This is a genomic window from Streptomyces sp. ADMS (assembly GCF_033441795.1).
Classification (GTDB): domain Bacteria; phylum Actinomycetota; class Actinomycetes; order Streptomycetales; family Streptomycetaceae; genus Streptomyces.
In genome coordinates, this window is sequence record NZ_JAVFVX010000007.1 from 1 (window position 1) to 56,722 (window position 56,722).

Genomic DNA, 56,722 nt, shown 5'->3' on the forward strand with positions numbered 1-56,722 from the left:
GCAGATGAAGATGATCGCGGCGCTGCGCAACCAGTTCGGCGGCCACGCGGTCGAGACGAAGTAGTCCACAGGGCCGCCCAGCGGTCCACAAGTCCGGGGGAGGTCGGTGAACGACCATGCACGTCACGCATCTGTCGCTGGCCGACTTCCGCTCGTACGCCCGGGTCGACGTTCCGCTCGAACCGGGCGTCACCGCGCTCGTGGGCCCCAACGGGCAGGGCAAGACGAACCTTGTCGAGGCGATCGGCTATCTCGCCACGCTGGGCAGCCACCGGGTCTCTTCGGACGCGCCCCTCGTTCGTATGGGCGCCGACCGGGCGGTGATCAGGGCGCAGGTCAAGCAGGGCGAGCGGCAGCAGCTGGTAGAGCTGGAGCTGAACCCCGGCCGGGCGAACCGCGCCCGCATCAACAGGTCGTCGCAGGTCAGGCCCCGTGACGTCCTGGGGATCGTACGGACGGTGCTGTTCGCGCCCGAGGATCTCGCGCTGGTGAAGGGCGACCCGGGTGAGCGGCGGCGGTTCCTCGACGAGCTGATCACCTTGCGCTCCCCGCGCATGGCGGGCGTGCGCTCCGACTACGACCGCGTCCTCAAGCAGCGCAACACGCTCCTCAAGTCAGCGGCGCTGGCCCGGCGGCACGGCGGGCGCACGATGGACCTGTCGACGCTCGACGTGTGGGACCAGCATCTCGCGCGCGTGGGGGCGGAGTTGCTGGCCCAGCGGCTCGACCTGATCGCCGCGATCCAGCCGCTGGCCGACAAGGCGTACGAGCAGCTGGCGCCCGGGGGAGGTCCGCTCGCCCTGGAGTACAAGCCGTCGGCGCCGGGTGAGGCCCATGTGCGCGACGAGCTGTACGAGCAGTTGATGGAGGCTCTGGCGGAGGTCCGCAAGCAGGAGATCGAGCGGGGCGTCACCCTCGTGGGACCGCATCGGGACGACCTGCATCTCAGGCTCGGTCAGCTGCCCGCCAAGGGGTACGCCTCCCACGGTGAGTCGTGGTCGTACGCGCTGGCGCTGCGGCTGGCCTCGTACGACCTGCTGCGGGCCGAGGGCAACGAGCCGGTGCTCGTCCTCGACGACGTGTTCGCGGAGCTGGACACGCGCCGCCGGGAGCGCCTGGCGGAGCTGGTGGTGCCCGGTGAGCAGGTGCTGGTGACGGCCGCGGTCGACGACGACGTACCGCATGTGCTGGCGGGGACGCGCTACTCGGTGTCGGACGGGGCGGTGGAGCGCGCATGACGGCCGACCGGTCAGCGTCCGGGGGCCCCGGCGAATCCCCCGCATCCCGCGGTCCGTCCCCCGAGCCCTCTGGGGTGGATCTGGCGCGGGTGGCGCTCAGGGCGGCGAAGGAGGCGGCACGCGCGCGTGGGGACGCGGTGCAGCAGAGGAAGCAGGCGCGGCGCGAGGGCGGTCTGCGTTCCGGCTCGGGCCGTGACGGACGCGACCCGATGGCGCTCGGTGCGGCGATCAACCGGCTGGTGACGGAGCGCGGGTGGGAGGCGCCGGCCGCGGTGGGCGGGGTGATGGGCCGCTGGCCGCAGATCGTCGGTGACGACCTGGCCAAGCACTGCGAGCCGGAGTCGTACGACGAGGACGAGCGGGTGCTGACCGTGCGCTGCGACTCGACGGCGTGGGCGACGAACGTGCGGTTGCTCGCGCCGCAGCTGGTCGCACGCCTGAACGAGGACCTCGGGCACGGCAGGGTGCGGCTGCTCAAGGTGCTCGGTCCCCATGGTCCGGCCCGCCGTTTCGGCCCGTTGCGGGCCCCCGGGAGCACCGGTCCGGGCGACACCTACGGGTGAGCCCCAGTACTCCCCATGGGTGAGGTGTGTCACATGAAAGGCCTGCCGGGTGCGGGTCGTCGGCAGTGCACGCGTTGGCGAATCCCTACCTGACTCCCCGGTAGCCAAGGGTTGACACCCGGAAGCGCTGAGTGCCTCTCCAAGCCTCTTGGAGCCCCGCTCCATATATGGGGACTCGGGAGAGACCGGTTGAGGGCGGCACATGCGGACTCAGGTACCGGCAAACCCCCATCACTGTCGGCGCTACCGGTAGACTGGGAGCTAATCCCGCCCCATTGGAGGGGACCACCGGGAAATGGTGTGCACCGCTGACTAAGGCTTACCAACGCAACACGCCGCAGCCGCTCCGGCCGACCGCTGGGAGCTTGGCTTGTGCTGTGCCAGAGAGGGCGCTTCGTGGCCGATTCCGGCAACCCCAACGAGAACATCCCGTCCACCGAGGCCCTGGCCAAAACCGCCGAGGCCTCAGCCACGGCGTACGACGCCAACGCCATCACCGTCCTCGAGGGTCTGGACGCGGTCCGCAAGCGACCCGGCATGTACATCGGTTCGACCGGTGAGCGTGGTCTGCACCACCTGGTGCAGGAGGTCGTCGACAACTCCGTGGACGAGGCGCTGGCCGGTCACGCGGACACCATCGACGTGACGGTCCTCGCCGACGGTGGTGTGCGCGTCATCGACAACGGCCGTGGCATCCCGGTGGGCATCGTCCCGTCCGAGGGCAAGCCGGCCCTCGAGGTCGTGCTGACCGTGCTGCACGCGGGCGGCAAGTTCGGCGGCGGCGGCTACGCGGTCTCCGGCGGTCTGCACGGCGTCGGTGTCTCCGTCGTGAACGCTCTGTCCAGCAGGGTCGCCGTCGAGGTCAGGACCGACGGCTACCGCTGGACGCAGGACTACAAGCTGGGTGTCCCTACGGCTCCGCTGGCCCAGCACGAGGCGACGGACGAGCACGGCACGTCGGTCACCTTCTGGGCCGACGGCGACATCTTCGAGACCACCGAGTACTCCTTCGAGACGCTCTCGCGGCGCTTCCAGGAGATGGCGTTCCTCAACAAGGGTCTGACGATCAACCTCACGGACGAGCGTGAGGTGGCGAAGGCCACGATCGGGGCGGACGAGGCGGGCGCCGACGAGAAGGACGAGGTCAGGACCGTCTCGTACCACTACGAGGGCGGCATCGTCGACTATGTGACGTACCTCAACTCCCGCAAGGGCGACGTGGTGCACCCGACCGTCATCGACCTGGAGGCGGAGGACAAGGACAAGAGCCTGTCCCTCGAGGTCGCGATGCAGTGGAACAGTGGTTACACCGAGGGTGTGTACTCCTTCGCGAACATCATCCACACGCATGAGGGCGGTACGCACGAGGAGGGCTTCCGTGCGGCGCTGACCTCGCTGATCAACAAGTACGCGCGCGACAAGAAGCTGCTTCGTGAGAAGGACGACAACCTCACGGGCGACGACATCCGCGAGGGTCTGACCGCGATCATCTCGGTCAAGCTGGGCGAGCCGCAGTTCGAGGGCCAGACCAAGACCAAGCTGGGCAACACGGAGGCGAAGACCTTCGTGCAGAAGGCGGTCTACGAGCACCTCAACGACTGGCTGGACCGCAATCCGGTCGAGGCCTCGGACATCATCCGCAAGGGCATCCAGGCGGCCACCGCGCGTGTGGCGGCCCGCAAGGCCCGTGACCTCACGCGTCGCAAGGGACTGCTGGAGACGGCGTCGCTGCCGGGCAAGCTGTCCGACTGCCAGTCGAACGACCCCACCAAGTGCGAGATCTTCATCGTCGAGGGTGACTCCGCCGGCGGTTCGGCCAAGTCCGGCCGCAACCCGCAGTACCAGGCGATCCTCCCGATCCGCGGCAAGATCCTGAACGTGGAGAAGGCGCGGATCGACAAGATCCTGCAGAACCAGGAGATCCAGGCGCTGATCTCGGCCTTCGGCACCGGAGTCCACGAGGACTTCGACATCGAGAAGCTGCGCTATCACAAGATCATCCTGATGGCGGACGCCGACGTCGACGGCCAGCACATCAACACCCTGCTGCTGACCTTCCTGTTCCGCTTCATGCGCCCGCTGGTCGAGGCCGGCCACGTGTTCCTGTCCCGTCCTCCGCTGTACAAGATCAAGTGGGGCCGGGACGACTTCGAGTACGCGTACTCGGACCGTGAGCGCGACGCCCTGATCGAGCACGGCCGGCAGAACGGCAAGCGCACCCGCGACGACTCGGTCCAGCGCTTCAAGGGTCTCGGCGAGATGAACGCCGAGGAACTGCGCATCACGACGATGGACCAGGAGCACCGGGTCCTCGGCCAGGTCACGCTCGACGACGCCGCGCAGGCCGACGACCTCTTCTCGGTCCTGATGGGCGAGGACGTCGAGGCGCGCCGCGCGTTCATCCAGCGCAACGCCAAGGACGTCCGTTTCCTCGACATCTGAGTCGGTCTCAGCTGACCGCACCAGAAAGGATCTTCACCAGCAATGACCGACGAGACACCCCTTTCCCCCACTGGTCCGAACACCCCTGAAGAGGGCCAGATCACTCTGCGTGTCGAGCCCGTCGGGCTCGAGACCGAGATGCAGCGCTCGTACCTCGACTACGCGATGTCCGTCATCGTGTCGCGCGCGCTGCCCGACGTAAGGGACGGTCTCAAGCCCGTCCACCGTCGTGTCCTGTACGCCATGTACGACGGCGGCTACCGGCCCGAGAAGGGCTTCTACAAGTGCGCCCGTGTCGTCGGCGACGTCATGGGTACGTACCACCCGCACGGTGACTCCTCGATCTACGACGCGCTGGTCCGCCTCGCGCAGCCGTGGTCGATGCGGATGCCGCTGGTGGACTCCAACGGCAACTTCGGCTCTCCCGGCAACGACCCGGCCGCCGCCATGCGGTACACCGAGTGCAAGCTGAAGCCGCTGTCCATGGAGATGGTCCGCGACATCGACGAGGAGACCGTCGACTTCACGGACAACTACGACGGCCGCAACCAGGAGCCGACGGTTCTGCCGGCCCGCTTCCCGAACCTGCTGATCAACGGATCGGCGGGCATCGCGGTCGGTATGGCGACCAACATCCCGCCGCACAACCTCCGCGAGGTCGCGGCCGGCGCCCAGTGGTATCTGGAGAACCCCGAGGCCTCCCACGAGGAACTGCTCGATGCCCTGATCGAGCGCATCAAGGGCCCCGATTTCCCCAGCGGTGCCCTGGTGGTGGGCCGAAAGGGCATCGAGGAGGCGTACCGCACCGGTCGTGGCTCCATCACGATGCGCGCGGTCGTCGACGTCGAGGAGATCCAGAACCGCCAGTGCCTGGTGGTCACCGAACTCCCTTACCAGGTCAACCCGGACAACCTGGCGCAGAAGATCGCCGACCTGGTGAAGGACGGCAAGATCGGCGGTATCGCCGACGTCCGCGACGAGACGTCGTCCCGTACGGGCCAGCGTCTGGTCATCGTCCTGAAGCGGGACGCGGTCGCCAAGGTCGTCCTGAACAACCTCTACAAGCACACCGACCTGCAGACGAACTTCGGCGCGAACATGCTGGCGCTGGTGGACGGCGTACCGAGGACCCTGTCCCTGGACGCGTTCATCCGGCACTGGGTGACGCACCAGATCGAGGTCATCGTCCGGCGCACGCGCTTCAGGCTGCGCAAGGCCGAGGAGCGCGCGCACATCCTGCGTGGCCTCCTGAAGGCCCTGGACGCCATCGACGACGTCATCGCGCTGATCCGGCGCAGTGACACCGTCGAGATCGCGCGCGAGGGCCTGATGGGCCTCCTGGAGATCGACGAGATCCAGGCCAACGCCATCCTGGAGATGCAGCTGCGCCGCCTGGCGGCTCTGGAGCGCCAGAAGATCGTCGCCGAGCACGACGAGCTTCAGGCGAAGATCCGCGAGTACAACGCGATCCTCGCCTCGCCCGTGCGTCAGCGCGGCATCATCAGCGAGGAACTCGCCGCGATCGTCGAGAAGTTCGGCGACGACCGGCGCTCCAAGCTGGTCCCGTTCGACGGTGACATGTCCATCGAGGACCTGATCGCCGAAGAGGACATCGTCGTCACCATCTCGCGCGGCGGTTACGTCAAGCGCACCAAGACCGAGGACTACCGCTCGCAGAAGCGCGGCGGCAAGGGCGTACGCGGCACGAAGCTCAAGGAAGACGACATCGTCGACCACTTCTTCGTGTCGACCACGCACCACTGGCTGCTGTTCTTCACCAACAAGGGCCGCGTCTACCGCGCGAAGGCGTACGAGCTGCCCGACGCCGGACGTGACGCGCGTGGACAGCACGTCGCCAACCTGCTGGCCTTCCAGCCGGACGAGGCGATCGCGGAGATCCTCGCGATCCGCGACTACGAGGCGGCGCCCTATCTGGTGCTGGCCACCAAGGGTGGTCTGGTGAAGAAGACGCCTCTGAAGGATTACGATTCGCCGCGTGCCGGCGGTGTCATCGCGATCAACCTCCGTGAGACGGAGGACGGTTCCGACGACGAACTGATCGGAGCCGAACTCGTTTCGTCCGAGGACGATCTGCTGCTGATCAGCAGAAAGGCGCAGTCGATCAGGTTCACGGCGACGGACGACGCACTGCGTCCGATGGGCCGTGCCACCTCGGGTGTCAAGGGCATGAGCTTCCGTGAGGGAGACCAGCTGCTCTCGATGAATGTTGTTCGACCCGGTACGTTCGTGTTCACTGCTACAGACGGCGGGTACGCGAAGCGGACCGCTGTCGACGAGTACCGCGTCCAGGGGCGCGGCGGCCTCGGTATCAAGGCCGCCAAGATCGTCGAGGACCGCGGTTCTCTCGTCGGTGCGCTGGTGGTCGAGGAGACCGACGAGATCCTCGCCATCACGCTCTCCGGCGGTGTGATTCGTACGCGAGTCAATGAGGTCAGGGAGACGGGCCGTGACACCATGGGCGTCCAACTGATCAACCTGGGCAAGCGCGATGCCGTAGTCGGCATCGCACGTAACGCCGAGGCGGGACGCGAGGCCGAGGAGGTCGACGGCGACGACGCCGTGGACGAGCCGGCCGAGGGTGCCGCGACCACCGGCACGGACGAGGGCGATCAGTCCTCGTCGGAGTAGCGCGAGGAGTGAGTCATCGTGAGCGGAGCCACGGGCGCCGGGTCGTCCGGCAGTTCGTCCGGTCCCTCGACCGGCACGGATAAGGACGGCGGCGGTCGTGGCTCCGCCGCGCGTGCGACCGATGCGCAGGGTGCGAGGGACGCACACAGTGCGACAGATCCGCACACGACCAACCTGCAGGCCATCAGGCCGCGTACGACCGGCAAGCGCTCGCCCGACACGCACGGATCCAAGGGATCCCAGGGGGGAACTGTGACGGACGCCAGAGGTCCGCAGACCCAGCAGTACGGGGTCGGCGCGGGTCCGGCCGCCCAGGGCGCCCCGGGCTCGCTGCCGGTGCCGGAGCCCGCCGCCCAGCGCGCCGCCGCGCCGCCCCAGCAGCAGGGTTCGCCTTTGCCCGGCGAGCGGCAGCCGCAGCAGCCCGCGGGGCCCTATCACCCGCCGCAGGCCTACCCGACGGCCGCTCCGGCGGGCCCTGCGGCCCCAGTTCAGGCCCAGGCGGGAGCGGGGGCCGTACGGCGTCCGCGTACGGGGGCGCGCACTCTGCCTCGTACACGCAAGGCACGTCTGCGCGTGTCCAAGGCGGATCCGTGGTCGGTGATGAAGGTCAGCTTCCTGCTGTCGATCGCGCTGGGCATCTGCACGATCGTCGCGGCGGTGGTCCTGTGGATGGTCATGGACGCGATGGGCGTCTTCTCGACAGTCGGCGGCACGATCTCGGAGGCCACGGGTTCGAACGAGTCGAACGGCTTCGACCTCCAGTCCTTCCTGTCGCTTCAGAACGTCGTGCTGTTCACGTCGGTCATCGCGGTCATCGACGTCGTCCTCGCGACGGCGCTGGCGACGCTCGGCGCGTTCATCTACAACCTCTCCGCGGGCTTTGTCGGCGGCATCGAGCTGACGCTTGCCGAGGACGAGTGAGCTGGTGAAGTGCAGGTGAAGCGCGGGTGAGGTGCGGTCTCGAACGTCGCCCGACTATCGATTTTGGGACTGGCCGCGTCGTGCGCTAATCTTCAGAGGTCAGCGCGCGGGACGTACACCGCAGAGCGCGGCGGGGCTATAGCTCAGTTGGTTAGAGCGCATCCCTGATAAGGATGAGGCCACAGGTTCAAATCCTGTTAGCCCCACAGTGAAAAGGCCCCCAGCCAGTGATGGTTGGGGGCCTTTCGTTTGTCCTGGTGCTTCTCCGTGTGGCTTTGTACGCAAGTTCGCCGCTACATGGGGAGGGGGTTGCGCGAGGAGGTCACGCGAGCGGCGTCAGGAAGGCGGCCGGGCCGCCGTCTCGGCGTTCGTGTCGGCCTCCGGGCCGGCTTCCGTCTCGGCGTCCGTGTCCGCGGGCGAGCGGTGGCGGCAGCTCGGGGAGGAGCCGTGGGCCTCGGCTCCGATGCGCTGTTTCATCGTGGGGGGCAGGGACCGGGCGTAGGACCAGGCCCAGGCAGCTGTCGTGGGTGCCGCCGCGGGTGTGGCGCAGTTGCGTGCCGGGTGGCTCTCGGCTACCGCCGCGGTGGCGGTCGTCGTGATCAGTCCGAGCGTCGTGCACAGCGCCAGGAAGGCGGTGACGACGGCGGTCCACAGCTTCATGACCTTGTTCTGGGCCATGGCCCCTCACTTTCGGGTTGGGCGATTTGCGTACTTTCCTCATCATGTGTATGCAGGCCGCGAAGTGGTGGACCCAGGCCTGTGGCGCGTCGATCTTCCGATGAACACCACTCGGATGGGTGCAACGGGGGCGGAAAGTGGAGGTGGGGGAGGGGCGGGAGCGGTGTGTCGCGAAAAATCACCGTACGTGGAGATCTGATCACCCTCCGATCGGAGTGGTGTCGTCCACTTCTACTGCGGTGTGCCGGGCGGGAGTTGGGGGCCGCCGCAGGTCACTGATCGGTCTCGGCCGGAGGGTATAGTCGGGCGCCAGAAGTCTCCTACGTCAAGGAAAGACGAGGTCGCACGGTGAAGAAGCTTCTTCTGGTCGCACTGGCCGCCATCGGCGGGCTCCTCGTGTACCGCCAGATCCAGGCGGATCGCGCCGAGCAGGATCTGTGGACGGAGGCGACCGACTCCGTGCCCACGGGTTCGTGAGCATCGACAGCAGTCTGTGAACAGACCCCGGCCGCCGACGCGGTCGGGGTTTTGTGTTGTCCGGGACGGTACGGCGGGATGGCGCCGTGGTGCGGTGGGTAGTTCACCGCAGCAAATGAAGTAATTGCTGGGGCAAATTCAGATGCCCCGGAGTAGGTCGTTTCGGGCGCTCGTACGAATTGCGGGGGTGGCGGGACAGTCGGCGGGGCAGGATGGGCGACGGTCCGGGCAGAGATCGTGCCCGGGCAGGGCAGGGCAGGGACGGCGGTCGGCCGGGCGGCGACGGAGCATGGCGAGGGGTGGCACGTGATGGGGCGGCGCACGGTGCGGGGCGCGGTCGTGGCGGCGGTGCTGTGCGCGGTGGCGGGGACGGGTGCGGGCCCGGGGGCCGGCTCCGAGGCGGTCGCCGCGCCGGATGCGTACGCGTACGACTTCGCCGACGACGTCCGGACCGTCGAGGGCGCCCCGAGCACCACGGAAGCCGTACAACTGGAGCCCGGCGGGACCTACCGGAGCACCCTCCCGGTCAACGGAAGGCTCTACTTCCGCCTCGAACTCGACGCCACGTCCAACGCCTACGTCTCCGCCACCGCTGTCCCCCCGCAGGGCACGACGGTGTCCTCCTCCGACGGCGTCAAAGTGGCCGTGGAGGACGCCGACGCCCGCTCGTGCTCCTACGACAGCACCCGCTTCGGGGCTTCCCGCAGCCCGCATCCGATCGCCGCCTGGGCATCACGCGTGACCGACGGCGAGACGACGGCGTGTCAGAGCGCCGGGACGTACTACGTCGTCGTGGACCGTATCGATTCGGCGGGCTCCTCGTCGGACGACTGGGACCTGGAGCTGGCGTACGTGTCGGAGCCGGGCCTCGTGGCCGAAGGCGCGACGACAGCGCCCGAGTCCCCCGAGTCCTGGGACTCCGCCTCACCCGACCCGCTCACCGGTGACGCCGTCCGTCGCGAGGGCGGCGCCGGCTTCGCCACGGCCGCCGCGGCAGGGCAGGGAGTCTGGCAGGACGCCATCGTGCCCGGCCAGACCCTGTTCTACCGGGTGCCCGTCGACTGGGGGCAGCAGCTCCATGCAGTCGCCGAACTGGGCAGCTCCAGCGGCGGTTCCAGCGGCGGCAGCCGATACGTCAGTTCCGCGCTCGTCATGTCGCTCTACAACCCCGCGCGCGGGTACGTCGACGACGAGAGCCTCGTCTACGACGGCCGCCAGAGCTCGGCCGCCCTCGATCCGCTGCCACCCGTCGCGTACGCCAACCGCTACGGCACCGGCGACCGGATGAGCGGCATGCGGTTCGCCGGCTCGTACTACCTCGTCGTCCATCTCGGCGAGCAGGTGACGGAACGGTTTGGCGCGGGGCCGTACGGGCTGACGCTGCGGGTGCAGGTGAGCGGTACGGCGCAGGACGCACCCGGGTATCTGGGGCAGTCCGTGCCCCGGGACACCTTCGCGGTCACGGAACAGGACCGGGAAGCGGCCGCCGGTTGGACGTCCGGTGGGGTGGCGGGCGGGACGCGAGCCGACGGGGCGGACAAGAGCGCGGCGGGGAGCGGCGGGGACGGTGACGCCACGATGCGGGTGGTCGCGGTGAGCGGCATCGGGGCGGGGAGCCTGCTGGTGCTGGTCCTCGGGCTGTGGACGGTGGTCGCCCGGCGGCGGGCCCGCGCCTAGGTCAGATGCGGAACAGCGCCCAGAAACCGACGGCGTAGCAGGCCAGGGCGAGGAACAGGACCGGTATCGCCACCTTCGCGGGTGGGCCGGGGCGGCGCTGGCGGCGTCGGCCGCGGTGCTGCGGAACAGGTTGCGGGGAGACTGGCGCCGGCGGCGACCCAGCGGAGTACGCGTCCTGCCGCAGCGTCGGTGTGGGAGTCGCGGTCGCCGTCGGGGTCTGCGCAGGGTTCGGAGTCCGGGAGGCGGTCCGGGGCGCGTGCGGGGCTCCGAAGGACGGGACTTCGAAGGGCGGGGGTATGTGGACCGCGGCCGGCGCCGGGAGCGGGACAGCCGCAGGGGGAGTGGAGAGCCGCTCCGGCTGGTGCGGGGGGTGCTGGTGCTGCTGGGGCCCGGAGGGGACCGTGAGCTGAGGCGGGGGCAGGTGGAAGCTGCCCGTGTCCGACATGGCGGACGGCAGTGGCGGCAGCGTTTCCGGCGGCTGTGGGGGCACCCTGGACGGCTGCGGCGGGATGGGGACACCGGCGGCGGCCTGCGCGGAGACCGGGTACGCGGGCGTCGGGCGGGAAGGAGCGGTGGACGGTGGGTGAGTGGGACGCGGTGGTGTGACGTCAGGCTGGGACGGGCCGCCGTTCCACGGAGGCGAAGCCGAAGCCGCATGAGCCGGGTGGGCCGGATGCTCTGACCGGGACTGCTGCGCCTGTTCGGAAGCACCGGTCCCGTCATGCAAGAGCTCCGCCGGTACGAAGTCGCCGCCGGGCGGGATCGGGGCGCCTCCGGAGGACTGCCAGGGCTGCTCGGCGCCGGAGCCGGTGGGCGCCGGGTCCGTGACCGGCCTGGACGGTATGGCACCCGTACCCGGTCTCGACGGCGGGGAGACGCTCCCCGGCGCCGGCACGGGATCCGGCATCGGACCGGGCAGTGGACCCGGCATCGGCCTGAGCCCCGGCCCGGTGTGTGTGCCGCCTGTCGCCGGGCCGGTGGGCGTTCCGTCCGGGTTCGGTTCGCGGTACGGGTCGTACCGGCGGGCTGCCCCCGGGCCGGTGTGCACGCCGTCCGAGTCCGGATCGCCGTGTCCGGCGCCTGCTGTCGGCCTGCCCCCTGTGCTGCCGCCCGCTCCTGCTCCCGTACGCGCGCCGCTCGTGGTCACGTCGTGGGAGGGTTTGAGCGGGCCGGTCGGGGCGAAGCCCCTTGGGAGCGGGCCGAGTTGGTCGAAGATCTCGATCAGCTCGTCGTCGGGGCCGGGCTCGGGCAGGAGCTCGGCGGCCTGGGCGAGGGCCTTGCGTGCGCCCGTGGCGGTGCGGAACCGCGCCTGTGGGTCCGGTTGCAGCAGCGTGGCCACGACCTGCCAGAGCGGCTCGGGTATGCCCCGGGGGGCACTGGGCGTGCCGTGTTCCGCGAAGTACTCGATGAGGGCCTTGGAGTCCGGCTTGGCGCCCTCCAGGAGATAGAGCGCGACCAGACCCACGGCGAACAGGTCGGAGGGGAAGTCCGGGTCCGCGCCCAGCATTTGCTCGGGGGCGAAGTAACCCGGCGTACCCACCACGTAGTCGGTCTCCGTCAGCCGTGGTTCGCCGAGCCGCATCGCGATGCCGAAGTCGGACAGCCGCAGCCGCGGGCGGCCGGTACCGGTCGCTTCGAGCAGCACGTTGGCGGGCTTGATGTCGCGGTGGACGACACCTTCCGCGTGCACGGCGCCGAGGCCCGAGAGGAGCTGGTCGAGGAGGGTGCAGACGAACGCGGGAGGCAGGGGGCCGTAGTCCGCGATCAGATGGACGAGCGAGCCTCCGGCGACCAGGTCCATGGTGAACAGGACCTTGTCGTCGTCGGCGGCCCAGCTGGCCGGGGCGAGTACGTGCGGGTGGTCGATCCGCAGCGCCTGTTCGCGGACGAAGCGCAGCAGTGAGTGGGCATCGCTCTGCTGGAGGACCTTGGCGGCCACGTACCGGCGCCGGCGGTGGTCCCAGGCGCGCCAGACTGCGCCGACTCCCCCGCGTCCGATCGGGTCGGCGAGTTCGTACCGGCCGGCGAAGACCTCACCCATGGCTCTGCGTCGATCCCCCTTCGGATCCCCGCTCGGTCGGTTCCGGACCGGCGGGTGGTAGGGCTCCTCCTACCCCACTCAGGAGCCCGCTGTCACCCGCTCACCCAGAACCTGTCTCCGTACCTGTTTTCCTGCCTGCCTGGCTACGTGCTTGCCTGCTTGTCTCCGTCCCCCGATTCATGTCGTGGCCCGCGTATTCATGACCCGTATCCGTCCCTGAGCCGTAGCCCGGCCGCCGAACCCCCGGTCGGCGGCCGGGCCGGCGGCTCAGCTCTGGTGGGACTGGTAGTGCGTCACGGCGTCAGAGGTGCGGCCCGCGCCGTACACCCGGAGGAACTCTGCCAGTTCCGGGTGGGTCGGGGCGAGAGTGTCCGCTGCTTCGATGATGTCGCCGGCGGCGGACACCGAGCGCAGCAGCGACTGGATCTCGCGGACCACCCGCTTGACCGTGGGCGCCCCCGAACTCGTGGTCGACTGCGCGGTGTTGCTGAGCACCGAGCCCCCCTGGGACTTCTTGATCTCGTCCATCCGCTCGGTCGCCTCGGCCGCGCTGACGCTGCCGTCCGCGACCTGACCGGCCAGATCCTGCAGCAACTGCACGCGCTGCACCACTGCCGGATTGCCGATCTTGGCCCGCTGGCCGCTCATCAGCTGTGACAGCATCGGCGCGGACAGCCCCAGTACCCCCGCGAGACGAGCCTGGTTGAGACCAAGATCGTCGATGAGCTTACGGAAGAGCGCCCCCAACGGCTCCCCGTACCAGTTCCGCTGAAGCTCCCGCGCTCTTGCGGTTGCTTCCTGCTGTGCGGCATCCATTGCGTCTCCCCATCGCTTCCCCAAATACCGCGGTTCGCTGTAGCGAACCACGTCGAGCATCTTACGGAGAGTGGTTGTCCACGGGGACCCCAATCCTTTTGCGAGATACCCGGGATGACCCGGTACTCTGGTCGTCGGCGCCCACCAGTACATGGTTGTTCTGGGCGGACGCCTTCCGTTCGGGGCCTTAGCTCAGTTGGTAGAGCGCTGTCTTTGCAAGGCAGATGTCAGGGGTTCGACTCCCCTAGGCTCCACTCCGAAGTACCTGGTCATGCCTGGTGACCGGGGGCCGGGTGACCGGCCTACTGGCTGGCAGTACGGATTCCGTACACGTTGCCCGCTTCCGGCATGCTTCCGCCGTCGACCACCCGCAGGCGTTCGCGGGGGTTCTCGAGGCGGTGCTGCTCGGCCAGGAGCACGCCGGCGATCTGCTGCAGGACAGCGCGCCGTTCCCGTTCGCGGTCGAGCCGGTTGGCCACCTCGTCGAGCCGGTCCGGGAACAGGTGCCCGTACAGGTCGAGCGTCATGACCGCCGACTTGTGCCCGAGCATCGTCTGTACGACCTTCACGTCCGCCCCGGAGGCGATCGCGAGCGAGGCCGCTGTGTGCCGCAGCTTGTGGGGCGTGACGCCGAGCTCGCCGAGGCCGGCCGCCTTCACCGCCGGGTTGAAGAACCTTGAGCGGAAGTTGTCCCCGTACAGCGGACCGCCCCGGGGCGCGGTGAACAGCAGCTCGTCACGCTTGCGGCCCTCGATGTGCGCGGCCAGCTCGTCGGCGAGGGAGCGCAGGATCGGCACCTTGCGCCGCTCGTGCGTCTTGGGCATCCCGACGATCAGGCCGCCGCGCGTCTTCTTGTACGCCTGGCGGACCGACACCCGCCGCGCGGCGATGTCGACCGCGCCCACGGTCACCGCCGAGATCTCGCCCCACCGCAGGCCCGTGTACGCGGCAAGCAGCACCAGCGGCCGGTAGGGGCCGGACGCATCGGCGAGCCGGTCCACTTGGCCGTGGGTGAGGTACACGTGATCCCTCGGCACCGGCCGGGGCATAGGCACACCGGCCGCCGGGTTCACGGCGATCCGCTTCGAGCGCACGGCGTGCCCGAGGACCAGGGCGAGCACCTGGTGAATCTTCCCGACCCGCCCCGGCGACAGTGCACGGTGATGCCCCGCACTGCCGGCGACCAACTGGCCGACCCACTCCGCGACGTCCTCCCACTCGATCCCGCGGACCTGGTACGTCCCCCACCGAGGCAGCACGTGCACCCTCAAGGTGTCCTCGTACGTCTCCCGCGTCGTCGGCTCCAGCCCCGCCAGCGTCGCCTTCCACTTCTCCGCGACCTCCGCCAGCGTCGCCTTCCCCGCCGACGCATCCCGGTACGAGCCGTCCCTCAGCCGCGCCTCGACCACGTGAACGTGGTTCTCTGCCTCCGGCTTCCTGCCGAACGTCTTCGAACGGCCCTTGCCCCCGAGGTCGTACCACCGCACCCGCCACCGACCCGGCGGCTGCCGCTTCGCCGCCTTCGCCTTCGCCAGCGCGGTGACGAACTCCTTGTGGTCGGCCCTGTCCTCAATCCAGACCCGCGCCACCGTGGCCCCTTTCCGCCCTCGGGTCCTCGTCCCTCAACTGGTGAGCGAGCTGCGTGCCTTCCCCCTCGGGATCCGACTCGTCCCACTTGATCAGGCCTCGCAGCGCGCCCCAGGTCCCGCGCCGGCGCGGCGGCCGTGCGTACAGGTCGTACTCCAGAAGCGGTGTCAGGTCGTCGCCGGACGGCAGTTCCAGCGGACGCTTACCGTCGAGCCAATCCCAGGCCACGTCAGCCGGAACATTTCCGGCTCCCGTCACGTCGATCATGCTCGTTGGAGAGTCATCGAGCGGCAGCAGCAAGGCCGACGGCGAGACACGCAGGACGGCCGCAAGAGCCGTCAGATCATCCGCCGTGACGACGCGTTCCGCTTTCTCCATGCGCGTGATGCCCGACGGAGGGATCGGCCGCCCTACTCGCTCCAAGGCCGCTGACAGCTGCCGGGTAGTGAGGTTTCGCGCGTTGCGCAGCCGCAGCAGGTTCGCGGCCACGGCGCGTCCGGTAGTTCCTACCTCGATCGTGCGTCGGCCCTTGGGCTGCTCATCGCTCATGGGGACCAGCGTAAGCAGCAGGGAGCGCCTTGTTAGGCGCCTGGTATCGCTTACTATCGGTGTCATGTGATTCACGATAGCGGATTTCGCTGCTATCCTGCAACGCATGTTCCGAGAAAGGGTTGTAAAGATGGCGCAGGGAACCGTAAGGCCGGCCGATGGCCTGCTCTCTCCGTCGCAGGTGTGCGCGGAGTACCCGCTCTTCAAGACCCCGGCGGCCCTCGCGGACCGGCGGTGGAGGGGCGACGGCCCCGACTACATCAAGACGTCGACCGCCCGATCAGGCCGCGTGTTCTACAGGCGCAGCGCCATCGAACGCTGGCTGGACGAGCGCACGGTCACCCCTGCCGCGCAGTCCGCCTGACCCGCCTCGTGTGGCACTGACCGGAAAGGGGGTGGACATGGACGACGAGGAGCCGGGCCGGGCCAGCGGCGGCGTACCGAACGCCTTCGGGAACGCCCTGGCGTGGCGCTGGGTAAAGGACATGCCCCGCCCGCTGCGCGCAGGGTTCCTGAAGCTCCTCTATGCCCTCCGCGCGATCGCACGCCCCGACGGGCGCATCGGAGGGGAGCGGGGGCCCTACCGCATCACCCAAATCGCACAGGCCTGCGGCGCCGACGAGAAGGACACCCGGCGGTACCTCCGTGCCGCCGGGGCGGCCGGCATCGTCGTCATCGAGGGCGAGCAGAAGCGCGGCAGGACCACCCGGTACGCGATTGTCGTGCACCCCGCCCCGAGGTGGGATCTCGCGGCGGCCGTTTTGGAGGAGTCCCGCGCGCCGGCCAAGTCGGCGAAGAAAGAGCCCCCCTGGCGGGAGCAGGACGACGCCCCGGGTTCGGGGGACCGACCCCCGAACCCGAGTCAGGACGGTTCGGGGGACCGACCCCTGAATGGGTTCGGGGGACCGACCCCCGAATGGTTCGGGGGACCGACCCCCGAATACTCAGGTTGTACTCATGTCTCTACTCACGAGATGGCTGGTTTAGGAGATCAACCACAGGACGCCCGCGCGCGGGCTGACCTGAGGGCCGTGCCAACGGACGGCGTCCGCGACCCCATTCCGCCAGGCGGAGGGGTTCCCGGTCAGCTGCCCATGATCTCCGCTGTAACCACCCCCGAGGACCCCACGGCGCCCCGTACGCCGCCCGCCGCGCCCCCGGAGCCCCAGGACGACGAGGGCGGGCCCTACGGCCGTTGTGACCGCTGTACCAAGCCCCTGGTCAAGCCCGACCGGAGTACCTGCTCGAGATGTGCCTACCAGGAAGGAACCGCATCGTGATCATCGATCACGCCGCTATCGCGGCCACGTTGCCGACCGACGTCGACCGGCTCGTCGACGAGCTGCACTACGCCCAGGCGCCCGTGCACATCACCGCGACGAACCGCACGCTGCGCACCGAGCTGGGCGACGCGGACGCCGCCGACTTGGCTGCCGCGGTCGCCATCCGCAAGCGCGCCCTGTGCGAGGCCTGCGCGACCGGCAAGGGCCGCCACAGCGAGCCGGACGGCGCCCGGGTGCGGGATTTCACGCCCGGTGTCCGTACGGGCGGCTAGCATGTCCGTACGCCGCGTTCCTGAGCCCCGGCGCCCGCTCCCCGAGGGCGGGCCATCGCTCCGCGGTCTCTACGTCGCTCCCCGTGGGCGGCAGCACACCCCTTTCGCTTCCCGGTGCGTGCTGCTGCGCGCCGGCATTCCACGGGAGCCCTGATGGCCAGACGAACCCTGCCCGCGTCCTTCGAGGACATGTGCGAGAAGTACGGCGTGCGCGCGAACGGCTCGCTGCTGATCCGCGAGCTGAAGTCCAAGCGCACCGACCGTGAGGATCAGGCCCGCACGCTCACGGCGCGCGGGAAGCTGAATGCCACTGAGGAGCGCCAGTTCGGTCTGCTGATGGACGAGCGGGACGACCTGGACGAGATGGTGACGCAGGCTGAGGAGCGCCTTGAGGCCGACCGCGGCCGCGACGATCGGCCGTCGGGCCGGCGGGACGTTCCGGATCTGTACTTCCACACGGCGGACGGCCGCAGGGTCCGCGGCGTACGGCACGGCGAGTCGTTCGCGCAGGCCACCGGCGCCCCGCGCGCTTCCGGCACCGATGGTGAGGAACTGTCGCTGGGCCGCGCCCTGGTGGGCATCCTGCGCGGTGACCACCAGATGATGGAACGCGAGCTGCGCGCCCAGGTCGTCGCCCAGGACCCCGCCGGCGGCTTCTTCGTGACGCCCACCCTGGGCAACCTGTTCATCGACCTCGCCCGCGCCCAGTCCGTCATCTCGCAGGCCGGCGCCGTGACGATCCCGCTCACTTCCGGGGAGACCCGGATCATGCGCACGGCCACCGACCCCACCGCCACGTGGAAGGCCGAACTCGCCGCGCTCAACAACACCGACGTCCGGTTCGAGGCGGTGACCCTCTACCCGAAGGTGCTGGGCTGTGTCGCCGACATCTCCGAGGAACTCATCGAGGACGGCGCGAACGCCGCCGCGCAGATCGAGGCCGTGCTGTCCGCGGCCGTCGCCAACCAGCTCGACCGCTCATTCTGGCGCGGCGTGAGCAACGGCAGCGGCGACAACGACGTCGCGGGCCGCTACTTCACCGGCATCCTGGACGACCCGGACGTCGGAACCGTCGACATGGCCGGCGCCGCGCCCACCGACTACGACGAGTGGATCGACGCGATGCAGCTCGTCGAGGACGCCAACGGCATGCCCGACGTTCGCGTCGACTCCCCGCGCACCGCCGCACAGTTGGCCAAGCTGAAGGAGGCGACCACGAACGCCTACCTCTCCCCGCCCGAGCAGGTAGCCATGCTGCGCCACTTCAAGACCACGCAGACCCCGGTGACCCTGGGCGCCGGCAACGACGAGTCGGTGAGCGTGGTGGGCAACTTCGCCTCCGCGTACGTGATCATCGGCATCCGGTCGGCGTTCCGCGTCGAGGTGTCCAACCAGGCCGGGAACGCGTTCGAGAACCTGGGCCGCAAGGTGCGGGTGTGGGGCCGCGCCGATATGGCCATCGGCCGCCCGGCGCACCTGGCCCTCGTGCAGGCGATCGGGCCCACGGCATGACCCGGGTCAGGCTGCGCGTGCAGTACATCAGCCGCGCCGCCCGCGGCGTGCCCGGCCAGGTGCTGGACCTGGAGGACACAGCAGCCCAGCGTCTGGTCAGTGCTGGCCGCGCCACCCTGGCCGACGCCAGCCCCGCGCCCGCCGACAGCCAGGACACCGAGGACCAGGCCGCGGGCCAGCAGCCGCGCACCAAGCGCGCGGGTGGAGCGACGGCCGTCAGGTCAGGTCGGGGTCGAGGTGCCAAGGCACCGACCGAGGACCCGTTCCTCAACCCCGACATCCAGCCGGAAGTGTTCGACCCCACGCACGGCCGCAGCGTGCGGCCCGACTGACCCCCGCGCGGGTGCACGGCGCCGGGCGGGCTGGTCACCTGCCCCGCGCCCGCCCATCCAACCCGCGCGGGCAGCGCGGGCCGGCTGCACGGTCTTCGCGGATCTCACGTGCAGCCCGGCCCGCGCACCATCACTCGCGACGCTCCGTCACGGGGAGGGGGCGCCGGATCTCTGGCCCTGGAGGGGGTCGGAACGCGGGGGGGAGCCCCCTCGCGCGCGTTCGCTTCGAATCGATCTTTTGAAAGCACCCCGGAATGTGACGGAGGGTCATCATGGCGCAGCCTGGGAAGACCAACCGCCTTCGCGTGCTCCACGGCCAGGCGGCGCGTACGGCGCCGGTGGTCGGCGGACCGCTCGGCACGCCTGACCCGCCCGACTGGCTACCCGAGGCCGGCCAAGACGAATGGGTGCGCGTGGTCGATGCCTGCGCGCCCCACCCGACTTGGCTGCAACACGGTGACGTGGCGATCCTGACCGCGTACTGCGCCACGTGGGCAACATGGCTCGAGGCCGCGCAGGACGTCGCGGCGCGCGGTGCGCTGGTACCGGGTCGGTCCTCGGCCGACGCCAGCGGCGAGGACGGGCCGCGCCTGGTGAAGAACCCCGCCGTGCAGATCGCCCGCGATGCCGCCGCGCAGCTGCGCGCGCTCTGCCGAGAACTCGGCTTCAGCCCAGACGCACGCCGACGCGTGGACGTCGGCGACCTCGAGAAGAACAACGACGCAGAAAGGCTCCTGACATGACCGAGCAGCCCGACACCCTGACCCGCGAACTGGCCCTGTACGTCTCGGACGTACTCCGCAAGGCCGTGCAGAAGGGCAACCTGACAGCGGACGACCTGGAGGCCGCGAAGGACGCCATGCGCGCCGGCACCGTCCTCGTACGGCGTGACGAGGGCGGCGCCTTCACCGTGAGAATCGGCAGTGTTGCCGACATCGAGGGCCACATCATGGACCTGCCCACGATCGCAGGCGAGTGGGAGGCCGCTGCCACGTGATTATGGGGCGTCCGGCACCGCCTCGAAGCTGTACTCGTAGCCGACCGCGAGGCGGTAGGGCAGGCACCATTCCCCGTACTCGATCACGCCCTGGTCGTCCCACAGCCGGTGGGCGCCAGCCAGGATGGGTGAGCCGGTGCGCAGTCCGAGGAAGTTGGCCTCACGCGCGTCCGCGTCGCGGCCGTGGATATCGTCGCGGCCGGCGCCGATGCGTCGCCCGGTGGCCTGCTGGATCTTGGGCAGCAGGCCGGGTGACGAGTTCCGGGACGTTGACAGCAACTCGGGGACGGCCGCGGCGAAGTGGGCGGGGTACCAGGTCACGAAGAGGCCTGTGCGTTGCTGGCCCTTGCCGGTGTGCCACTGGCGCCGCACGGCCTGGTCGCCATCCTCCATGTCGAAGATCTCGGCGACGTACTGCGGCGGCTTGATCAGCCCGGCGTGCGTGACGATCATCGTCTCGCCCTCGGCGAGGACGGAGCCTGTCCGCAGTACCCGAGTGATCCGGTCGTAGCCGGACGGGGCGACCTCCGGGGCGTTGGCTACGAAGGTCCCCCGGCGGGACGTCGTGATGTAGCCCTCGACCTGGAGCTGATCGAGGGAGCGCCCGAGCGTGGCTACGGATACGCCTTCCTGCTTGGCCAGTTCACGGACAGGTGGCAGCTTCTCGCCCTCCCTCAATTGGCCGTCGAGGATGCGGCGTCGGATGCGCTCAGCAACCTGCATGTAGGGGTGCTCGGTGTCCGTCATGGCGTCTCCAGAGGGCGTGTCCTAGGGCACAGGCGACTGTACTAGGACACGCGTAATCCGTGCGAGGGAACTGTGCCGATTCCCTGGCACCCTGTCCTAGGTCACGCTACCGTCTGACCTAGGACAGGCATGCCGAACCCCGGCGCCGCTGACACGGCCCGGGGCGTGGCCGACGCTGCGAAGGAGCGCCAACATGGGGCAAGCTACAGCGCCCGAAGGACGGGGTGACCCCGGGGCCAGGATGACCATCCGCGTCTATTCGGTGGCTGCCGACGGGGCGGTCACCGGCGACCGAGGCACCGTGAGCGTGGGGGCCAGCGACGGGCCAGTCCCGATGTCGACCGCCTACCCGCCGTGCCGATGCCCGCGCTGCACCGTGGCGCGTGCCCGGTGAGCGCCCCCGACGCGGAGGCCACGCTGTCCGCTGAGTGCACGGTCGCGAGACGGCCCGAGTACCGGGGCATGCACGCCGACTGCCGGCAGACCAAGGATGTGCCGCTGCACCACTCCACGCGCATCCTGCTGCAGCGGCGATGCGGATGCTCCTGCCACAGGCGGATGGACGGCGGCGCCGATGAATCGTGAGCGCCGCATCCTGATCGGGTACCTCGTCGTCCTGGCCGTCCTCGGCGGCGCCCTCGTGTGGGGCATCGCGCACTGCGGCTGAGCCACCCGTATGACGGCTCCGGCCATCCCCGTACACCCGAGGGATGGCCGGGGCCTTTTGCGTCATACGCCCTGCTCAGGCCCGTCATACGCGGGCGGCCGGCCGTACAGGTGGCGGGTGCGGATGGTGAGCGCCGCAGGCCTGCGGCGGCCATCGTCGACGGCCGGGAGCTCGGCCGCGCGCTGCGCCTGGGCGATGAGCTTGACCGCGTGACGGACCGCGTCCGATGCGGTCATGCCGCCCCGCCGCAACACCTCGAGATCTGCCTCGAGTTCCGCCGTCATCCGCACCGACAACAGCCTCACTGGCCTCCACTCCTGCGGACGCGGCGCAGGGCCTCGTCCATGTCCTGCCCGCTCACGCCGTCCGTGGCGTGGACCAGGCGCAGGTGCGCACGCGCGGCCGGCCGCGGCTTCTGGGGTACGCCGTAGTCCGACGGCTCAGCAGTCAGCGCACTCAGGATCGACCGGGCCTCCGGCGTCTGCATCGCGGTGAGTGTCACCATCACCCGCGTCTCGGCCGCCGCGACCTTCAGCGCGCTCAGTTCCGCCCGCAACGTACGGAGCTCCTCCTCGGCCGCCGCCAGGCGCTGCTCCGTCTCGGTCATCGATCCCCCTCGGTCGTGAACGAGAAGCGGTCGCCGCACTCCGCGTTGCGGCCCACGGTCGTGCTGTAGGGCGTGAAGCCGACGAGCCACTCCGTACGCGCATTCCCCGCGTGCTCCGGGCAGGCGTAGACGATGACGTCGAGCGAGCCGTGAGCGCGGCCGTCATGGGCGCTGTAGCCCTCAAGGCGCACGGTCGCCGGCACACCGCACGGATGCGGGGGCGTGGTAGGGAGTTCGATACGGTCGTACATGGGTCTGGACTCCTTGATTCAGAAGGAAGTCCGGCCCGTGGCCGTGGCCAGCGTGTCCGCGCTGGTCGCGGCCGTTCAGCTCGCGGTACACATCCTGTACACACGGTGCCGAGATGGGCCGGGATAACGAGCGATAAGGCGGGATGCCTTTTCGCTGGTCACCCGGCATGTCAGGTGTATCGGTGCAGGTCAGAGAGTTGCCCTGAACGCTTTTGCATGGCAGATGTCAGGGGTTCGACTCCCCTAGGCTCCACCCCCGAAATGCCCTCTGAACTGCGCAAACGCAGCTCGGGGGGCATTTTTGCCGTGGTCCGTCCCTTGCTGTGCCGGCGCCTACCGCCTGTGGTGTGCGAGGCCGTGATCCAGTGCGTCGAGGGTCCGGCGGGCCGTGGAGACGCGGTTGGGCAGGGCGGTGCCGGTGATGATCGGCGTGAAGAAAATGTGTGCGCGAGGGCCGGGGCGGAGTCCTTCAGCCGGAGGTCGCGTCAGAGACCGAACTCGTGCGGCAGCAGGTCGAGGGCGAAACAGGCCTCCGGTACAACCGCCTGTTCGGTCGTGTCGAAGTCGCCGTCCGCCCCGGCGATGATGCCGAACTGACGGGACGTGAGCGCGAGGTGCTCGTATTGGTCGGGCGGGGACTGCCGAACGGCGAGACCGGCGTATGTCTGCCAATGCCGCCGCGCCCTGCGAAGACCGACGTCAGCCGGACGACGTCCGAGCCGGGGGCGTGGGACTGGGGCAGTTGGTGGTGCTCGCCCACGAGACGGGGTTGGTGCGGGCGGGCGAGGCGTGACCGAGGGAGGAGGGCTCAAGGGGCGTGAGGAAGGGGCGCTGTCGCCGTCGGTGCGGCCGGCTGCCGCCCGGTCTGGTAGCGCTTCCCGGAGGCCGGGGGTGGGGTTAGCTACACCTCCGGTTCGGGAGTACACGTCATCGTTTCCGTGAGCGCGCGACGGCATCGTTGAACCCAGTTGATCCCCGTGATCCACAGAGGTTCACAGCCCGCCCGCCCGGAAGGAAACCGCCGTGAAGTCGCTGCTCCCGTCGAAGCCCAGGACGACCGGCGCGGTGCTGCGTGCGGAGACGGCCGGGACCGCGGCGACAGCCGGTGCCGCTGCCGCCCCCGGGCCGCTCGCCTCCTTCGCCCGGTTCGTCCTGTGCGGCGGAGGAGTCGGACTCCTCTCCAGCGGCGCCGTGGCACTGCTCGCCGTTACGATGCCCTGGGCCCTGGCCAACGCGCTGATCACGGTCGCCTCGACCATCCTGTGCACCGAACTCCACGCCCGTTTCACCTTCGGGGCCGGCAAGCGCGCCGGATGGCGCCAGCACTGGCAGTCGGCGGGCTCGGCCACCGCCGCCTACGTCGTCACCTGCCTCGCGATGGTCGTCCTGCACCTGGTCCAGTCCTCGCCCGGCATGCTGACCGAGCAGATCGTCTACCTCGGCGCCTCCGGCCTCGCCGGCATAGGTCGCTTCCTGGTCCTGCGCCTGTTCGTCTTCGCTGCCGGCCGGAGCGGGAACACGGAGCGGGCCGAGGTGCAGGTCGAGACGCGGGCTGCGGTTCGCTGGAGCCCCCACTGGTCCGCCGTGAAGAAGGGTGTCGGCGGTCTGAAGCCGAGCCTCCCGGTTCTCGCCTCCTGACCGGGAGCCGGGGGCGCACCTGCCTCGCCGTCCGCATTCACCGTCGTGTCCGTCGCATGCTCCGGCAGAACACGACGATCAATATGAGCGCGGCAACCACAACTGCCCGTGCGCTGTAACCGACCGGTGGTGTTTCACGTGAAACACCACCTCGCGACAGACACCACCCGCAACGAACACCCTCTGGCGATGTTTCACGTGAAACATCGCTGTGGGGCGGGAAGCCTCAGGCCTCCCGCCCCACAGTGACACCACACATGAACCGGTCAGCGGCGGTTCTCGTCGCCGCCCTCCGTCTCCGACTCGGCCTCCTTCACCTGGACCTCGGGGTCCAGGACCGACTGACCGGTGCCGTCCACCGACGTCAGACGGCCCGTCTCGGGGACCTCGGTCGCGGCGGGAGGCTCGACCAACCAGTCGGGGTTGGCCTGCTTGTCCCACCACTTCCATGCGGCGAACGCGCCGCCCGCCACGATGCCCAGCATGGCCAGCCCCTTGGCGAGCCGGCCTGCCCGGGCCCGCCGCTCGTGCTTGCGGGCCAGCTTCCGGATCTCCTGCGGGGTGACTTGACCGCGCAGTGCGGCCAGCGCGGCAGCACCGCGCGCGGTTGCTTCGTCTCGTACGGGTCCGGCCGCCGCGACCGCACGCTCCACGCGCGGCGCGGTGTAGTCGGCGGCCTGGCGGGCAGCCCTGGCGGTTCGGGCAGCGGCTTCGTGGGCGGCATGGTCGACCTTCGGCGGCACATGCGTACGGGCCTGCTCCAGCCGCGGCGCGAGATGAGCGCCGTACTGGACACGGGCCTGTTCCGCAGCCTGGGACACCTTGGGCGCAAGCCGTACGCGTGCCTCATATGCGTACTGCGTGGCCCTGTCCTTGGCCGTGTCGGCGTAGGGCGCCACCACGTCCGCGGCGTGCAGGACGCTGTCCTTCGCCGAGCCGGTAGCGGCGCGCACGCTTTCAATGCGGGTCACGGGATCCTCCTCCTCGGTGGCGTACGGGTATTCGACTCTCCACCCTTTTACGGATCATGCCCGGCAAAACGCCGTGGGGCATGTACAGGGCGGGCATCCGGGTCATGGACGGCCGGTCACAAGGGACTGATGGCACCGAACCGAGCACATGTGACGGTGGATGACGATCACATGCAATAGCGATGAATGCAGGGCAACGGGCGCTTGTCGTCGACAATGCCACGGATCGCTGCGCCGTGCCCCCGTCCCGTGCCTACTCGACCGGTTTTCTGCGGAGCGGCAGTTCGCAAGCGGAAGCTCCGGATTTTGGCTCGGGGGAGGGTGCCGGGCGACGCACGACGTGGACCGTGCGAGGATCGGGGAGTCACAAGAGGACAACGGAAGGCAGATCGTGGCTGAGCAGCTTTACGCCACCCTGAAGACCAATCACGGCGACATCGAAGTCCGGCTCCTGCCGAACCACGCGCCCAAGACGGTCCGGAACTTCGTCGAACTCGCCACTGGTGAGCGTGAGTGGACCAACCCGGAGACGGGCGAGAAGTCCACGGACAAGCTCTACGACGGCACGGTCTTCCACCGGGTGATCAGCGGTTTCATGATTCAGGGCGGTGACCCGCTCGGCAACGGCACCGGCGGTCCCGGGTACCAGTTCGAGGACGAGTTCCACCCGGACCTCCGCTTCGACAAGCCGTACCTGCTGGCCATGGCCAACGCCGGCCCGGGTACCAACGGCTCGCAGTTCTTCATCACCGTCTCCCCGACGGCCTGGCTGACCCGCAAGCACACCATCTTCGGTGAGGTCACCGACGCGGCCAGCCAGAAGATCGTGGACGCCATCGCGACCACGTCGACCAACCCGCGCACCGACCGCCCGGTCAGCGACGTCGTCATCGAGTCGGTCGTCGTCGAGAACCGCGAGGGCTGAGACCCGAAAGCCCCTCCCGCAGGGAACCAAACGCCCCGCTCATCCGTAAGGATGAGCGGGGCGGTGCATTGCCTACGACGACGGATTGACGGATTAGGGGACCTCATGGATCAGGCGCCAGGCAGCCCACAGGGCCCGCAGGACGCCCCGAGCCTGCCCACCTGCTACCGCCACCCGGACCGCGAGACAGGCATCCGCTGCACCCGCTGCGAACGCCCCATCTGCCCCGAGTGCATGGTCAGCGCCTCCGTCGGCTTCCAGTGCCCGGATTGCGTGCGCAACGGCTCCGGCACCGGACACGCGCCGAACGCCTCCACCCCCCGCACTCTCGCCGGTGGCACCATCACGTCCGACCCCCGGCTCCTCACCAAGATCCTGATCGGCGTCAACCTCGCTGTCTTCCTGCTCCAGCTGACGCTCGGCGACCGATTCACGGATCGCTTCCAGCTCCTCGGCAGCGCTTACGTACCGGGCTTCGTCTCGATGCAGGGCGTAGCGGAGGGGCAGTGGTACCGGCTGCTGACGTCGATGTTTCTCCACGGCAGCTACTACCACATCATCTTCAACATGCTCAGCCTGTGGTGGATCGGCGGCCCCCTGGAAGCCGCTCTCGGCCGCGCCCGCTACCTCGCGCTGTATCTGGTCTCCGGCCTCGCCGGCAGTGCGCTGACGTATCTGATCGCCGCCCAGAACCAGCCGTCGCTCGGCGCCTCCGGCGCGATTTTCGGCCTCTTCGGCGCGACCGCCATTCTGATGCGACGCCTCAACTACGACATGCGGCCGATTCTCGCCCTCCTGGTGATCAACCTGATCTTCACCTTCGGGATGAGCAACATCGCCTGGCAGGCCCACATCGGTGGCCTCGTCGGCGGCGTCGTCATCGGCTACGCCATGGTCCACGCCCCGCGCGAGCGCCGGTCCCTGGTCCAGTACGGCGTCTGCGGGGTGGTCATGGTCGCGGTGGTCGTCATGACCCTGATCCGCACGGGCCAGCTCATCTAGTGGTCCGTTCCAGCCCCTTCGGACCCTCCGACCTGTCACTGAGTGCCTGTTGTCCACAGTCAGTGGCGCTACCTGTGCACAGTGTGCGGGAACAGCTGTGCCCCCTGTCACCGACCGGAGTTTTCCCAGGTCAGGCAGGGGGCGAACAAGCTTGCGGTCGCCGGTGTGTCAGTCGTACCGGCGTCAACACTCGATGAGTTATCCACAGATCGTCGTCTTTTCCCCAGGCGGGGTGTGGAAATTCAACCGTAGCTGTGGATAACTCAGTGGAAAGCCGTGGGCAGAGCCCTACTTCCACTGCGTGGAGACACCGAACCCGGCCGCGATGAAGCCGAAGCCCACCACGATGTTCCAGTTGTCCAGTGAGTCGATCGGCAGCGTGCCGTCGGTCACATAGAAGAGGACGATCCAGGCCAGGCCGATGAGGAACATGGCCAGCATGACCGGCGCGACCCAGCCGTGGCTGTTCAGTTTGATGGCCGTCGCCTGCTTGGCGGGCGGCGGCGTGTAGTCGGCCTTCTTGCGGATACGTGACTTCGGCACGAGGGTCTCTCCTGTCGATGCGCTGCGTGGCCGCGCAGGGAACTGGTTCGGGCTCCGGGGCAGCGTACAAGGGGACACTTAGTGCTCCCCCGAGCGTCCGTTAGCGTAGTGCTTCCGCGGCGCCGAAGGAGATAAGGGTACGTTGAGCAATTCTGCCGACTCCCCCGGGACGGAATCCAGTCCTGCCGGTAACCGCCGTTTCCGCCCGGTGCGGGTGCTCACCGTGGGGGTCTTCGCCCTGGCGGGGCTGATTTTCTTCATCAGTTTCGACACGGCCAAGGGTACGAACATCCGCACGGACGCCTCCCTGCTGAAGCTCTCGGACCTCATTCATGAGCGCAGCCACAAGAACGGCCGGCTCGACGAGTCCAACGCGGCCCTGCGTGACGACGTCGAGGCGCTCGCCGAGCGCGACGACGGCAGCACCGAGGCCGAGGACGCCAGGCTGGCGGCGCTGGAGAAGGCCGCCGGCACCCAGAAGCTCAAGGGCGAGGCACTGACGGTCACCCTCAACGACGCTCCGCCGAACGCCACCGCGAAGCTTCCCGGCTACCCCGAGCCGCAGCCCGACTATCTGGTCATCCACCAGCAGGACCTGCAGGCCGTGGTGAACGCCCTGTGGCAGGGCGGGGCCAAGGGCATCAAGGTCATGGACCAGCGCCTGATCTCGACCAGCGCGGTCCGGTGTGTGGGCAACACCCTGATCCTGCAGGGCCGCGTCTACTCACCCCCGTACAAGATCACGGCGATCGGTGACCCGGAGAAGCTGAGGAGCGCGCTCACGGCGTCCAAGGCGATCCAGAACTACATGGTGTACGTCAACGTCTACGGGCTCGGCTGGCAGGTCGACGAGGACGGGACGGTGACTCTGCCCGGCTACTCGGGCACAGTGGACCTGCACTACGCGAAGCCTGTGGAGTAGGCGGAGCAGCCGGGTAGCTCACCGCTGGGGGGCCTGTGTCTGGGCGCGTGATCATCAGGACGGTCAGCGAACTGTGCGTCACGGTGGGCACGGTGATCGTGCTCTTCGTCGTGTACGTGCTGCTGTGGACCGGTGTGAAGGCCGACGATGTCATGGACGACCAGATCCACCAGTTACGGGAACAGTGGTCCGAGGGCGCGGCGGCACAGGCGCCACCGGAGACGACGGCCACCCCCGCGGACACGGCAGGGCCGACCGGTCCGAAACCCCCCGGGCCCTACACCTCGGGCAAGCCCTTCGCGATCATGTACATCCCACGGCTTGGTTTCACGTGGAACAAGCCCGTGCTCGAAGGCACGAAGACGAACACCCTGAAGAAGGGGCTCGGCCACTACGCCACCACCGCGCGGCTCGGCCAGAAGGGCAACTTCTCCGTCGCCGGCCACCGGCGTACGTACGGCGATCCGTTCAAGGACTTCCCGAAGCTGCGCCGCGGGGACGCGGTGGTGCTGACCGACGGGACGACGTGGTTCACGTATCGGATCGACAAAGGCCCCTACAAAACCGTGCCCACGGACATTGAGGTGATCGATCCTGTGCCACGTAAGAGCGGGTACACGCGTTCGGGTCGTTATCTCACGCTGACCACGTGCGATCCGGAGTGGGGGCACAGCCATCGGCTGATCGTCTGGGCGCACCTGGATTCCACACAGCCTGTGGAGGCCGGGAAACCTGCGGCGCTGCGCCGTTAATCTGGTGAGGTACGGCGTGAGTCCGGTGCCGCGAGTCGGGTGCCGTGGGCGACGGAAGGGACGGCATGTACGGCTGGATCTGGCGGCATTTGCCAGGGAACGCGTGGGTGAAGGCTTTGTTCTCCCTCGTGCTGGCGCTGGCGGTTGTCTACGGTCTCTTCCAGTACGTCTTCCCGTGGGCCGAACCCCTCCTCCCCTTCAACGATGTGACGGTGAACGAGCAGTGAGCGCGCGGATTCTCGTCGTCGACAACTACGACAGCTTCGTCTTCAACCTGGTCCAGTACCTGTACCAGCTGGGTGCCGAGTGCGAGGTGCTGCGCAACGACGAGGTGTCGACGGCGCACGCGCAGGACGGTTTCGACGGTGTGCTGCTGTCGCCGGGGCCGGGTACGCCCGAGGAGGCCGGAGTCTGCATCGAGATGGTGCGTCACTGCGCGGCGACCGGGGTGCCGGTCTTCGGTGTCTGCCTGGGCATGCAGTCGATGCAGGTGGCGTACGGCGGTGTGGTGGACCGTGCGCCCGAGCTGCTGCACGGCAAGACGTCCCTCGTGGAACACAAGGGCAGGGGCGTCTTCGCGGGCCTGCCGAGCCCCTTCACCGCGACCCGCTACCACTCCCTGGCGGCGGAACCGGAGACGGTCCCGGCCGAGCTGGAGGTCACGGCCCGTACGCACGACGGCATCATCATGGGCCTCAGGCACCGCGAACTCCCGGTGGAGGGTGTGCAGTTCCATCCCGAGTCGGTGCTGACGGAGCATGGTCACCTGATGCTGGCCAACTGGCTGGTGGAGTGCGGTGACCGGGGTGCTGTGGCGAGGTCGGCGGGGCTCGCCCCGGTGGTGGGCAGGGCCACGGCGTGACCGCCCTGCGCCCCGAGCGCGAGTCCGGCTCCGCGTACGGAGACACCGGCGACCAGGGAGCCTCGTACGGGCAGCAGCAGCCGTACGAGGTGCCGGGCGCGTTCGAGTCGGCGGTGGACGGGCTGGCGGATCCGCTGAGCGATCCGTTGCCGGGGCAGCGGAACGATCCGCCGCCGGGCCGGGCACGGAGTCGGCGGAGCCGGCGGAGTCATGCGCGGCCCTACGACGAGTCGACCGAGCGCGGGGCGGCGGAGCACCAGGGCTCCGGACCCGAGTCGGGGTACGACTCGCGGGGGTACGCGCAGGACTGGCAGGTGGGGGTGTACGAGGAGCAGGTGCCGTACGTGCCTCCCGCGGCCCCTTCTGCGGCTCCCGCCGCTGCTCCTCCCGTCGTCCTCCCGCCCATCGACGAGGAGACGGTGGCGCTGCGGCTGCCGGAGCCGCCTCCCGGTCTGCTTTCCGAGGTGCCGCGAATAGCCGACGAGGACTCGGCGCCGGCGCCCTCGGCCGTCGCAGGGGCCACAGGCGCCTCTGAGGGCCCTTCTGTGGCCGGTGGGCGCGCAGCGCGCCGGAGGGCCGCCAAGGCCCGCCACGGGCGCTCTGGGGGCCCGCAGGAGGCATCGGAGGCCACGACCGCCGACGCGGCGTCCGAAGGAGCGCCCCTCTCACGGGTCGCGGCGCGGCAGGCGGCGCGGGCGCAGAAACCGGGCATGGCCGTGCTGGCGAGCCGGGCGGTCGGTGAGGTGTTCATCACCACCGGTGTGGTGATGCTGCTCTTCGTGACCTACCAGCTGTGGTGGACGAACGTGCGCGCGCACGCGCAGGCCGGCAACGAGGCGAGCAGCCTCCAGGACGACTGGGCGAGCGGGAAGCGGGCGCCGGGGGCGTTCGAGCCGGGACAGGGCTTCGCCATCCTGGACATCCCCAAGCTGGACGTGGTCGTGCCGATCGCGGAGGGCATCGACAAGAAGAACGTGCTGGACCGGGGCATGGTCGGTCACTACGCGGAGGGCAGCCTGAAGACGGCGATGCCGGGCGACGCGACCGGCAACTTCGGGCTCGCGGGCCACCGCAACACGCACGGCGAGCCGTTCCGGTACATCAACCGGCTGCAGAAGGGCGACGCGATCGTCGTGGAGACGCAGGACAAGTACTACGTCTACAAGATGGAAGCGATCCTGCCTGTCACGTCGCCGAGCAACACGAGCGTGCTGAACCCGATTCCGAACGGTTCGGGTTTCACCGAACCCGGCCGCTACATCACCCTGACGACGTGTACGCCGGAGTTCACGAGCAAGTACCGGATGATCGTGTGGGGCAAGATGGTCGAGGAACGGCCGCGCAGCGAGGGCAAGCCGGATGCGCTCGTGCAGTAGCAGCAGTAAGGGCGGATGACGGTGGCAGCGACGACGGACCACGACGAGCAGACCGCCGGCGCCCCGGTTTCCCCTTCCCCGTCGCAGGCACGCCCGCGGAGGGCGGTCGGCAGACTGGCCACCGCGGTGAGCGTTTGCGGCGAACTCCTCATCACGGCGGGCCTGGTGCTCGGTCTGTTCGTGGCGTACTCGCTCTGGTGGACGAACGTGGTCGCGGACCGCGAGGCGAACAAGCAGGGCGACGAGGTACGCGACCACTGGGCCGACGCGGACACGGGCCCCGCCGCGTTCGACAGCAAGGACGGCATCGGTTTCCTGCACGTCCCGGCGATGAGGAACGGCCAGGTCCTGGTCAAGAAGGGCACGTCGTCGAAGGTCCTGAACAACGGCGTGGCCGGCTACTACATGGACCCCATCAAGTCGGCGCTCCCACAGGCGAAGCAGGGCAACTTCACCCTGGCGGCACACCGGGACGGCCACGGCGCCAAGTTCCACAACATCGACAAGCTGAAGAATGGCGACCCGATCGTCTTCGAGACGAAGAACGAGTGGTACGTCTACAAGGTCTACGCCACCCTCCCGGAGACGTCGAAGTACAACGTCCAGGTCCTGTCCGCGATCCCGAAGGAGTCGGGGAAGCGGAAACCCGGCCGCTACATCACGCTGACCACCTGCACGCCGGTGTTCACCTCGGAGTACCGGTACATCGTGTGGGGGGAGCTGGTGCGGGTGGAGAAGGTTGATTCGGAGCGGACGGTGCCGGAAGAACTGCGGTGAGCTGACAGCCCCTCTTTGAGGGGCCCAGTCATTTAGCATGGCGAAAGCCCGAAGCCGCAACTTTCTCTTGCGGCTTCGGGCCTTTTCTGCCCTACGCCGTGGTTACTCCAGGATCTTCAGCGGCGCTCCGGCGCTCCACTCCTCCAGCAGCCCACGGTGTACGGCGGTGATGCCGCCGTCGGTGGCGATGCTCAGGGCCTCAGGGGTGAAGGGGCAGGTCGCCACTTAGAGGGCCACTTCCGCGGCGTACAGCACCTTGGCTGCCCCGACGAACTTTTGGAGCTCGGGGCTGGTGATGGACAGGTACGGCGCAAACCTCTTGCACTGGACGACGAGGCGTCGTCCGTCGGCTGTGAGCGCGATGATGTCGACGCCCCGGTCTCCATGACCGCCTTGGACGACGACGTTCGTACATCCGTCGCGGCGCAGCAGCTTGGCGATGTGGCGCTCGAACGTGCGGCCGTTCATGGCGTCCATAGAGGCCATGACTCCGGGGAGAGGACGGCCCTCGTACGGGCTTTCGAGCCTCTGTAGCCGGGCGTGGTGCTGCCGGAGCCGCTGCTCGACTCGCTTGACTCCAGCCCGCAGGGCGATCAGTTCCCTGCGGTGCTCGCCCGACGTTTCGATCAGGGCGTTGCACATGGGGACGACGGTCTTGCCGAGGATGTGGGTGATGCGTTGGTCGATGTGGTCGTCGAGGGAGAGCACTGCGTCGGCGGCTGGGGTGTCGACCGGGCGTGCGCGTGCCAGGTGCTCCATGTCGAGGAGGTAGGTGCGGACCTGACGGGCCACGTCGCTGTCGCGGAGGAGCATTGCCGCGTTGAGGACGGCCCGGCGGGACCAAAGAGCCAGGCTGGAGCGGGGCTGTGGATAACTCCCGGGATAGAGAGACAACATGTCTCCCTTAAATTGCGCGAGCTCTTCGCCGCGCAGAATCCGCAGGCCGTTCGCTGTCAGCTCGTCCCGATGCCGTTGTGCCATCCGGTTGACAGCGCGCTCCGCGACCTCGAAGTACACCGCAACCATCGCCGTCGTCACATGCATGCCGTCCGGCAGCAGAGACAGTGCTTTGACTTTGTCCAGCACTTCTGTGCGTTCCAGCGCGCTGTCGCGAAGAGCCTTCGACTCCAATAGTGCCGTTTCGTTGATCACGTTCTGTTTCTCCTCAACTCGTCGGGTTTTTCTCACATGTCCAACGAGTTCAGGCATACGAAGTTCTAGTGGGATTTCGTACACGGGTATGAGTGAGCCCCGGCGCCTTTTCAGGTACCGGGGCTCACTCATGTGACAAGCGACGTCAGCCGAAGAGGCCGCCGTTGTCGTTGTCGCCGTTGTTTCCGCCGTTGTTGCCGCCTCCGAAGCTGATGCTCTGGAGTGTGATCTGCGTGTTCCCCGGGTCGTCGACCTCGGTGCCCTGGCCGGGGTCCTGGGCGGTGACGAACGCGGTGTCGCTCTGGTCGCTGCCGCCGCTGAACTGGATGTTGGTGAAGCCGGCCGCCTGAAGGATCTGCTTGGCCTCTCCCACGGTCTTTCCGATGACGCCGGGGACCTGGGTCTTCTGCTCCTCGGCCTTCTTGCCGATCTGGATGGTCACCGTGGACCCGGGGTCGGCTTGGGTGTTGGCCTGCGGAGAGGTCGCGATGACCTTGCCGTCCTGGTTGTCGTCGTTGGTCTCGATCTCCGTGCACTCGCCGACGAGGCCGTTGTCCTCCATCTGCTGCTTGGCGGTGCCACAGTCCTGGCCGATGACGTCCGGAACCGTCGACTTCTCCTCCTCCTTGGCGATGATGAGGGTGATCGTCGATCCCTTTTCCACCTCAGAACCGAACTTCGGGTTCTGCTCCAGGACGCTGTTCGGGTCCTCCGAGGATTCCCGCGACTCGGTCTTGACCGCGAACCCGTAGTCGTCGCCCTCGAGCTTCGCCTGCGCCTCTTCGAGGCTGAGGCCGACCACGCTCGGGACCGCCACCTTCGGCGCCCCGGTCGACACCACCAGCGCGATCGTGTCGCCCTTGTTCACCTTGACCTTGGGATCCGGGCTCTGATCGCAGATATTGCCCTTGGGCTCGTTCTCGCAGGCCTTCTCCGTGAACGTCAGCTTCAGGCCGACGTTCACCGCCGCCTTCTCGGCGTCGTCCTTGGTCTGGCTGACGAAGTTGGGGTTCGCGATGGTGTTGTCGCTCACACCCTGCCCGTCGAACACCCACATGCCGATCAGGATCGCGCCCACCAGCACCAGCACCCCCGCCACGGCCAGCAGGATCGTCGAGGTGTTCGACTTCTTCTGCTGGCGCCGACGCGGGCGGTCGTCGTAGCCGAAGCCGCCGTCGTCCGGGCTCATCGGGGGGAGCATGGTGGTCGCACCGGCGTCGGAGCGCAGGGCGGTGGTCGCATGGTCGTCGGGGTAGCCGTAGCCGCCGTAGCCGACCGCGCCCATGGCTGCCGTGGCCGCGACCGGCTGGCCGTCGAGGCAGGCCTCGATGTCGGCGCGCATCTCGTCGGCGGACTGGTAGCGGTAGTCCGGGTCCTTGACCAGGGCCTTCAGGACGATGGCGTCCATCTCGGGCGTGATCTCGGGGTCGAACACCGACGGAGGCTGTGGTTCCTCCCGTACGTGCTGGTACGCCACCGCGACGGGGGAGTCCCCGATGAACGGCGGGCGGACCGTCAGGAGTTCGTAGAGGAGACAGCCGGACGAGTAGAGGTCGCTTCGGGCGTCGACCTGTTCGCCCTTCGCCTGTTCGGGCGAGAGGTACTGGGCTGTCCCTATGACCGCGGACGTCTGCGTCATCGTCATGCCGGAGTCGCCCATGGCACGGGCGATGCCGAAGTCCATGACCTTGACCTGGCCGTTGCGCGTGAGCATCACGTTGGCCGGTTTGATGTCGCGGTGGACGATGCCGCTTCTGTGGGAGTACTCCAGTGCCTGGAGGATCCCGATGGTCATCTCCAGCGTCCGCTCGGGCAGCAGCTTGCGGCCCGAGTGGAGGAGCTCGCGGAGGGTGGAGCCGTCCACGTACTCCATGACGATGTACGGGATGGACGTCCCGTCGATGTAGTCCTCGCCGGTGTCGTACACGGCGACGATCGCGGGATGGTTGAGCGAGGCGGCCGACTGGGCCTCCCGGCGGAACCGGGCTTGGAAGGAAGGGTCGCGCGCGAGGTCGGCGCGCAACGTCTTCACTGCCACGGTGCGGCCCAGGCGGGTGTCATGTGCGAGGTATACCTCCGCCATGCCACCACGGCCGAGCACGTGACCCAGCTCGTACCGGCCGCCGAGGCGACGCGGCTCTTCCATGCTTCCTACCAGCCCTCTCCGTCGGTCCCGACCGCACCTGCTGTGTGGTCCGGCGGTGTGCCGTCCGGGCCTACGGTACCCGGGTTCATTTGTGTGACCTGGCCAAGCCCGTCAGCCGATACCGGACCGGTATCGCAACGTGCACCGATGTGAAGGGGACGTGACGCGGCTCTCACTGCTTGCTCTGGATGACCGCCTCCATCACGCTCTTGGCGATGGGCGCGGCCAGACCGCCGCCCGAGATGTTGTCGCGGACGGCGCCCTCGTCCTCGACCACGACGGCCACGGCGACCGGTGAGCTGCCGTCGGCGAGCTTGGCGTAGGAGATGAACCAGGCGTACGGCTTCTCGCTGTTGTCGACGCCGTGCTGGGCGGTGCCGGTCTTGCCGCCGACGGTGACGCCGCTGATCTGCGCCTTCTTGCCGGTGCCGTCCTTGACGACCGTCTCCATCATCGACTGGAGGGTCTGGGCGTTCTTGGAGGACAGCGGCTGGCTCATCTCCTCGGGCTCGGTCTGTTCGAGCACGTCGAGGTTGGGGGCCTGGAGCTTGTCGACCATGTACGGCTTCATCAGCTTGCCGTCGTTGGCGATCGCGGAGGCGACCATGGCCATCTGCAGCGGGGTGGTCGCGGTCTCGAACTGGCCGATCGAGCTGAGCGCGGTCTGCGGCCTGTCCATCTCTTCGGGGAAGTTGGAGGCGCTGGAGCGGACCGGGATGAACTGCTCGGTGTTGAAGCCGAACTTCTTGGCCTCCTCGAGCATCTTGTCCTTGCCGACGTCGACACCCATCTTGCCGAAGACGGTGTTGCAGGACCACTGGAGGGCCACGCGCAGGGTGGCGTTCTCGCAGGGGATGGACCCCTCGTTCTTCAGCTCGGTCCTGGTGTCCGGCAGGGTGTAGGGGAGCGGCGAGTCCGTCTTGTCGTCGGCGTCCGTGTACAGGCCGCTCTCGAGAGCCGCCGCCGCCGTCACGACCTTGAAGGTGGAGCCGGGCGGGTAGATGTCGCGCAGGGCCCGGTTGAGCATCGGCTCGTTGGGGTCGGCCTTCTTCTGGAGCTTCTGCCAGGCCTCCGCGTCCGCCTGCGAGTTCCCCGCGAAGACCGAGGGGTCGTACGAGGGGAAGGAGGCGAGGGCCAGGATCGCGCCGGTCGACGGGTCGATGGCGGCCACGGCGCCCTTGCCACGGCCCTTGAGGCCGTCGTACGCGGCCTTCTGGGCGGCGGCGTTGAGGGTGGTGACGACGTTGCCGCCCTGCTTTTTCTTGCCCGTGATCATGTCGAGGGTGTTGCGGAAGAAGAGCCGGTCGTCGTTGCCGGTGAGGATGCCGTCGTCGATGGACTCCAGCTGCGTGGCGCCGAACGCCTGGGAGGCGTATCCGGTGACGGGCGCCCACATGGGGCCGTCCTTGTAGGTGCGCTTGTACTCGAAGTCGCTGCTGTTGGACGTGGAGGAGCCGGTGATCGACTTGCCGTCGACGATGATGTCGCCGCGGGGCGTGGCGTACCGCTCGATGGCGACGCGGCGGTTGAGCGGATCGTCCTTGAGGTCGTCCGCCCGGACGTACTGGAGCCAGTTGTCGCGGACGAGCAGGGCGAAGACGAGGAGTCCGCAGAAGATCGCGATCCGGCGCAGGGGCTTGTTCACGGTCGGACCACCTGGGTCATCTCGGCGTCGGGGTTGGGTGCGGGGGCCGGGGCGGGACGGCGTGCGGTGTCGCTGATTCTGAGCAGGATGCCGATGAGGGCCCAGTTGGCGATGACGGAGGAACCGCCGTACGCCAGGAACGGCATCGTCATACCGGTCAGCGGGATCAGGCCCATGACGCCGCCGGCGACGACGAAGACCTGGAGGGCGAAGGCGCCGGACAGGCCGATGGCCAGCAGCTTGCCGAAGGGGTCGCGGGCGGCGAGGGCGGTGCGGACGCCGCGTTCGACGATCAGCCCGTAGAGGAGCAGGATCGCCATGACGCCGGCCAGGCCGAGTTCCTCGCCGAAGGTGGCGAGGATGAAGTCGGAGTTGGCGGCGAAGCCGATGAGGTCGGAGTTGCCCTGTCCGAGGCCGGTGCCGAGGGTGCCGCCGGAGCCGAAGGCCCACAGGGCCTGCATGGACTGCTCGGTGTGGCCGGCGACGCCCTTCTGGCTGAGCAGGTATTCGTTCATCGGGTCGAGCCAGGCCTCGACGCGCTGCTGGACGTGCGTCTCGAAGCTGGCGACGCCGACCGCGCCTGCCGCCGACATCAGCAGACCGAAGACGATCCAGCTGGTCCGCTCGGTGGCGACGTACAGCATGATGATGAACATTCCGAAGAACAGCAGCGACGTGCCGAGGTCGGTCTCGAAGACGAGGATCAGGATCGAGATGATCCAGACGACGATGATCGGACCGAGGTCGCGGCCGCGGGGCAGGTACAGGCCCAGGAAGCGGCGGCTGGCGAGGGCGAGCGCGTCACGTTTCACCATCAGGTAGCCGGCGAAGAAGATCGCGAGGGCGATCTTCGCGAACTCGCCTGGCTGGACGGTGCCCAGGCCGGGGATCTTGATCCAGATCCTGGCGCCGAAGATGTCGACACCGAGGCCCGGGACGAGCGGCAGCATCAGCAGGATGATCGCGCCGGCCATGGAGATGTAGGTGTAGCGCTGCAGGATGCGGTGGTCCTTGAGGAAGACCAGCACAGCCACGAACAGGGCGACGCCCAGTGCGGAGTACAGCAGTTGGCGGGGTGCCGCCTCGACGAAGGTGCTCCGTAGCTGCAGCCGCTTCGACTGGTCCAGCCGCCAGATGACGACCAGGCCGACGCCGTTGAGGAGTGTGGCCAGGGGCAGCAGCAGCGGGTCGGCGTACGGGGCGAACTTGCGTACGACGAGGTGGCCGACGCCGGCGATCAGGCCGAGGCCGAGGCCGTAGCTGAGCAGGCCCGCGGGGACCTGGTCGTCGATGGCCAGGCCCACGTTGACGTACGCGAAGACCGGGATGACGACGGCGAACACCAGGAGTGCCAGTTCGGTGTTGCGCCGGCTCGGGGTGCCGATCGCGCCGATCGTGGACGTGTGGTGCTGCGAGGTGTTGGTTGTACTGCTCATCGTATGAAGTGGCCCCTCACGGCTTGCCTACTGCTTACCGCACAGCGAGACCAGCTTCTGCTCTTCCTCGGAGAGGCTGGGGCCGGGTGTGGGAGTGGGTGCGGTTGTGGACGGGGACGCCGATCCGGACGGCGTCGGGCTCGGCGTTGCCTTGGACGCGGCGGAGGTACGGGTGGTTCCCGTGGTGCCTCCGGCCTCGCCCTCGCCGGTCTCGGCGTTGCTCGCGTTGTCGGCCGCGCGCCGTGCTTCCTGCTTCTTGCACGCGGAGGCCTGGGTGGCCAGTTCGGAGATCTTCGACTGGGCGTCCTTGAGGCCGCCCTCCGTGATCGTGGCCTTGACCTGCTTCTGCTGGTACGAGGGCAGGTACTTGAGTTCGATCTCGGGGTGGTCCTTCTGGACCTTCGAGAGCGAGACCCAGGCCAGGTCCTGGCTGATGCCCCGGTACAGCGCGACGTGTTCGTCGTTGGCGCCGACGTAGTACTGGGTCTGGGTCCAGCGGTAGCCGCCGTACAGGCCCCCGCCGATGACGGCGAGGGCGAGCGTGATGTAGAGGGTTCTCTTGAACCATTTGCGGCCGGCGCTGGGTTTGACGAAGTCGTCGTCGGTGTAGCCGTCGAAGCCGCCGGTCTCGATGTAGCCGGTGGTGTCGCCGGAGCCGGGCGGGCCGAACTCGCCGCCCCCGCCGCCGTGCGCGGGCCGCTGCCGGCCGAGCCCGGAGGCGCGTCCGGCGGGCGTCTGCATGGCGCCGCCGTCGTGCAGGTTGTGCTGGTTCTCGGCGACCGCGCCGACCACGACGGGTACGTCGGACAGCTGCCCGGCGAGGGTGTCCCCGGTGTCGAGGTCCAGGACGTCGGCGACGATCACGGTGATGTTGTCGGGGCCGCCACCGCGCAGCGCCAGCTCGATGAGCTGCTGCACGGTCTCCTGGGGGCCCTGGTAGCTGGCGAGCGTGTCCTCCATGGTCTGGTGGGACACGACCCCGCTCAGCCCGTCGGAACAGATCAGGTACCGGTCGCCGGCCCGGACTTCACGGATGGAGAGGTCGGGTTCGACATGGTCGCCGCTGCCCAGCGCGCGCATCAGGAGCGAGCGCTGCGGGTGGGTGGTGGCCTCTTCCTCGGTGATGCGTCCCTCGTCGACGAGGCGCTGGACCCAGGTGTGGTCCTGCGTGATCTGTGTGAGGACGCCGTCCCGGAGAAGGTAGGCACGTGAGTCGCCCACGTGTACGAGGCCGAGGCGCTGGCCCGTCCACAGAAGGGCCGTGAGCGTGGTGCCCATGCCCTCCAGCTGGGGGTCCTCCTCGACCATCATCCGGAGCTGGTCGTTGGCCCGCTGCACGGCGGTGCCGAGTGAGGTGAGGATGTCGGAGCCGGGGACGTCGTCGTCGAGAGCGACGATGGTGGAGATCACCTCGGAGGAGGCGACCTCACCGGCTGCCTGGCCGCCCATGCCGTCGGCGATCGCGAGGAGGCGGGGACCGGCGTAGCCGGAGTCCTCGTTGCCCTCGCGGATCATGCCTTTGTGCGATCCGGCGGCGAAGCGCAGTGACAGACTCATGCGCACCTCGCCCGTCGGCTCCGGGTACATCCGCACGGTGCCCACCCTCCGGTCGTGAGCGCGCCGGGGCCCTTCGCGTGGACCGCCGCTGCGTGTTCGCTCCGCTCGCGCTCATTCATGATGTAGCACTACTTCCGCAGCTCGATGACGGTCTTGCCGATGCGGATCGGCGCGCCCAGCGGAATCGGTGTGGGAGTCGTCAGCCGGGTCCGGTCGAGATAGGTGCCGTTGGTGGACCCCAGGTCCTCGACGATCCACTGGCCGTCCCGGTCCGGGTAGATCCTGGCATGCCTGCTGGAGGCGTAGTCGTCGTCCAGCACGATGGTCGAGTCGTGCGCCCGGCCGAGCGTGACCGTCTGTCCCTGGAGGGCGACGGTGGTGCCCGTCAGGGTGCCCTCGGAGACGACCAGCTTGCTGGGGGCGCCCCGGCGCTGCCTGCCGCCGCCGGACGGCTGCTGCTGGCGTTGCTGCGGGGGCGCGGCGGCCTGCCGGGCGGCCTGCTGCTGGCGGCCGCTGTCACGCCTCGACCCGCGCTGGGTGACACGCGTACCGAACAGGTCGCTGCGGATGACCTGCACGGCCACGATCACGAACAGCCACAGTACGGCCAGGAAACCCAGCCGCATGACCGTCAGGGTCAGCTCTGACATTGCCCCCGCTTCACCCTTCGGCTTGCCGGTAAATGATGGTGGTGCTGCCCACGACGATCCGCGAGCCGTCGCGGAGCGTAGCGCGGGTGGTGTGCGTCCCGTCCACCACGATGCCGTTGGTGGACCCGAGATCCTGGATCGTCGGAGGCGTTCCGGGCCGGATCTCACAGTGCCGGCGCGAGACGCCGGGGTCGTCGATCCGCACGTCGGCCTCGGTACTGCGGCCCAGCACCAGCGTCGGACCGGAGATCTGGTGACGGGCGCCGTTGATCTCGACCCAGCACCGCATCCGGCCCGCGTTCGCGGTCGGCCGCTGCCCCATGGGCGGACCCGCCGGAGCGGCGCCGGGGCGTCCGCCGGGCGGCGGAGCGGCCGGCATCGGGGGTGCGGCGGCCGGCGGATAACCGTATCCGCCGGCTCCGGCGGGCCGGCCCATCGGCGCGGCCGCAGGAGCGGCGGCGCCAGGGCCGGGGCCGCCGGGGGCCTGCTGGTTGGTGGAGGAGGCGAGCGTACGGCTGCGCACCCGGTACAGACCGGTGTCCAGGTCGTCGGCCTTCTCCAGGTGCACCTTGATGTTGCCCATGAAGGTGTACCGCTGCTGCTTGGCGTAGTCCCGCACCATCCCGGCGAGCTCGTCGCCGAGTTGTCCGGAGTAGGGGCTGAGGCGCTCGAAGTCCGGTGTGCTCAGTTCCACGATGAAGTCGTTGGGTACGACGGTCCGGTCGCGGTTCCAGATGGTCGCGTTGTTGTCGCACTCGCGCTGCAGCGCGCCCGCGATCTCCACGGGCTGGACCTCGGACTTGAACACTTTGGCGAAGGTGCCGTTGACCAGACCTTCGAGACGCTGCTCGAACTTCTTCAGGACTCCCATGGGGCACCTCCTCCTGGTTGCTGCTCTGTCTGAGCCTTGCGTGCCGTGCCTGCCGTGCCTGGTACTGCTTACTGATCGTATCCACGCGCCGGGAAATCGGCTGGTTCCCCCTGCCAGCCCGGTCGACGGGTGTCGACGCCTGAACGAAGTTCCCTGAGAAGGTCGCCTTCGAACTCCTCGGGCCGTACCCAGATCGTAGAGGCGCCGCCGAACCAGTGTCCCGCACCTGACTGTGCACCTTGCCCGCCTGCGGGGGAGATGGGCTGGACCGGTACGAGGTTGATACGTGAACCGGCACGGGTTGATACGTAGGCGGAGCCCGTCCGGCTTGGCCGGGAGGGGAACCTCCGCAGGTGGGCCACCCTGGGGTGGTGGAGGGAAAGGGATGTGAACCCACCACTTCCATCGTGCTAATCTTCTCGATGTCGGAAGGCCCCAGCACCGCAGGGAGCAGGGCCCGAGGACACACCAAATGCGCGAGTGGCGGAATGGCAGACGCGCTGGATTCAGGTTCCAGTGCCCGCAAGGGCGTGGGGGTTCAACTCCCCCCTCGCGCACAACAAGCAAGTGAACGGCCCTTATCGGGATCCCGATGAGGGCCGTTTCGCGTTGTCCTCGCCCGCCGTGCAGGTGTGAGGTCTCTCTCATATGAGGTGGGTCCCACCGAGCCGGCCTGTGGACAGCGGGGTTATCCACAGGTCTGACGTGATTCGGCCGGCGGCGGTACGGTCGTCGCGAGTTGATGTTGGCAGCGGTGAGTGGAGCGGGGGAGGCGGTCGCGATGACCGAGGTCGGTACGGAGCCGGTGGGTGCCGCAGCGGCGCGGAGCCGGGCGCGGGAGCTTCCCCGGGTGCGCGGGTTCGCCCAGTGGCAGGCGGATGGCTCTCCGAAGGAGGAGGGGAAGGCCCTGCGGCGGCAGGTTCCACGCAGCGCGCACGCCTCCCTCGACGTCGGCGCGGACGGCTCCCGTCCGGACGCGGAGGCGGCGGTCCGGGAGTCCAACCGCGGCCGTATCCACGGGCTGACCCCGATCAGGGTGGGCAGGATGGCGGCCACCCCGTTCGCCTTCCTGCGCGGTTCGGCGGGATTGATGGCGTACGACCTCGCCCGCACCCCCATGACCAGGATCCGCGCCCAGATCTGCGGCGACGCCCACGCGGGAAACTTCGGTCTGTACGGCGACGCGCGTGGCGGCCTGGTCATGGATCTGAACGACTTCGACGAGACGGTCCAGGGCCCCTGGGAGTGGGACCTCAAGCGGCTGGTCGCCTCGCTCGTGCTCGCGGGCCGGGAGGTGGGCGGGGACGAGGACGTCTGCCGCCAGGCGGCGCACGGCGCGGTCGGCGCGTACCGCCGTACGATGCGGCTCCTCGCGAAGCTGTCGGTGCTGGACGCGTGGAATGCCATCGCGGACGAGGAGCTCGTCTCCTACACGGACGCCCACGATCTGATCGGCACGCTGGAGCGGGTCTCCGAGAAGGCGCGGGCCAACACCAGTGGGCGCTTCGCGGCCAGATCGACGGAGGTCACCGAGGACGGCGGGCGGCGCTTCGTGGATGCCCTGCCGGTGCTGCGGCGGGTGCCGGACGCGGAGGCCGCGGTGGTGGCGGCGTCCCTGGAGGAGTACGTGACCACGCTGTCGGAGGACCGCCTCCCGCTGCTGGCCCGCCACTGCGTGCACGACGTGGCGTTCCGCATCGTCGGCACGGGGAGTGTGGGAGCGCGGTCGTACGTCGTCCTTCTGCTGGACCACCGTGGTGAGTCGCTCGTCCTCCAGGTGAAGGAGGCCCGTCCCTCGGCGCTGGTCCCGCATCTGGCCACGGCCGGCTGGGATCCGGTGGACACGGCGGGCGCGGTGCACGAGGGGCGCCGGGTGGTGCTCGGGCAGAAGCGCATGCAGGTCGTCAGTGACATCCTCCTCGGCTGGACGACGGTCGACGGACTGCCTTTCCAGGTACGGCAGTTCCGCAACCGCAAGGGCAGCGTCGACCCGTCCGCCCTCTCCGCCGACCAGATCGACGATTACGGCCGGATGACGGGCGCCCTGCTGGCCCGCGCCCACGCCCACAGCGCCGACCCGCGGCTGATCGCCGGCTACTGCGGCAAGAGCGAGGAGCTGGACGAGGCGATGGCGACGTTCGCGACGGCCTACGCCGACCGGACCGAGGCGGACCACGCGGATCTGGTGGGGGCGGTGCGGGCGGGACGGATCGCCGCCGAGATGGGGGTGTGACGGCTGTGACGAGGGCGCGGGCGTGACGGCCGGGCGGTGACCGCGGTGTCGCTTCGGGGTCTGACCGGTGACCCTGGGTGGGCGCGGGAGCCGTGGCCTACGCTGGGCGGGTGACGACCCCGGAAGCTGACCAGTCCTCATCCGTTCCCGAAGCCGAAGGGCCGCGGGAGCGCCTTGACGCGCAGGAACCGTCCGGTGCGGCCGATCAGGCCGGGGGCGCGGCTGAGGGTCCCCGGCCCGAGGAGCGGTTGGAGCGGGCCGTGCGGGCCGCGGAGCAGGCGCTCATCGAGTACGAGATCGCGGTCGAGACGTTCCGTATCGAGGTCGAGAACTTCTCCCGGCTGCACCACCAGAAACTCGGCCCGATGTACGCCCGCCTCGACGAACTCGACGCCGAGATCGCCGAGGCGAAGGCCGCGCGGACCGGCGATGCCGAGGACGTACGAGCGGCGCGGGAGGCGCGGGCGCGGGTCATGCCGATGCCCGGTGTCGAGGAGCTGTTCCACGGCTGGATGGACTCGGAGGGACTGTTCCCTGAGGCCGCGGCGATGCTCACCGAGCAGCCGGTGCGGCCCCCGCAGCGGGTCCGCCCGAGCGACGAGGCCCGCAAGCTCTACCGCGAACTGGTCCGCAAGGCCCACCCGGACCTGGCGCAGGACGAGGAGGAGCGGGCGCGGCGCGACGAGTTCATCGCCCGGGTCAACACCGCCTACGGGCGGGGCGACGCGGCGCTGCTGCGGGAGCTGGCCGAGGAGTGGGCGGCCGGCCCGGTGCCCGCCGAGTGGCGGCCGAGCCACAGCGAGGAGCTCTACGCCCGCCTCGAATGGCTCTCCCAGCGCAAGGAGCTGCTCACGCTGGTCGCCAGTGAGCTGGAGGAGGGCGCGATCGGAGCGATGCTGAAGCTCGCTCCGGACGACCCCGACCGCCTCCTGGAGGAGATCGCCGAGCAGCTGCTGGCCCAGGTCGCGCAGCGTGAGGCGGAACTCGCGGCGCTGCTCGGGCGGTGACCTGGGTATCGTCGGGCGCATGAGTTTTGGATCTGGTGTGCCCACGGTCGAGGTCGCGGACCTCAAGGACGGCGAGTTCCTGCTGGACGTCCGCGAGGACGAGGAGTGGCAGGCGGGGCATGCCGAGGGGGCGTTGCACATCCCCATGAGCGAATTCGTCGCCCGCTACGGCGAGTTGACGCAGGCGGCACCGCAGGACGGCCGGGTCAACGTGATCTGCCGCTCCGGTGGCCGGTCGGCCCAGGTCACCAACTACCTGGTCCAGCAGGGCATCGACGCCGTGAACGTGGACGGTGGCATGCAGGTGTGGGAGGCGGCGGGCCGCCCGGTCGTCACCGACGAGGGTGCGCCGGGCTTCGTCGCCTGAACACCGGTACCTGACGGCCCACCGCCGGCTTCAGCCCAGCTGGTGTGCCGCGAGCAGGTCGCCCAGGGTCTCCTCGTGTGCCGCCGCCGGGCCGAGCGACAGCTCCAGGTGCTTGGCCCAGGCGTGGTACCGGTGCAGCGGATAGTCGGTGTCGGCACCGAAACCGCCGTGCAGGTGCTGCGCGGTCTGCACGCCCCGTCGTACCCCCTCCGCGGCCCAGATCTTGGCGACGGCCACATCCCCGGAGGCGGGCAGCGCACCCCCGGCTCCGGTGCTGATGCGCCAGGCGGCCTGCCACAGGGTGACCTCCATCGCGCGCAGGTCGATGTACCGGTCGGCGGCCTGTACGGCGACGGCCTGGAACGTCGCCAGGGGGTGCCCGAACTGCTCCCGCTTGCCGGTGTAGTCGCTGGTCATGCCCAGCACGGCCGTACCCAGCCCGAGGGCCAGCGCGCAGGTCCCGACGGTCAGCAGATCGCGCAGCCACGGCCAGGCACCGTCGGCGTCGAGGACGTACCGCTCCGGCAACCGCACCGACTCCAGGCGCAGTTCACCGAGCCGCTCGCCGGTGGTGGATATCTGCTCGGCGAGGACGACGCCGTCGAGCGGGGCGCCTTCGTGGACGCGAGGGACAAGGGCGAGGACGGTCCGGTCGGCGCTCGTGCGCGCGGGTACGAGGACGAAGTCGGCGTTGTGCGCCCAGGGCACCGCTGTCTGCATTCCGTCGAGGACCCAGAAAACACCGTCCCGCCCCGCGGTCACGGCGAGTTCGGCGGGGTCGTGGCCGGTACGGCCGTGCGCGGCGACGGTGAGCACGAGGTCGCCGGTCCCGGCCCTGCGCAGCACCTCGCCTCGCAACTCCTCGTCCCCGTACGCCTGTACGGCCGCTGAGGCCGCGCAGCTCTCCAGCAGGGGCACTCTGGCCAGCACCTTCGCGGACTCGCGCAGCACGAGACACAGGGCGATGGCGTCGAGACCGGCCCCTCCGAACTCCTCGTCGAGCAGGAGGCTCAGCAGATCCGCACCGGAGAGCCTCTCCCACAGCACCCGGTCGAAGTCGTCGGCGACGGCGCCCGGGACGAGCGACGGGCTGGGCACCTTGTCCGGCGCGACCCCGCTGAACACCGCGCGGGCCGCCTCGACCGCCGCCTGCTGCTCCTCACTGAACCTGAAGTCCACGGTGCTGTCCTCTCGGCCCGGGGGCGGGTGACCTGACGGGGCGTCAAGATAGAACAGGTTCTAGAAGAAGGGAACGGGTGGGTCTGTTCGGTGCCCGGGTCCCGTCACCTTTTTCGTGGCTCCGTGACGGCACCTTCCGTGAGCCCCGGCCGGCGGCGGCAGGCGGTGTCCGCGGGCCGAAGGAGCCGAGTCGTCCCGCCCCCGGCGACAGCGGCCCGGGTCGGCGCCCTCGGTCAACAGCTTCACAGGCTGTCCGCCCTCGCCCCCATCCTCGGATGTCTCCCGTCGGCAGGTGTCCCCGGTCGAAGCCGGGCGGCCGTGCCGGGCGACTGGTCCCGACCGATCGTTCGGTATGTCCGCTTCGGTGGTCCAGTGGTGGCCGTAGGGTGTCAACGGCTGTGGACAACTCCTCGCGGCCGGCCTCCCAGGGTGCTGTTCGTCGGTCGTGCCGGTGTGCGGAGGGGGCTGCGCAGGGCGGGCGGCCGTGAGTACCGTGCCCGTGCGCACGCCGTGTCGCGGTGTGCGTGGGCCGACGGGTGCGGTGGGTGCGGGTGGGACCGGGTATCGGGAGACGGGGCGGAATGGACGCGTACGAGGCAGGCTCGAACGCCCGGCACGGGCGCGACGAGCCCGGCGAGGCCGAGGGCTCCCAGCCCGACGGCCCCCAGCCGCAGCCCGGGGCCGGCCCATCGGACGGTGTCGCCCTCCCGCTCCCCGCGCAGCCGCAGCCCGGGGCCGGCCCATCGGACGGTGTCGCCCTCCCGCTCCCCGCTCTCCGGGGCTCCCCCGATCCCGAGGATGCCCTCCGCCCGGCACTGGCCTCCCTTTCCCTCCCGTACCAGATCGGCGCCGCGCTCGCCGTCGCGGTCGTCGCCGTTGCCGCGTGTGTTCACCTCGGCATGGTGTTCCTGCACGTCGCGCCCTCCAACACGGTCGCCAAGGAGCACGCGCGGACGATCGACGACTGGGTCTATCCGGAGTTCGAGCAGAACTGGAAGCTCTTCGCCCCCAACCCGCTGCAGCAGAACGTCGCGGTCGAGGTCCGCGCCGATGTCCGTTCCGGGGACGGCGGGGCCCGCACGACCGGCTGGTACGACCTCTCCGCGCTGGACGGAGAGGCCATCGACGGCAATCCGGTGCCGAGTCACACCCAGCAGAACGAGCTGCGCCGGGCCTGGGACTTCCTTCTCGCCTCGCACGACGCACAGAACCGCCCCTCGGGCCTGCGCGGTGTCCTCGCCGAGCAGTATCTGCGCCGCATCGTCGTTCTGCGCCTCGGCCGCGAGGGCGTGGTCGCCCCCGGCGGCACGATCGACCGCGTTCAGGTCCGTTCCCGCAGCACCACCGTCCGACCGCCCGAGTGGAGCACGGAGCAGGTGCCCGAAAAGCCCACGTACCGCGTACTGCCCTGGTGGCCCGTCCCCGACGACGAGCCGGCCGAGGCGGCGGCGGGCGCGACGGATGCGACGGAGGCGGGTGACTCATGACCGGCCTCGCCCCCGCGGCCACCCGTTCGCTCTCCCGTTCCGTCTCCCGTGGCATCGGCCGCGTCACCGAGACCGCCCTCGGGCCCTACCAGACCGCCGTCGTCCGTATCGGCTTCTCGGCGACCTGGCTGCTGTTCCTGCTGCGCGAGTTCCCGCACCGGCGGGAGCTGTACGGCCCCGACGGCCCCTGGAGCTGGGATCTCGCCCAGCAGCTCATCGCGGAGAACGGCGCCTTCACAGTCCTGATGTGGTCCGGAAGCCAGGTCTGGTTCGAGCTCGTGTACGTGCTCGCGGTTCTCGCCAGTCTGCTTCTCCTGCTCGGCTGGCGGACCCGGACCCTGTCCGTGGTCTTCATGGCCGGTGTGCTCTCGCTCCAGAACCGCAGCATCTTCGTGGGCGACGGCGGCGACAACGTCCTGCACCTGATGTCCCTCTACCTGGTGTTCACGCGCTGCGGCCAGGTGTGGTCCCTGGACGCCCGGCGCGCCCGCAAGGCACGCGCACGCGTGCTCTTCGACGCTGTCCCCGACCGTGTGGGCCCGGCGCTCTGGGCCGTCCTCGGGGCACTCCTCGTCGCCGGTACCGCGGCCGGCAAGCTCGACGGTGACCCGCTGGTCCCGGTGATTCTCTGGGGCATGTGGCTGGCGCAGGGCGTGTGGTGGGTCGTGGGTCGCCGTGGGCCGGGCGGCGAGTTCCGGATGCTCCTCGACATCGTCGGCAACCTCGTGCACAACGCGGCCCTCTTCGTGATCATGGCCGAGGCCTGTCTGATCTACGCGACGGCCGGCTGGTACAAGATCCAGGGTTCGCGCTGGCAGGACGGCACCGCTGTCTACTACCCGCTCCACCTCGACTACTTCTCCCCGTGGCCCGCGCTCTCCGACCTGCTGTCGTCGAGCGGCACGATGGTGATGCTGGTGACGTACGGGACGGTGATCGTGCAGGTCGCCTTCCCGTTCACGCTCCTCAACCGGCGGGCCAAGAACGTCCTGCTGGCCGTGATGATGACGGAGCACGCCGTGATCGCCGTCGTCCTCGGCCTGCCCTTCTTCTCGCTCGCGATGATCGCCGCGGACGCCGTGTTCCTGCCGGCCTCCTTCCTGCGCCGCCTCGGTGAGGGGGCGGCACGCGCGCGTGCGCGCCTTCTCGCCCGTCTGCCGGGCGACGGACGTGCCGGGCCCGGCAGGCGAACCTCCGGGGCGGCCGACGAGCCCGCTGCGGACGAGACGGCAGAACCGCCGCACGTAGGCTTCAGGGCATGACGGACGCAGCAACGGGACCGGCGACCGACGCGGTGGCCGAGTGGCACCGCCTCACCGGCACGTCCGTCCTGCTCGACGGTTTCCACGCCCTCAAGCACGCGCTCCGCTTCGGCGCGCGGATTCCGCTGGCCGTGACCACCGACCGACGGGCGGCACTGGATCTCGCGGACGAGTTGGCGGCGGACGTACGGGACCCCCTGGACGCCCTGCTGACCGAGGTCCCGGAGACGACGTACGCGTCCCTCGTGCCGCGCGCGCACCCCACAGCAGTGGCCGCCCTGGCCGTACGACCCTCCCGCGCGGCCAGTCTTGAGGTGCTCGCGCGCATGCCCCGGACCGCGCCCGTCGTCGTCCTCGACGACCCGCGAAATCTCGGCAACGCGGGGGCGGTGATCCGGCTCGCGGCCGGTTTCGGTGCGACCGGGGTCGTGACCACCGGGACTCTCGACCCCTGGCACCCCACCGTCGTACGCGGTGGGGCGGGGCTGCATTTCGCGACCGCCGTGGAGCGGCTGGCGGTGGCCGACCTGCCGTCGGGGCCGTTGTTCGCGCTCGATCCGGAGGGCGACGACATCCGGGGGCTGAAGCTCCCGGACGACGCCGTACTCGCCTTCGGCTCCGAGCGCAGCGGCCTGTCGCCCGCCCTACGCGCGCGTGCCGATCATCTGGTGTCCCTCCCGATGCGCCCCCAGGTCTCCAGCTACAACCTCGCGACCAGCGTGGCCATGACGCTGTACCACTGGAGCGTCACCGGGGGCAGGGCCCTCTGAGCGGCCTCGGGGAGGTCGGGCGCGGAATCGCGCCCTGCAAGGGGCTCGGGGCTGCACCGATCTGCGGCTCCGCCGCGATGGGTGTCCCCCGCTCTGGGGGTCTCCCAAACCCCTAAGACACACGCGGGAGAAGCCGAGAGCGGGGGAGCGACCAGCCCCCCCCACCGAGCCGCGGCGAAAGAACTGCGTATCCAGCGGAGCGCTCAGGCCTGGCGGCGCACCTCCACCACCCGGAACCGGTTCGCCACGAACGCTCCGTCGCACAGCGCCGCGTTCGCCGCCGGGTTGCCGCCCGAGCCGTGGAAGTCGGAGAAGGCGGCCGTCTGGTTGACGTACACCCCGCCGGTCAGGTTCAGCGACAGCTGGGCGCACTCCTCCAGACAGGCCTCCTCGACGGCCTGTTCGACCTCCGCGTCGGTCGTGTACGCGCCGACCGTCATCGCGCCCTTGTCCCGGACCGTCCGCCGCAGCAGTTCCACCGCGTCCGCCGCCGAGTCGACCGCGACGGCGAAGGAGACCGGCCCGAAGCACTCGCTCATGTAGGCGGCCTCGGAGTCCGCCCCATCCCAATATTTCCGCGCGCCGTCGAGCTTCACGATCACCGGCGTACGGACCACCGCGTCCGGGAAGTCGGGGTTCACGATCTCCCGTGAGGCCAGGGCGACTTCGCCGAGCCCGGCCGCCGCCTCCAGCCGTGCCTTCACATCGGGGTTGACGATCGCGCCCAGCAGCCCGTTCGCGCGCGCGTCGTCGCCCAGGAGGCCGCCGACGGCGGTGGCCAGGCCGGAGACCACCTCGTCGTACGACTTGTGGCCGTCCTCCGTGCGGATGCCGTCGCGGGGGATCAGGAGGTTCTGCGGGGTCGTGCACATCTGGCCGCTGTACAGGGAGAGGGAGAACGCGAGGTTCGACAGCATGCCCTTGTAGTTGTCGGTCGACTCCACGATCACCGTGTTGACGCCGGCCTTCTCCGTGTAGACCTGCGCCTGGCGGGCGTTGGCCTCCAGCCAGTCACCGAACGACGTCGAACCGGTGTAGTCGATGATGCGGATCTCCGGGCGGGTCGCCAGGGTCTTGGCGATGCCCTCCCCGGGTCGTTCGGCCGCCAGTGCCACCAGGTTCGGGTCGAAGCCGGCGTCCGCAAGGACCTCCCGCGCGATCCGGACCGTCAGCGCGAGCGGCAGTACCGCGCGCGGGTGGGGCTTCACGAGGACCGCGTTGCCCGTGGCCAGGGACGCGAACAGGCCCGGGTAGCCGTTCCACGTGGGGAAGGTGTTGCAGCCGATGAGGAGGGCGATGCCCCGCGGGACCGGCGTGAACTGCTTGGTGAGGGCCAGCGGGTCGCGCTTGCCCTGGGGCTTGGTCCACTCCGCGCTGCCGGGGGTGCGCACCTGCTCCGCGTACGCGTAGGCCACCGCCTCCAGGCCGCGGTCCTGGGCGTGCGGGCCGCCCGCCTGGAACGCCATCATGAAGGCCTGGCCGCTGGTGTGCATGACCGCGTGCGCGAACTCGTGAGTCCGGCCGCTGATCCGCTTGAGGATCTCCAGGCAGACCATCGCGCGCGCCTCCGCGCCCGCGTCGCGCCAGGCGGGCAGGCCGGCCTTCATGGCGGGCAGCAGCACGTCGACGTCCGCGTGCGGGTAGGTGACGCCCAGAGCGATGCCGTAGGGGGACACCTCGCCGCCCACCCAGTCGTCCGTGCCGGGCTGGCCGAGGTCGAGGCGGGTGTTCAGGACGGCGTCGAAAGCGGCCTTGCCCGCGGCCGGGTCCAGGCTGCCGTCCTCCCCGTAGGCCTTGGGGTGTTCGGGGTGCGGGGACCAGTACGCACGCGTGCGGATCGCTTCCAGCGCCCGGTCGAGGGTGGGCCGGTGCTGGGCGATCAGCTGGTGCGCGGTGAGTTCGGCGGCCATCAGGGGACCAACTCCTCGTCTCAAGAGCACTTCGTTGAGCTCATGTACCTGGGACATGACCTGGGGCATGACCGGGGCATGAACCGGGACGTGACCTGGGCAGAAAAGGCACGACAGAGTTAGAGTAACCGAACGATCGGTCGGGACAAGGGGGTCCGCCGCATCCGTGGACAACCCCGTGCGGGAGGATCGCGCACATGACAGCACTCGACCTCAGCAGCCCCGTGGCCGTCGTCGGCACCGGCACCATGGGCCAGGGCATCGCCCAGGTCGCGCTGGTCGCCGGTCATCACGTCCGGCTGTTCGATGCCGTGCCCGGGCGGGCCCAGGACGCCGCCGACGCGATCGGCGCGCGGCTCGACCGGCTCGTCGAGAAGGACCGGATGGTGGCGGCCGACCGGGACGCCGCCCGGGGCCGGCTGCACGCGGCCGGGAGCCTCGCCGAACTCGCCGACTGCTCCCTGGTCGTCGAGGCCGTTCTCGAACAGCTCGACGTGAAGCAGGAGTTGCTGCGCGAGCTGGAGGACGTGGTCGACGACGACTGTCTGCTCGCCACCAACACCTCCTCCCTGTCGGTCACCGCCATCGGGGGCGCGCTGCGCAACCCGGGGCGGTTCGTGGGGCTGCACTTCTTCAACCCGGCGCCGCTGCTGCCCCTCGTGGAGGTCGTCTCCGGGTTCGCCACCGACGTCACGTCGGCCACGCGCGCGTACGAGATGGCCCGCGCCTGGGGCAAGACCCCGGTCGCCTGCGCCGACACCCCCGGATTCATCGTCAACCGCCTCGCCCGGCCCTTCTACGCCGAGGCCTTCGCGGCGTACGAGGCCCAGTCCGCCGACCCCGCCACCATCGACGCGGTGCTTCGCGAGTGCGGCGGGTTCAAAATGGGCGCCTTCGAACTGACCGACCTCATCGGACAGGACGTCAACGAGGCCGTCACCCGCTCCGTGTGGCAGGCCTTCTTCCACGACGTGCGGTTCACGCCCTCGCTCGCCCAGCGACGGCTCGTCGAGTCGGGCCGGCTCGGCCGCAAGACCGGGCAGGGCTGGTACGAGTACGGGGACGACGCCGAGCCCGCCGAACCGCACACCGCGGAGAAGGCCCAGGCGCCCGCGTACGTCGTCGCCGAGGGCGATCTGGGCCCCGCGGCCGACCTGGTCGCGCTGATCCGCGAGGCGGGCGTTCCCGTCCGTGAGGACGAGGAGGACCACGGCACCCGGCTGGTGCTGCCCAGCGGCGGTCAGCTGGTCCTCGCCGACGGGCAGACCAGCGTCGAGTTCCGTGACGTCGTCTACTTCGACCTGGCCCTCGACTACCGGCGGGCCACCCGCATCGCCCTGTCCGCCTCCCAGGACACCCAGCCGCAGACCCTCTCCGAGGCCATCGGCCTCTTCCAGGCGCTCGGCAAGGACGTCAGCGTCCTCGGGGACGCCCCCGGCATGATCGTCGCCCGCACGGTGGCCCGGATCATCGATTTCGCGCACGACGCCGTCGCCAAGGGCGTCGCCACCGAGGAGGACGTCGACACGGCGATGCGCCTCGGCGTCAACTACCCGCTCGGGCCCTTCGAATGGAGCCGCAGGCTCGGCCGGAGCTGGGCGCACGAGATCCTCGACGAACTCCACCAGCGCGATCCGAGCGGGCGGTACGCGCCGTCCCTCGCGCTCTACCGCCACGCGTACGCCACCGACAAGCGGGAGGGCACCCCATGACCACCGCCAAGCGCGACACGTACACCCCGACGACGCTGCTCCAGGTCGCCGTCCAGGTGTTCAACGAACGCGGCTACGACGGCACTTCCATGGAGCACCTGTCGAAGGCCGCGGGCATCTCCAAGTCGTCGATCTACCACCACGTCACCGGCAAGGAGGAGTTGCTGCGCCTGGCCGTCAGCCGGGCGCTGGACGGGCTCTTCGGGATCCTCGACGAGGAGCACGCGCGCGTGGGGCCCGCCGCCGGACGCCTGGAGTACGTCGTGCGGCGCATGGTCGAGGTGCTCATCGCCGAACTGCCGTACGTGACGCTGCTGCTGCGTGTGCGCGGCAACACCGACACCGAGCGCCGGGCCCTGGAGCGGCGCCGCGACTTCGACCACCGGGTCGCCGAGCTCCTCAGGGCCGCCGCCGCCGAGGGGGACGTACGCGGTGACGTGGAGGTGCGGCTCGCGACACGGCTCGTCTTCGGAATGATCAACTCGGTCGTGGAGTGGTACCGGCCCGACGGGCGCGGCATGGGTGAGCGTGAGGTCTCCGACGCCGTGGTGCGGCTGGTCTTCGGGGGGCTGCGCAGCCCTGAGTGAGCCACTCCGGCAGGGGTGACTCGGGGGTCACTCAGGCCTGCGGTTCCAGGTCCTCCGCCTCGAACACCAGCAGCGTGCGCGTGCTGAGCACCTCCGGGATCGCCTGGAGGCGCGTCAGCACCAGCTCGCGCAGCGCCTTGTTGTCGGGGGTGTGGACCAGCAGGAGTACGTCGAAGTCGCCGCCCACCAGGGCGATGTGGTCCGCTCCGGGGAGCTGTCTCAGCTGTTCGCGGACCGTGCGCCAGGAGTTCTGGACGATCTTCAGCGTGATGTACGCCGACGTGCCCTGTCCGGCGCGTTCGTGGTCCACGCGGGCGCCGAAACCGCGGATGACACCGTCCTCGAGGAGGCGGTTGATACGGGCGTAGGCGTTGGCCCGTGAAACGTGCACGCGTTCGGCCACGGATCGGATCGAGGCACGGCCGTCCGCCTGGAGCATCTGCAGGATGTCCTGATCGATGGCGTCGAGCGGGCGCGGGGGCGGCTGGGTACCGCCGCCTTCCTGGCGTTCGGCCATTTGTTCAGATGCCATGTCCCCCCGCCTCCCTACCATGGACGTACTGCGTCCATCTCAGGCTGTGGAGAACCGTTTGTCCACAGCCTGGCGGTGCCTGTAGCCAAAATGTGCCGACAACCGAACAATCGGTAGGTGAGGCGGGTCACACGTCCGTGGCGCGCCCTGAGCCGTCTCCCACGAGGAGGTGCCGTCATGACGGTCATGGAGCAGCGGGGCGCATACCGGCCCACACCGCCGCCCGCCTGGCAGCCCCGTACCGACCCCGCGCCGCTGCTGCCCGACGCGGCTCCGTACCGCGTCCTCGGCACCGAGGCGGCGGCTCAGGCGGACCCGGGGCTGCTGCGCCGGCTGTACGCGCAGCTGGTGCGCGGGCGCCGGTACAACGCGCAGGCCACCGCCCTCACCAAGCAGGGCCGACTCGCCGTGTACCCCTCCAGCGTCGGCCAGGAGGCCTGCGAGGTGGCCGCCGCGCTCGCTCTGGAGGACCGTGACTGGCTCTTCCCCAGCTACCGGGACACGCTAGCCGTGGTCGCCCGGGGCGTGGACCCCGTACAGGCGCTCACGCTGCTGCGCGGCGACTGGCACACCGGGTACGACCCGCGTGAGCACCGGGTGGCGCCCCTGTGCACCCCGCTCGCGACACAGCTGCCGCACGCCGTCGGGCTCGCGCACGCCGCCCGGCTCAAGGGCGACGACGTGGTCGCGCTGGCCATGGTCGGCGACGGCGGCACCAGCGAGGGCGACTTCCACGAGGCGCTGAACTTCGCCGCCGTGTGGCAGGCGCCGGTCGTCTTCCTGGTGCAGAACAACGGCTTCGCGATCTCCGTGCCGCTCGCCAAGCAGACCGCCGCCCCGTCGCTGGCCCACAAGGCCGTCGGCTACGGGATGCCCGGCCGCCTGGTCGACGGCAACGACGCGGTCGCCATGTACGAGGTGCTGCGCGACGCGGTACGCCACGCGCGCGCGGGTGGTGGTCCCACGCTCGTCGAGGCGGTGACCTACCGCGTGGAGGCGCACACCAACGCCGACGACGACAAGCGCTACCGGGCCGACTCCGAGGTCGCCGCCTGGCGCGAACACGATCCGATCGACCTCCTGGAACAGGAGCTCACCGCGCGCGGGCTGCTCGACGAGGACGCCAGGAGTGCCGCGCGCGACGACGCCGAGGCACTCGCCGCCGACCTTCGCGCCCGCATGAACCAGGACCCGGCACTCGACCCCATGGACCTGTTCGCCCAGGTGTACGCCGAGCCCACCCCGCAACTGCGCGAGCAGCGGGCCCAGTTGCGGGCCGAGCTCGAAGCCGGGGCGGAGGGGACGCACTGATGACCACGGTCGCCCTCAAACCCGCCACCATGGCCCAGGCCCTCACGCGCGCGATGCGCGACGCCATGGCCGCCGACCCCACCGTTCACGTCATGGGCGAGGACGTCGGCACCCTCGGCGGGGTCTTCCGGGTCACCGACGGGCTCGCCAGGGAGTTCGGTGACGCCCGCTGCACGGACACCCCGCTGGCCGAGGCGGGCATCCTCGGGGCGGCCGTCGGCATGGCCATGTACGGTCTGCGGCCGGTCGTCGAGATGCAGTTCGACGCGTTCGCCTATCCCGCGTTCGAGCAGTTGATCTCGCACGTCTCCCGGATGCGCAACCGCACGCGCGGGGCCATGCCCCTGCCGATCACCGTTCGTGTGCCCTACGGCGGCGGCATCGGCGGCGTCGAACACCACAGTGACTCCTCCGAGGCGTACTACATGGCGACCCCGGGACTCCATGTCGTCACGCCCGCCACGGTCGCCGACGCGTACGGCCTGCTGCGGGCCGCGATCGCCTCCGACGACCCGGTGGTCCTTCTGGAGCCCAAGCGCCTGTACTGGTCGAAGGACTCCTGGAACCCGGACGAACCGCCGGCCGTTGAACCGATAGGACGCGCGGTGGTGCGGCGCCCGGGCCGCAGCGCCACGCTCATCACGTACGGTCCGTCGCTGCCCGTCTGCCTGGAGGCGGCACAGGCGGCGGAGGCGGAGGGCTGGGACCTGGAGGTCGTCGACCTGCGTTCCCTGGTCCCGTTCGACGACGAGACGGTGTGCGCCTCGGTACAGCGGACCGGGCGGGCCCTCGTCGTCCACGAGTCGGGCGGTTTCGGCGGCCCCGGCGGGGAGA

The 56,722-nt window shown here is 69.6% G+C and carries 52 protein-coding genes, 3 tRNA genes and 3 pseudogenes (1 of these 58 cut by a window edge); 35 read left to right on the top strand and 23 right to left on the bottom strand.

The features are described from left to right. From RB628_RS04765 to RB628_RS04795, 7 genes and pseudogenes are all read left to right on the top strand, one after another. Positions 1-64: pseudogene (locus tag RB628_RS04765) on the top strand (6-phosphogluconate dehydrogenase); the annotation flags it as partial. Between the two features lie 52 nt (positions 65-116). Continuing rightward, a complete protein-coding gene (gene recF / locus RB628_RS04770; RefSeq protein WP_318318995.1) occupies positions 117-1,238 on the top strand; it encodes a DNA replication/repair protein RecF in 1,122 nt (373 codons plus the stop codon). Then, a complete protein-coding gene (locus tag RB628_RS04775; RefSeq protein WP_318318996.1) occupies positions 1,235-1,801 on the top strand; it encodes a DUF721 domain-containing protein in 567 nt (188 codons plus the stop codon). Before recF ends, RB628_RS04775 begins: the two co-directional genes overlap by 4 nt. Positions 1,802-2,173: 372 nt before the next feature. Then, complete coding sequence (gyrB, locus tag RB628_RS04780) at positions 2,174-4,243, top strand: DNA topoisomerase (ATP-hydrolyzing) subunit B (RefSeq protein ID WP_318318997.1); 2,070 nt, start codon at positions 2,174-2,176, stop codon at positions 4,241-4,243. Positions 4,244-4,285: 42 nt separating this feature from the next. Next, positions 4,286-6,892, top strand: a complete 2,607-nt coding sequence (gene gyrA / locus RB628_RS04785) for a DNA gyrase subunit A (RefSeq protein ID WP_318318998.1) — start codon at positions 4,286-4,288, stop codon at positions 6,890-6,892. An 18-nt stretch (positions 6,893-6,910) separates the two neighbouring features. After that, positions 6,911-7,813, top strand: coding sequence for a DUF3566 domain-containing protein (locus RB628_RS04790; protein ID WP_318318999.1), 903 nt, complete (start codon positions 6,911-6,913; stop codon positions 7,811-7,813). A gap of 132 nt (positions 7,814-7,945) precedes the next feature. After that, positions 7,946-8,019, top strand: a tRNA-Ile gene (locus RB628_RS04795). A 130-nt stretch (positions 8,020-8,149) separates the two neighbouring features. Here RB628_RS04795 and RB628_RS04800 read toward each other — a convergent pair. After that, a complete protein-coding gene (locus tag RB628_RS04800) occupies positions 8,150-8,491 on the bottom strand; it encodes a DUF6344 domain-containing protein (RefSeq protein ID WP_318319000.1) in 342 nt (113 codons plus the stop codon). Positions 8,492-8,839: 348 nt separating this feature from the next. Between RB628_RS04800 and RB628_RS04805 the strand changes: the two genes are divergently transcribed. After that, entirely contained in the window at positions 8,840-8,968 is a 129-nt protein-coding gene (locus tag RB628_RS04805; RefSeq protein ID WP_003999697.1) for a DLW-39 family protein, read from the top strand. 309 nt (positions 8,969-9,277) lie between these two features. Next, positions 9,278-10,642, top strand: a pseudogene (locus RB628_RS04810) (hypothetical protein); the annotation flags it as partial. Positions 10,643-10,646: 4 nt separating this feature from the next. Here RB628_RS04810 and RB628_RS04815 read toward each other — a convergent pair. Continuing rightward, entirely contained in the window at positions 10,647-12,686 is a 2,040-nt protein-coding gene (locus tag RB628_RS04815; RefSeq protein ID WP_318319002.1) for a serine/threonine-protein kinase, read from the bottom strand. A 267-nt stretch (positions 12,687-12,953) separates the two neighbouring features. Next, complete coding sequence (locus RB628_RS04820; RefSeq protein ID WP_318319003.1) at positions 12,954-13,502, bottom strand: DNA-binding protein; 549 nt, start codon at positions 13,500-13,502, stop codon at positions 12,954-12,956. A gap of 181 nt (positions 13,503-13,683) precedes the next feature. Between RB628_RS04820 and RB628_RS04825 the strand changes: the two genes are divergently transcribed. After that, positions 13,684-13,756 (top strand) — tRNA-Ala (locus RB628_RS04825). A 48-nt stretch (positions 13,757-13,804) separates the two neighbouring features. On the opposite strand, the gene RB628_RS04830 is transcribed toward RB628_RS04825, so the two are convergent. Both RB628_RS04830 and RB628_RS04835 read right to left on the bottom strand, forming a co-directional pair. Beyond that, positions 13,805-15,091 carry a tyrosine-type recombinase/integrase gene (locus tag RB628_RS04830; protein ID WP_318319004.1) on the bottom strand — a complete coding sequence of 429 codons (1,287 nt, stop codon included), beginning with the start codon at positions 15,089-15,091 and terminating at the stop codon, positions 13,805-13,807. Beyond that, the gene (locus tag RB628_RS04835; protein ID WP_318319005.1) at positions 15,072-15,638 is read right to left on the bottom strand and encodes a helix-turn-helix transcriptional regulator; all 567 of its coding nucleotides are present in this window, start codon (positions 15,636-15,638) and stop codon (positions 15,072-15,074) included. The genes RB628_RS04830 and RB628_RS04835 overlap by 20 nt, the downstream gene beginning before the upstream one ends. Before the next feature lie 130 nt (positions 15,639-15,768). On the opposite strand from RB628_RS04835, the gene RB628_RS04840 reads away from it, so the two are divergent. From RB628_RS04840 to RB628_RS04865, 6 genes are all read left to right on the top strand, one after another. Beyond that, positions 15,769-16,002, top strand: a complete 234-nt coding sequence (locus tag RB628_RS04840) for a DNA-binding protein (protein WP_318319006.1) — start codon at positions 15,769-15,771, stop codon at positions 16,000-16,002. A 912-nt stretch (positions 16,003-16,914) separates the two neighbouring features. Continuing rightward, on the top strand, positions 16,915-17,193 hold the full coding sequence (locus tag RB628_RS04845) for a hypothetical protein (protein ID WP_318319007.1): 279 nt from the start codon (positions 16,915-16,917) through the stop codon (positions 17,191-17,193). A 153-nt stretch (positions 17,194-17,346) separates the two neighbouring features. After that, positions 17,347-18,705: a phage major capsid protein gene (locus tag RB628_RS04850; RefSeq protein ID WP_318319008.1), complete on the top strand. Its 1,359-nt coding sequence runs from the start codon at positions 17,347-17,349 to the stop codon at positions 18,703-18,705. Further along, positions 18,702-19,037 (top strand): hypothetical protein, encoded by a 336-nt coding sequence (locus tag RB628_RS04855; protein ID WP_318319009.1) that lies wholly within the window; start codon positions 18,702-18,704, stop codon positions 19,035-19,037. Before RB628_RS04850 ends, RB628_RS04855 begins: the two co-directional genes overlap by 4 nt. A gap of 272 nt (positions 19,038-19,309) precedes the next feature. Further along, entirely contained in the window at positions 19,310-19,780 is a 471-nt protein-coding gene (locus tag RB628_RS04860; RefSeq protein ID WP_318319010.1) for a phage terminase small subunit P27 family, read from the top strand. After that, the gene (locus RB628_RS04865) at positions 19,777-20,034 is read left to right on the top strand and encodes a hypothetical protein (RefSeq protein WP_318319011.1); all 258 of its coding nucleotides are present in this window, start codon (positions 19,777-19,779) and stop codon (positions 20,032-20,034) included. Before RB628_RS04860 ends, RB628_RS04865 begins: the two co-directional genes overlap by 4 nt. On the opposite strand, the gene RB628_RS04870 is transcribed toward RB628_RS04865, so the two are convergent. The 5 genes and pseudogenes from RB628_RS04870 to RB628_RS04890 form a co-directional block, all read right to left on the bottom strand. Next, complete coding sequence (locus tag RB628_RS04870) at positions 20,035-20,781, bottom strand: GntR family transcriptional regulator (protein ID WP_318319012.1); 747 nt, start codon at positions 20,779-20,781, stop codon at positions 20,035-20,037. It lies immediately after the preceding gene. A gap of 729 nt (positions 20,782-21,510) precedes the next feature. Next, positions 21,511-21,753 carry a hypothetical protein gene (locus tag RB628_RS04875; RefSeq protein ID WP_318319013.1) on the bottom strand — a complete coding sequence of 81 codons (243 nt, stop codon included), beginning with the start codon at positions 21,751-21,753 and terminating at the stop codon, positions 21,511-21,513. Next, positions 21,750-22,055, bottom strand: coding sequence for a hypothetical protein (locus RB628_RS04880; RefSeq protein ID WP_318319014.1), 306 nt, complete (start codon positions 22,053-22,055; stop codon positions 21,750-21,752). Before RB628_RS04880 ends, RB628_RS04875 begins: the two co-directional genes overlap by 4 nt. Continuing rightward, on the bottom strand, positions 22,052-22,306 hold the full coding sequence (locus tag RB628_RS04885; protein WP_318319015.1) for a hypothetical protein: 255 nt from the start codon (positions 22,304-22,306) through the stop codon (positions 22,052-22,054). The genes RB628_RS04880 and RB628_RS04885 overlap by 4 nt, the downstream gene beginning before the upstream one ends. 485 nt (positions 22,307-22,791) lie before the next feature. Continuing rightward, positions 22,792-22,893 (bottom strand): annotated as a pseudogene (locus RB628_RS04890) (TerB family tellurite resistance protein); the annotation flags it as partial. A 481-nt stretch (positions 22,894-23,374) separates the two neighbouring features. On the opposite strand from RB628_RS04890, the gene RB628_RS04895 reads away from it, so the two are divergent. After that, positions 23,375-23,944 carry a GtrA family protein gene (locus tag RB628_RS04895; protein WP_318319119.1) on the top strand — a complete coding sequence of 190 codons (570 nt, stop codon included), beginning with the start codon at positions 23,375-23,377 and terminating at the stop codon, positions 23,942-23,944. A 266-nt stretch (positions 23,945-24,210) separates the two neighbouring features. On the opposite strand, the gene RB628_RS04900 is transcribed toward RB628_RS04895, so the two are convergent. After that, positions 24,211-24,915 carry a DUF5324 family protein gene (locus tag RB628_RS04900; protein ID WP_318319016.1) on the bottom strand — a complete coding sequence of 235 codons (705 nt, stop codon included), beginning with the start codon at positions 24,913-24,915 and terminating at the stop codon, positions 24,211-24,213. Between the two features lie 391 nt (positions 24,916-25,306). Here RB628_RS04900 and RB628_RS04905 point away from each other — a divergent pair, with 391 nt between their 5' ends. Both RB628_RS04905 and RB628_RS04910 read left to right on the top strand, forming a co-directional pair. After that, entirely contained in the window at positions 25,307-25,840 is a 534-nt protein-coding gene (locus RB628_RS04905; protein WP_318319017.1) for a peptidylprolyl isomerase, read from the top strand. Between the two features lie 105 nt (positions 25,841-25,945). Beyond that, positions 25,946-26,842, top strand: coding sequence for a rhomboid family intramembrane serine protease (locus RB628_RS04910; RefSeq protein ID WP_318319018.1), 897 nt, complete (start codon positions 25,946-25,948; stop codon positions 26,840-26,842). A 288-nt stretch (positions 26,843-27,130) separates the two neighbouring features. On the opposite strand, the gene crgA is transcribed toward RB628_RS04910, so the two are convergent. Next, positions 27,131-27,385, bottom strand: coding sequence for a cell division protein CrgA (gene crgA, locus RB628_RS04915; RefSeq protein WP_318319019.1), 255 nt, complete (start codon positions 27,383-27,385; stop codon positions 27,131-27,133). 142 nt (positions 27,386-27,527) lie between these two features. Between crgA and RB628_RS04920 the strand changes: the two genes are divergently transcribed. From RB628_RS04920 to RB628_RS04940, 5 genes are all read left to right on the top strand, one after another. Beyond that, positions 27,528-28,307, top strand: a complete 780-nt coding sequence (locus RB628_RS04920) for a DUF881 domain-containing protein (protein ID WP_318319020.1) — start codon at positions 27,528-27,530, stop codon at positions 28,305-28,307. Positions 28,308-28,342: 35 nt separating this feature from the next. Beyond that, entirely contained in the window at positions 28,343-29,059 is a 717-nt protein-coding gene (locus RB628_RS04925; protein WP_318319021.1) for a class E sortase, read from the top strand. Between the two features lie 223 nt (positions 29,060-29,282). Beyond that, positions 29,283-29,921 (top strand): aminodeoxychorismate/anthranilate synthase component II, encoded by a 639-nt coding sequence (locus tag RB628_RS04930; RefSeq protein WP_318319022.1) that lies wholly within the window; start codon positions 29,283-29,285, stop codon positions 29,919-29,921. Continuing rightward, on the top strand, positions 29,918-31,297 hold the full coding sequence (locus tag RB628_RS04935) for a class E sortase (RefSeq protein WP_318319023.1): 1,380 nt from the start codon (positions 29,918-29,920) through the stop codon (positions 31,295-31,297). Before RB628_RS04930 ends, RB628_RS04935 begins: the two co-directional genes overlap by 4 nt. A gap of 21 nt (positions 31,298-31,318) precedes the next feature. Further along, complete coding sequence (locus tag RB628_RS04940) at positions 31,319-32,074, top strand: class E sortase (RefSeq protein ID WP_318319024.1); 756 nt, start codon at positions 31,319-31,321, stop codon at positions 32,072-32,074. A gap of 102 nt (positions 32,075-32,176) precedes the next feature. Here the strand turns inward: RB628_RS04940 and RB628_RS04945 are convergent, their stop codons facing one another. The 8 genes from RB628_RS04945 to RB628_RS04980 form a co-directional block, all read right to left on the bottom strand. Next, entirely contained in the window at positions 32,177-32,299 is a 123-nt protein-coding gene (locus RB628_RS04945; RefSeq protein ID WP_318319025.1) for a hypothetical protein, read from the bottom strand. Beyond that, positions 32,300-33,226 carry a restriction endonuclease gene (locus RB628_RS04950; protein WP_318319026.1) on the bottom strand — a complete coding sequence of 309 codons (927 nt, stop codon included), beginning with the start codon at positions 33,224-33,226 and terminating at the stop codon, positions 32,300-32,302. Between the two features lie 145 nt (positions 33,227-33,371). Then, positions 33,372-35,372 (bottom strand): Stk1 family PASTA domain-containing Ser/Thr kinase, encoded by a 2,001-nt coding sequence (pknB, locus tag RB628_RS04955; RefSeq protein ID WP_318319027.1) that lies wholly within the window; start codon positions 35,370-35,372, stop codon positions 33,372-33,374. A 172-nt stretch (positions 35,373-35,544) separates the two neighbouring features. After that, positions 35,545-37,017, bottom strand: a complete 1,473-nt coding sequence (locus tag RB628_RS04960; RefSeq protein ID WP_318319028.1) for a peptidoglycan D,D-transpeptidase FtsI family protein — start codon at positions 37,015-37,017, stop codon at positions 35,545-35,547. Next, on the bottom strand, positions 37,014-38,453 hold the full coding sequence (locus RB628_RS04965) for an FtsW/RodA/SpoVE family cell cycle protein (protein ID WP_318319029.1): 1,440 nt from the start codon (positions 38,451-38,453) through the stop codon (positions 37,014-37,016). The genes RB628_RS04960 and RB628_RS04965 overlap by 4 nt, the downstream gene beginning before the upstream one ends. A gap of 27 nt (positions 38,454-38,480) precedes the next feature. Then, complete coding sequence (locus RB628_RS04970; RefSeq protein ID WP_318319030.1) at positions 38,481-40,010, bottom strand: Stp1/IreP family PP2C-type Ser/Thr phosphatase; 1,530 nt, start codon at positions 40,008-40,010, stop codon at positions 38,481-38,483. 128 nt (positions 40,011-40,138) lie between these two features. Then, a complete protein-coding gene (locus RB628_RS04975) occupies positions 40,139-40,660 on the bottom strand; it encodes an FHA domain-containing protein (protein ID WP_318319032.1) in 522 nt (173 codons plus the stop codon). Positions 40,661-40,670: 10 nt separating this feature from the next. Next, a complete protein-coding gene (locus RB628_RS04980; protein WP_318319033.1) occupies positions 40,671-41,531 on the bottom strand; it encodes a DUF3662 and FHA domain-containing protein in 861 nt (286 codons plus the stop codon). 474 nt (positions 41,532-42,005) lie between these two features. Between RB628_RS04980 and RB628_RS04985 the strand changes: the two genes are divergently transcribed. From RB628_RS04985 to RB628_RS05000, 4 genes are all read left to right on the top strand, one after another. Beyond that, positions 42,006-42,088, top strand: a tRNA-Leu gene (locus RB628_RS04985). A gap of 224 nt (positions 42,089-42,312) precedes the next feature. Next, positions 42,313-43,764, top strand: a complete 1,452-nt coding sequence (locus RB628_RS04990) for a DUF2252 domain-containing protein (RefSeq protein ID WP_318319120.1) — start codon at positions 42,313-42,315, stop codon at positions 43,762-43,764. A gap of 110 nt (positions 43,765-43,874) precedes the next feature. Then, entirely contained in the window at positions 43,875-44,771 is an 897-nt protein-coding gene (locus RB628_RS04995; protein ID WP_318319034.1) for a hypothetical protein, read from the top strand. Positions 44,772-44,808: 37 nt separating this feature from the next. After that, on the top strand, positions 44,809-45,138 hold the full coding sequence (locus tag RB628_RS05000) for a rhodanese-like domain-containing protein (RefSeq protein ID WP_318319121.1): 330 nt from the start codon (positions 44,809-44,811) through the stop codon (positions 45,136-45,138). A 30-nt stretch (positions 45,139-45,168) separates the two neighbouring features. On the opposite strand, the gene RB628_RS05005 is transcribed toward RB628_RS05000, so the two are convergent. Beyond that, positions 45,169-46,317 (bottom strand): acyl-CoA dehydrogenase family protein, encoded by a 1,149-nt coding sequence (locus RB628_RS05005; RefSeq protein ID WP_318319035.1) that lies wholly within the window; start codon positions 46,315-46,317, stop codon positions 45,169-45,171. Between the two features lie 581 nt (positions 46,318-46,898). On the opposite strand from RB628_RS05005, the gene RB628_RS05010 reads away from it, so the two are divergent. The 3 genes from RB628_RS05010 to RB628_RS05020 are packed head-to-tail and all read left to right on the top strand — an operon-like array spanning position 46,899 to position 49,836. Beyond that, positions 46,899-47,804: a DUF5819 family protein gene (locus tag RB628_RS05010; protein ID WP_318319036.1), complete on the top strand. Its 906-nt coding sequence runs from the start codon at positions 46,899-46,901 to the stop codon at positions 47,802-47,804. Beyond that, positions 47,801-49,066, top strand: coding sequence for an HTTM domain-containing protein (locus RB628_RS05015; protein ID WP_318319037.1), 1,266 nt, complete (start codon positions 47,801-47,803; stop codon positions 49,064-49,066). The genes RB628_RS05010 and RB628_RS05015 overlap by 4 nt, the downstream gene beginning before the upstream one ends. Then, positions 49,063-49,836 carry a TrmH family RNA methyltransferase gene (locus RB628_RS05020; RefSeq protein ID WP_318319038.1) on the top strand — a complete coding sequence of 258 codons (774 nt, stop codon included), beginning with the start codon at positions 49,063-49,065 and terminating at the stop codon, positions 49,834-49,836. Before RB628_RS05015 ends, RB628_RS05020 begins: the two co-directional genes overlap by 4 nt. A gap of 203 nt (positions 49,837-50,039) precedes the next feature. Here the strand turns inward: RB628_RS05020 and paaN are convergent, their stop codons facing one another. Continuing rightward, positions 50,040-51,746: a phenylacetic acid degradation protein PaaN gene (paaN, locus tag RB628_RS05025; RefSeq protein ID WP_318319039.1), complete on the bottom strand. Its 1,707-nt coding sequence runs from the start codon at positions 51,744-51,746 to the stop codon at positions 50,040-50,042. 197 nt (positions 51,747-51,943) lie between these two features. On the opposite strand from paaN, the gene RB628_RS05030 reads away from it, so the two are divergent. Both RB628_RS05030 and RB628_RS05035 read left to right on the top strand, forming a co-directional pair. After that, positions 51,944-53,458 (top strand): 3-hydroxyacyl-CoA dehydrogenase, encoded by a 1,515-nt coding sequence (locus RB628_RS05030; protein ID WP_318319040.1) that lies wholly within the window; start codon positions 51,944-51,946, stop codon positions 53,456-53,458. Next, positions 53,455-54,045, top strand: coding sequence for a TetR/AcrR family transcriptional regulator (locus RB628_RS05035; protein ID WP_318319041.1), 591 nt, complete (start codon positions 53,455-53,457; stop codon positions 54,043-54,045). Before RB628_RS05030 ends, RB628_RS05035 begins: the two co-directional genes overlap by 4 nt. 31 nt (positions 54,046-54,076) lie before the next feature. On the opposite strand, the gene RB628_RS05040 is transcribed toward RB628_RS05035, so the two are convergent. Continuing rightward, complete coding sequence (locus tag RB628_RS05040) at positions 54,077-54,577, bottom strand: Lrp/AsnC family transcriptional regulator (RefSeq protein ID WP_318319042.1); 501 nt, start codon at positions 54,575-54,577, stop codon at positions 54,077-54,079. 177 nt (positions 54,578-54,754) lie between these two features. Here RB628_RS05040 and pdhA point away from each other — a divergent pair, with 177 nt between their 5' ends. Both pdhA and RB628_RS05050 read left to right on the top strand, forming a co-directional pair. Continuing rightward, the gene (pdhA, locus tag RB628_RS05045; RefSeq protein WP_318319043.1) at positions 54,755-55,888 is read left to right on the top strand and encodes a pyruvate dehydrogenase (acetyl-transferring) E1 component subunit alpha; all 1,134 of its coding nucleotides are present in this window, start codon (positions 54,755-54,757) and stop codon (positions 55,886-55,888) included. Further along, positions 55,888-56,722: the 5' portion of an alpha-ketoacid dehydrogenase subunit beta gene (locus tag RB628_RS05050; protein WP_318319044.1), read on the top strand. 170 nt of this gene lie beyond the right edge of the window; only the first 835 of its 1,005 coding nucleotides appear in the window; its start codon is at positions 55,888-55,890; its stop codon lies off the right edge, out of view. The genes pdhA and RB628_RS05050 overlap by 1 nt, the downstream gene beginning before the upstream one ends.

What these genes read in the sequence shown, in the direction of transcription:
- RB628_RS04975 (WP_318319032.1), bottom strand. Translation starts at nt 40,660, where the DNA reads ATGTCAGAGCTGACCCTGACGGTCATGCGGCTGGGTTTCCTGGCCGTA.
- RB628_RS05015 (WP_318319037.1), top strand. Translation starts at nt 47,801, where the DNA reads ATGACCGGCCTCGCCCCCGCGGCCACCCGTTCGCTCTCCCGTTCCGTC.
- recF (WP_318318995.1), top strand. Translation starts at nt 117, where the DNA reads ATGCACGTCACGCATCTGTCGCTGGCCGACTTCCGCTCGTACGCCCGG.
- pdhA (WP_318319043.1), top strand. Translation starts at nt 54,755, where the DNA reads ATGACGGTCATGGAGCAGCGGGGCGCATACCGGCCCACACCGCCGCCC.
- RB628_RS04880 (WP_318319014.1), bottom strand. Translation starts at nt 22,055, where the DNA reads ATGACCGAGACGGAGCAGCGCCTGGCGGCGGCCGAGGAGGAGCTCCGT.
- RB628_RS04860 (WP_318319010.1), top strand. Translation starts at nt 19,310, where the DNA reads ATGGCGCAGCCTGGGAAGACCAACCGCCTTCGCGTGCTCCACGGCCAG.
- RB628_RS05040 (WP_318319042.1), bottom strand. Translation starts at nt 54,577, where the DNA reads ATGGCATCTGAACAAATGGCCGAACGCCAGGAAGGCGGCGGTACCCAG.
- RB628_RS04970 (WP_318319030.1), bottom strand. Translation starts at nt 40,010, where the DNA reads ATGAGTCTGTCACTGCGCTTCGCCGCCGGATCGCACAAAGGCATGATC.
- RB628_RS05035 (WP_318319041.1), top strand. Translation starts at nt 53,455, where the DNA reads ATGACCACCGCCAAGCGCGACACGTACACCCCGACGACGCTGCTCCAG.
- RB628_RS04800 (WP_318319000.1), bottom strand. Translation starts at nt 8,491, where the DNA reads ATGGCCCAGAACAAGGTCATGAAGCTGTGGACCGCCGTCGTCACCGCC.
- RB628_RS04990 (WP_318319120.1), top strand. Translation starts at nt 42,313, where the DNA reads ATGACCGAGGTCGGTACGGAGCCGGTGGGTGCCGCAGCGGCGCGGAGC.
- RB628_RS05030 (WP_318319040.1), top strand. Translation starts at nt 51,944, where the DNA reads ATGACAGCACTCGACCTCAGCAGCCCCGTGGCCGTCGTCGGCACCGGC.
- RB628_RS05010 (WP_318319036.1), top strand. Translation starts at nt 46,899, where the DNA reads ATGGACGCGTACGAGGCAGGCTCGAACGCCCGGCACGGGCGCGACGAG.
- RB628_RS04775 (WP_318318996.1), top strand. Translation starts at nt 1,235, where the DNA reads ATGACGGCCGACCGGTCAGCGTCCGGGGGCCCCGGCGAATCCCCCGCA.
- RB628_RS04965 (WP_318319029.1), bottom strand. Translation starts at nt 38,453, where the DNA reads ATGAGCAGTACAACCAACACCTCGCAGCACCACACGTCCACGATCGGC.
- RB628_RS04980 (WP_318319033.1), bottom strand. Translation starts at nt 41,531, where the DNA reads ATGGGAGTCCTGAAGAAGTTCGAGCAGCGTCTCGAAGGTCTGGTCAAC.
- RB628_RS04820 (WP_318319003.1), bottom strand. Translation starts at nt 13,502, where the DNA reads ATGGATGCCGCACAGCAGGAAGCAACCGCAAGAGCGCGGGAGCTTCAG.
- RB628_RS04815 (WP_318319002.1), bottom strand. Translation starts at nt 12,686, where the DNA reads ATGGGTGAGGTCTTCGCCGGCCGGTACGAACTCGCCGACCCGATCGGA.
- RB628_RS04835 (WP_318319005.1), bottom strand. Translation starts at nt 15,638, where the DNA reads ATGAGCGATGAGCAGCCCAAGGGCCGACGCACGATCGAGGTAGGAACT.
- RB628_RS05020 (WP_318319038.1), top strand. Translation starts at nt 49,063, where the DNA reads ATGACGGACGCAGCAACGGGACCGGCGACCGACGCGGTGGCCGAGTGG.
- RB628_RS04865 (WP_318319011.1), top strand. Translation starts at nt 19,777, where the DNA reads ATGACCGAGCAGCCCGACACCCTGACCCGCGAACTGGCCCTGTACGTC.
- RB628_RS04850 (WP_318319008.1), top strand. Translation starts at nt 17,347, where the DNA reads ATGGCCAGACGAACCCTGCCCGCGTCCTTCGAGGACATGTGCGAGAAG.
- paaN (WP_318319039.1), bottom strand. Translation starts at nt 51,746, where the DNA reads ATGGCCGCCGAACTCACCGCGCACCAGCTGATCGCCCAGCACCGGCCC.
- pknB (WP_318319027.1), bottom strand. Translation starts at nt 35,372, where the DNA reads ATGGAAGAGCCGCGTCGCCTCGGCGGCCGGTACGAGCTGGGTCACGTG.
- RB628_RS04870 (WP_318319012.1), bottom strand. Translation starts at nt 20,781, where the DNA reads ATGACGGACACCGAGCACCCCTACATGCAGGTTGCTGAGCGCATCCGA.
- gyrA (WP_318318998.1), top strand. Translation starts at nt 4,286, where the DNA reads ATGACCGACGAGACACCCCTTTCCCCCACTGGTCCGAACACCCCTGAA.
- RB628_RS04855 (WP_318319009.1), top strand. Translation starts at nt 18,702, where the DNA reads ATGACCCGGGTCAGGCTGCGCGTGCAGTACATCAGCCGCGCCGCCCGC.
- RB628_RS04910 (WP_318319018.1), top strand. Translation starts at nt 25,946, where the DNA reads ATGGATCAGGCGCCAGGCAGCCCACAGGGCCCGCAGGACGCCCCGAGC.
- RB628_RS04840 (WP_318319006.1), top strand. Translation starts at nt 15,769, where the DNA reads ATGGCGCAGGGAACCGTAAGGCCGGCCGATGGCCTGCTCTCTCCGTCG.
- RB628_RS04885 (WP_318319015.1), bottom strand. Translation starts at nt 22,306, where the DNA reads ATGTACGACCGTATCGAACTCCCTACCACGCCCCCGCATCCGTGCGGT.